This window comes from Streptomyces sp. 142MFCol3.1, assembly GCF_000424945.1.
GTDB classification, from domain to species: domain Bacteria; phylum Actinomycetota; class Actinomycetes; order Streptomycetales; family Streptomycetaceae; genus Streptomyces; species Streptomyces siamensis.
Window position 1 is genome coordinate 57,334 of sequence record NZ_AUKV01000028.1, and the last position, 49,868, is coordinate 107,201.

Below are 49,868 nucleotides of genomic sequence, written 5' to 3' on the forward strand. Positions count from 1 at the left end.
GTGGAGGGGCTCACCGAGGGCTGACCTCTTCCCGCGCGGAGGGCCGCCCGCGGGGTGACCCCTCCTGCGTGGGAGGGCTGACCCCTCCTGCTCTGTTCCTGACCCGGCCCCGGAGACCGCTGCCCAGCGACCGCCGGGGCCGACGTGTTTCGCCCCCTCCGCCCCTGCCCGCCCCTTGTCCCTGCGGGCTCCGCCCCCAGACCCCGGATCGGCCTGGGCGGCCTCGTCCTCTGTCCCTGCGGGCTCCGCCCCCAGACCCCTGGATCGGCCTGGGCGGCCTCGTCCTCAAGCGCCGGTCGGGCTGGGTGTGTGCGGTGGCTTCAGGCCCCCGGGATGGGTCTGGGCGGTCTGGTCCTCATGCGCCGGTCGGGCTGAGAACAGCCGTCCGGCGATCGATGGGCGTTGGGGCTGGTGGTCAACTCGTTGTGTCCGCTGTTAAGTTAGGGCGCATGTTCCTCCTCTGTGCGTAGGGCCCACCCAGGCCCGCGATCGGTCGGCAGCACGCGTGCTGCGCCGTCGCGGCCCCTCGGTGTCCCCCTTTTCGCCTCGACAGAGGAATCACGAGCATGTCCACGCCTTCCACCGGACGGCCCTCGTACGCCGCCGTGCTGCGTATCCCGTACGCCCGCCGTACCTTCGGCGCCGCCCTGCTGGGCCGCCTGTCGTACGGGATCGTCTCCCTCTCAGTGATGCTGGCCGTGACCCGGGCCACAGGGTCGTACACCGTCGCCGGCACGGTGATGGCGCTGTTCGGCGCCACCAGCGTCTTCCTGTCCCCGGCGCGCGCGGCCCTGGTCGACCGGCACGGTCCGCGCGCCGCGCTGCTCCCCATGGCCCTGCTCTACGCCGCGCTCCTCGGCACGCTCGCGGCGGCGAGCTGGCGGCCCGGGGCGCCCCCGGTGGTGCTCGGCGCCGTCGCGGTCGCGGCGGGTTCCTGCACACCTCCGCTCGGCCCCACGATGCGCGCGGTCTGGGGCGAACTCGTCGGCGACCGGCTGCTGTTGCAGCGCGCCTACAGCCTGGACGGTGTCGCTGAGGAAGTGCTGTTCGTCTCCGGCCCGCTGCTGGTCGGCGCGCTGGTGCAGATCGCGCCCCCGGCGGCCGGCATCGCGCTCAGCGGGCTGCTGGTGGGCGCCGGGACGCTCGCGTTCGTCGCGTCGCCGGCCGTCCGCGGCGTACGGCCGTCCGGTGTGCGCGAGCCCGGGCGCGGCGTCGCCCGGCCGAGTGCCGCGCGGGCGCTGGTGCGGCCCGTCGTCGTCGCCGCCGGGGTCGGACTGTCCCTCGGCGCGGTCGACCTGCTGGTCCTGGCCTTCGCCGGGGAACGGCACCATGGCGACGACGTGGTCGCCTGGGTGCTCGCGGCGCTGTCGGCAGGCAGCGCGGTCGGCGGCCTGCTGAACGGCGCCGTCGACTGGCGTACCAGCGCCCGCGTCCGGCTGCCGCTGCTGGCCGTCGGACTGGGCCTGGCCCTGGCCGCCGCCGGACTCGCCCCCGGCCTCGGTACGCTGGCGGCCGCGGTGGCCTGCGCGGGCTTCTTCGTGGCTCCGGCGCTCACCACGGCGTATCTGCTGGCGGACGAGACGGCTCCGGAGGGTTCCCGGACCCAGGCGGGAGCCTGGGTCAACACGGCCGTGAACGCGGGCAGTTCGGGAGGTACGGCGGCGATCGGCCTGCTGGTCGGGCGGCTGCCGCTGAGTGTGTGCTTCGCGGTCTCGGGGGCCGTGGCGCTGCTTGCCGCGCTGGTCTCCGGCTGGGGTGGCGGGGCCACGGCGGAGGGGGCGGGGCCCCTCATGGGCCCGGAGAACGAAGGGGAGGCGGAGCCGGGCCGCGGCCGGCGCTCTCGGCCCGCCGTGCCCTCCGGTGCGCCGTCGGACCCGGAGGGGGCGGCGCCGTCTTCCGTGAAAGGCGGCTCGGCGGAGTCCTCGTCCCGATGAGAAGCGGCGGGCGGCGGGACGGTGTTCCCGCCGCCCGCCCGCTTCGTCAGGGCTTTCCGCGCTGTCCGCGCAGGTGCTCGGCGATCGGCCGCAGCGACTTGTGGAGGTCTTCCAGCGCCTCGGGGGACAGCAGGTCGATGAAGTGCTTGCGCACGGACGCCACATGATGGGGCGCGACCTTCTTCATCGTCTCCATGCCGTGCGGGGTCAGGACGGCATAAAGTCCCCGGCGGTCGGACTCGCAGTTCTCGCGGCGCACCAGGTCCGCGTTCTCCATACGGGTGATCTGGTGCGAGAGTCGGCTCTTGGACTGGAGGGTCGCGGACGCGAGGTCGCTCATCCGCATCCGTACGCCCTCCGACTCGGAGAGGTTCACCAGGATCTCGTAGTCGTTCATCGTCAGCCCGAACGGCTGGAGGTCCCTCTCGAGCTGGTACGTCAACAGCCTGTTGACCTCCAGGTGGGTGCGCCAGGCGCACTGCTCCGCATCGGTCAGCCAGCGCGTGGCCGTCTCGGTCTCCATGAATGAAGTCTACCTAAAATGTTGAAAGGCGAACTAGTGAGGGTGGTGTGACGGTGCGCACGCGTTCGATGTCACACTCCGCAGACTACCGCTCACAGCCCGAAGCGACGCTGGAGGTCCCCCAGCTGTCCGGGAAGGCGCGGTGCGCCGGCTTGCGCCCCGTGCTGCCCCGATACCCCGCCCGCACCCGGCACTCCCGCCTGCTGCGGAACCGCCCCCGTGGCCTGCTCGGGCATCAGGGTTTCGGTGGACTGGAGCAGCACCGTGCCGGCCCCGACGAACTCGAACTGGTGCTCCTCTCCGGAGGCCCCGCCGAGGCCCGTCATCGCACGTAGACCGCCCATTACACCTGTCATGTACCCGTGGTCGTAATGGTGGCAGGGGGACGGGCAGTCGGCCCAGCCGACCAGGGCCTGCGGGTCCACCCTGATCGGGGGTTCCATGAACACCACCGGACCGTTTGACGCGGCCACGAACTTTCCGGTTCCGATCAGGGTCAGAAAGCCCGGCACGATCGACTGTTTGAGGGCAAGACTTGGCTGAAAAGCGAGCAGGTTGCCCGAGCGAATGGTCAGGTTGCCCTCGTCGAGGTCGTACGAATTCACGTCGAAGGCCCGGTCGGCGAGGAGCATCTTGCCCGAGCCCTCCGCCACGACCCAGTCGCTCGCGTGCAGAGGCGAATGGAACGACGTTCGCACCAGACGGTCCAGCCGGCCGTGCCCGACGCCGTTGAACTCCATCGAGCCGTAGTAGGCGATCATCTTCCCCTTCTGGAGGAACCACTGGCTCCCCTTGAGCTCCACGCAGAAGGTGTAGTTGTTCACGTTGTCGTCGACCGGCAGGGTCATCGGGTCGTGGATGACCGGGCCGCCCGGGGTCCCGTACGCGCTCACAGCTTCTCCTCCGAGGCCTGGACGTACACCGCGCCGTTGCCGCTCAGCTCCAGCTGGAAGGCCTCGCCCGAGCCGCGTCCGACCATGTCGCGCCAGCCCAGCGCCGTCGACAGCTTGTTGCGCACGTCCCCGTGGTGCGCCACGTACGCCTGCGGGTCCACGTGCACCGGGCGCTGCGGGGTGATCGGGACCTCGAAGACGCCGCCGTGCGCCATGACGGCGACCGCGCCGTGCCCCTTGAGCGTCGTCGTGAACAGGCCCTGGCCGGTGACCTGGCCGCGCACCATGCCCATGACGCCGCCCTGCGAGCCGAGGAACATCGTCCCCTGCTGGAGCGTGCCGTCGAAGGCGAGCAGCCGGTCCGCCTCCACGTACAGGGTGTCTCCGGTGAGCTCGATCACCTGGACGTGGTGGCCGCCGTGTCCGAAGAGCACGGTGCCCGAGCCCTCCACCGTCATGAGCGGCGTCGCCTCGTTCGCCAGGCGGCGGCCGATCATCGACATCACACCGCCCTGACCGCCCTGGACGTTGGGGGTGAAGGAGACCTCGCCGCGGTAGGCGAGCATCGCGCCGCGCTGACTGAACATCCGCTGGCCCGGCAGCACCGTGGCCTCGACCATCTTCGAGTTCACCTCACGGAACGGCATCTCACACGTCCCCCGCGATCGTGTTGCGCTCACTGGGCTGCACATAGACCAGACCGTCGCCCTCGAAGCGGATCTGGAACGCCTCGCCGCCGCCCTCGCCGAGCAGTGTGCGGAACGTCACGCCGGACTGGAACGACTGCCGCACATTGCCCTGGTGCGCGATGTACGCGCCCGGGTCGACCGTCAGCGGGTACTGGGAGCTCACCCGCAGCACCACCGCCGGGCCGTCCGACGTGATCGCCGCCTGCCCGTGCCCCTCGACTGTGGTCGTGAACAGCCCGTTGCCCTGCGAGGCGCCGCGCAGCCCGGTGAAGGTCGTGCCGGTGCGCAGCCCCGCGTCGGTCGCGAGCAGATTGCTGGACTCCACGTACAGCTTGTCCCCCTGGAGATTCACGAGGTTGATCTCGGCGGCCCGGTCCGCGAACCAGCAGGTCCCGTGCCCCTTCACCTCCATCACCGTCATCTGCTCGCCGGTGAGGCGCCGGGTCACCATCCCCCGTACGCCCTCACCGCCCCCGCTCAGCTTCTTGAAGGCCATCTGGCCGTCGTACGCGACCATCGAGCCGTTCTTCGCCTTCACGGCGTCCCCGGTCATGTCGACGGCCAGCACCTTGCTGCCTTGAAGTCGGAACATCGCCACGGTGTGAAGGTAGCCGCAGGGTGGGACGGCCGACAGGTCCCCGGGGAGGATCCCGACCCCGAGGACACCCCGACACCCCCCTGCCGGGGCGGCCGGGGCGCGGGTGCCACAATGGACCGACGCTTGTGCTTGCGTTCACAAAGCGAGCCCCGGCGCCGCCCGTACGACCCCCACGCGACGATCAAGTCGACAGCGAATCTCTCACCGAAGGTGAACCGTGGACATAAAGACCGCCTCCGCCCTCCGCCGCCTCCGCCTGGTCTCGGCCCCCGAGGCCGTCTCCTTCCTGCTGCTGCTCGTCTGCTCGGTGCTCAAGCGGACCACGGACTTCAACGCGGTGCCCGTCATGGGAGCCCTCCACGGTGTCCTGTTCATCCTGTACGTGATCTTCTGGGCGGACGCCTGGAACCGCGCCAGGTGGAGCGCGGGGACCGGCATCTTCTACTTCGTCCTCTCCGTCCTGCCGACCGGCGGCTTCTTCGCCGAGCGCAAGCTCAAGCGGGAGGCCGAGGACGCGGTGATCGCGTCGCGCGCCCGCAAGGAAGGGATCGTGAACGCATGATCGTCGCCTTCTCCGTGACGCCGCTGGGTGTCGGCGAGGACGTGGGGGAGTACGTCGCCGACGCCGTCCGGGTCGTCCGGGAGTCGGGTCTGCCGAACCGCACCGACGCGATGTTCACCTCCGTCGTGGGCGAGTGGGACGAAGTGATGGACGTCGTCAAGCGCGCCGTCGCCGTGGTCGAGGAACGCGCGCCGCGCGTCTCGGTCGTCCTCAAGGCGGACATCCGCCCCGGCGTCACGGACGGTCTGATCTCCAAGGTGGAGACGGTGGAGCGGCACCTGTCCGCATAGGCCCGCGCCCACTGGATCTTACGTACCGATTCCCTTGTCGAACCCCGGCCGCCGGGCCGGGGTTTCTTCGTGTCCGGGGGCCGGCGCAGGCCGGGCGTGCCCCGGCCGGCGCCATGGGTGCGGAGCCCCCGCGGTCACCCCGCTCCGGCCGCCAGCGCCAGGCCCAGGGGTGTGTGCTCGTAGAGGACCTGGTGGCCGTAGCGGCGGGAGGTGAGCAGGCCCGCGTCGCGGAGCGTCGCGAGGTGGGCCGACACGGAGGACGGCGCGAGCCCGAGACGCCGCGCCAGGACCGTCGTGGTGGCGGGCTCGGTCAGTGCGGTGAGGACGGCGGCCCGCCCCCGCCCGAGCAGCCGTACGAGCGGGTCGGGCGCCCGGTCCGACGGTTCGGCCCACAGACCGCCGATGCCCCGCGCCGGATAGACGAGTGTGGGCTGCCAGGGCGGGTCGTAGGAGCTGACCACGTCGGGCCAGATGAAGACGCTGGGCATCAGGACGAGCCCCTGCCCCGCGAGGTCCCGTTCGTGGAGCCCCTTCCACTCGACGGCCAGCGTCCGGGCGCGCCAGCCGAACCGCGGGTCGATCTCCGGCAGCAGCCCGCCGAGTCCGACCTCCGCGAGCCGCCGTGAGTGGAACGAGACGTCCGCCTCCAGCAGGGCCCGCAGCCGCGGCCAGTCCGGTTCGAGAAGGGTGTGCCAGGCCTCCTCCACCAGGTCGGCCAGTTCCCCGACCATGCGGACCGGGTCCTCCAGCAAGGTCCGTCCGCGGGCGGACGCGAGGGCGCCGGGGGTGTCCTCGAGCGACCGTGCGGTCTCCTCGCGGGCCGCCCCGGGGTCCGCCGCGCGGACCGCGGCGATCTCCTCCTCGAAGCCGGCGGCCGGGCCGATCGGCGGCCGGCCGAGCCAGTCGGGCGTGTAGCCGCGGTGCGGCATGAGCATCCACAGGGGCGCGAGGTCGAGCGCCGCCGCCACGGCACGGATCCGGCGCAGCCAGTGCGCGTGGTAGCCGTGGCGTGCGGGACGGTTCAGGGTCCGCACCGCCTCCAGGGTCTCCCACAGCGGGGACACCGCGAAGCGGCAGTTGAGGAGGTCGTCCTCCCCGAAGCGCAGCAGGGACGGCACGGCGCCTCCCGCGCGGGATCTCGAAGATTCGGCTGACGCCGAAACTCTACGGGTCCCGCCGACGTACGGGCACGCTGCTGCCCATGCGAGAAGCACGGGACGCGGAAGCGCGGGACACCGGGGGAACGGGGCGGGCAGGACCGGCGGGCACCCCGGTGCCGTCCGCCGCGAACCCCGACTCCGACGTCACGGGCTACGGCCGTGTCCTCGCGGTACGGGAGTTCAGGGCCGTCTTCGCCGCGCACGCCCTGTCGCTGCTCGGGCTCGTGGTCAGCGAGATCGCCCTGTCGGTCCTGGTCTACGACCTGACGGGCTCCCCGTTGCTGAGCTCCCTCACCTTCGCGCTCGGCTTCCTGCCGTACCTCGTCGGCGGAACCCTCCTCGCGGGCGTCGCCGACCGTTTCCCGGCCCGGCGGGTGCTGGTGGTGTGCGACCTGCTGTGCGCGGGGTGCGTGGCCGTGATGGTGACGCCGGGCGCGCCCACGGCCGTACTGCTCGCGATGCGGTGCGCGCTCGCCGTGATCTCGCCGGTCTTCCAGGGGACGCGGACGGCGACCCTCGCCGACGTGCTCGGCGACGGAGACCTGTTCGTGCTCGGCCGTTCCCTGCTGCGGATCGTCTCGCAGAGCGCGCTGCTCGCCGGTTTCGCGGCCGGCGGGCTGCTGCTGACCGTCGTCACGCCGCGGCACGCCCTCGTCGTCACCGTGTGCACGTTCCTGGCGTCCGCCGCACTGCTGCGTCTGGGCACCCGGCGGCGCCCGGCGCGGGCCCGGCAGCCGGGGGCCCTGGTGCGGGACTCGCTGCGCGGCACCCGGCTCGTGCTCGCCGACCGGCGTGTGCGCGCGCTGCTCCTGCTGTTCTGGGTGCCACCGATGTTCGCTGTGGCGCCCGAGGCGCTGGCCGCTCCGTACGCCGACGGGCTGAGCGCCGGTCCGGCCGGGCTCGGCCTGCTGATGTGCGCGCTGCCGGTCGGCACGATCGCGGGGGAGCTGTACGCCGGAGCGAGGCTGCGGCCGGCCACCCGCACCCGGCTCGCCCTCCCGCTGGTCTGCGTCACCCTGCTTCCCTACGTGGGCTACGCCCTGCGGCCCGGACTCGGCTGGTCACTGGTCCTGCTGCTGCTCGCGGGTGCCGGGTCGGCGTACACGCTCGGCCTCGACCAGTGGTTCGTGCGGGCCGTTCCGGAGGAGCTGCGAGGGCGGGCCATGACCCTGAACACGGCGGGGCTGATGACCGTCCAGGGGCTCGGGATGGCGCTGGCGGGGGTGGCCGCGGAGTTCGCCGGGGTGCGGGCGGCCGTCGCGGGCGCGGGTGTGCTGGGCACCGTCTGCTGCGTCCTGCTGGCGGTGGAGGCGCGACGGGCGGAATCGGGGCGGGCGCGGAGCGCGGACGAGGGGGCGGCGGCCCGTGCCGGAGAGGGCGGAATCCCCGTCGGACCGGGGCCGGCGACCGAAAGGCGAGACGGGGCTGACCACGATGTGACCGGCCGGTAAGGTCTTTGGCGTGCCGAAGCCCCTCAGTCTTGCCTTCGATCCGATCGCCCGCGCCGACGAACACTGGAAGCAGCGCTGGGGATCGGTTCCGTCCATGGCCGCGATCACGTCGATCATGCGCGCGCACCAGATCCTGCTCGCCGAGGTGGACGCCGTCGTCAAGCCGTACGAACTGACCTTCGCGCGGTACGAGGCGCTGGTGCTGCTCACCTTCTCCAAGGCGGGCGAGCTGCCGATGTCCAAGATCGGCGAGCGGCTGATGGTGCACCCGACGTCCGTCACGAACACCGTGGACCGGCTGGTGCGGTCCGGGCTCGTCGACAAGCGGCCCAACCCCAACGACGGGCGTGGCACGCTCGCCTCCATCACCGCGAAGGGCCGTGAGGTCTGTGACGCGGCCACCCGCGACCTGATGGCGATGGACTTCGGCCTCGGGGTGTACGACGCGGAGGAGTGCGCGGAGATCTTCGCGATGCTGCGGCCGCTGCGGGTCGCGGCGCACGACTTCGCGGACGAGTAGGACCGCGCGGCGCGCTCGGCGCCGCGGACGGGCAGGGCCCCGCCGATGCGTACGGCAACGGGACCGCGGCGGCACGCACGGCGCCGCGGGCGCGTGGCGGGGCACACGTCCGGTGGACGGGGGCGGGGGCGCGCGAAGATCGCGCAAATGGGGTGGTTACGCTCGTACCCATGAAGAAGAGCGTGCTGACCAGGTACCGCGTGATGGCCTACGTCACCGGTGTGCTGCTGGTCCTGCTGACCCTCGGTGTGATCGCCAAGTACGTGCTCGACATGGACGGTGCCGCGGACTTCACGCGCGTCGTCGGTATCGCCCACGGCTGGCTCTACGTCGTCTACCTGGTCTTCGCCTTCGATCTCGGCTCCAAGGCGAAGTGGCCGGTCGGCAAGCAGCTGTGGGTGCTGCTGGCGGGGACGATCCCCACGGCCGCCTTCTTCGTGGAGCGCAGGATCTCGCGCGAGCTGGAGTCGAGGGTCGCGGACGCCGCTCCCGCGGTCGCCGAGGCATAGTTCACACCGCCGTACGACACCGTACGGCGGTTCCCCATCGACATTTACTAGGACGTCCTAGTAAATTCGAAGACATGGACGCTGACGCCATCGAGGAAGGCCGCCGCCGCTGGCAGGCCCGCTACGACGCCTCGCGCAAGCGCGAGGCCGACTTCACCACGCTCTCCGGCGACCCCGTGGAGCCGGTGTACGGTCCCCGGCCCGGGGACACATATGAGGGCTTCGAGCGGATCGGATGGCCCGGTGAGTATCCCTTCACCCGCGGTCTCTATCCGACCGGCTACCGAGGGCGTACGTGGACCATCCGGCAGTTCGCCGGGTTCGGCAACGCCGAGCAGACCAACGAGCGCTACAAGATGATCCTGGCCAACGGCGGCGGAGGCCTGTCCGTGGCCTTCGACATGCCCACGCTCATGGGCCGCGACTCCGACGACCCGCGCTCGCTCGGCGAGGTCGGGCACTGCGGTGTCGCGATCGACTCGGCCGCGGACATGGAGGTCCTGTTCAAGGACATCCCGCTGGGCGACGTCACGACGTCGATGACCATCAGCGGACCGGCCGTCCCGGTCTTCTGCATGTACCTGGTCGCGGCCGAGCGGCAGGGCATCGACCCGGCCGTCCTGAACGGCACCCTGCAGACCGACATCTTCAAGGAGTACATCGCGCAGAAGGAGTGGCTCTTCCAGCCCGAGCCGCACCTGCGCCTCATCGGGGACCTCATGGAGCACTGCGCCTCCTCGATCCCCGCGTACAAGCCCCTCTCCGTCTCCGGCTACCACATCCGGGAGGCGGGGGCCACGGCCGCGCAGGAGCTGGCCTACACGCTGGCCGACGGCTTCGGGTACGTCGAGCTGGGCCTGTCCCGCGGTCTCGACGTGGACGTCTTCGCCCCGGGCCTCAGCTTCTTCTTCGACGCGCACGTCGACTTCTTCGAGGAGATCGCCAAGTTCCGTGCGGCCCGGCGCATCTGGGCCCGCTGGATGCGCGACGTGTACGGCGCGAAGTCGGAGAAGGCGCAGTGGCTGCGTTTCCACACGCAGACGGCCGGAGTCTCGCTGACCGCCCAGCAGCCGTACAACAACGTGGTGCGCACGGCCGTGGAGGCGCTCGCGGCGGTGCTCGGCGGGACCAACTCGCTGCACACCAACGCCCTCGACGAGACCCTCGCCCTGCCGTCCGAGCAGGCCGCCGAGATCGCCCTGCGCACGCAGCAGGTGCTGATGGAGGAGACCGGCGTCGCCAACGTGGCCGACCCGCTGGGCGGTTCCTGGTACGTCGAGCAGCTCACCGACCGGATCGAGGCCGACGCCGAGAAGATCTTCGAGCAGATCAAGGAGCGGGGCCTGCGGGCGCACCCCGACGGGCAGCACCCCATCGGACCGATCACCTCCGGAATCCTGCGGGGCATCGAGGACGGCTGGTTCACCGGCGAGATCGCCGAGTCGGCCTTCCAGTACCAGCGGGCCCTGGAGAAGGGCGACAAGCGCGTCGTCGGCGTCAACGTCCACCACGGCTCCGTCACCGGCGACCTGGAGATCCTCCGGGTCAGCCACGAGGTGGAGCGGGAGCAGGTGCGCGTGCTCGGCGGGCGCAAGGCCGCACGCGACGAGGTGGCCGTGCGCGGGGCGCTGGACGCGATGCTCGTGGCCGCGCGCGACGGGTCGAACATGATCGCCCCCATGCTGGAGGCCGTCCGGGCGGAGGCCACGCTGGGCGAGATCTGCGACGTCCTGCGGGACGAGTGGGGCATCTACACGGAGCCGGCGGGCTTCTGACCCTCTTTCCGCTCCCCGGCCCGGCCGGGGGTTCTCTTCACCGGGGTGGCCGGGGGCCGTTCGCTCGGCCGCGGCCACCCCTGCTCCGTCTCCGGGCAGGTCGTCAGGGCTGGGCCGAGGCGCCCGCGAGACCCAGCAGCAGCACCCGGGTGAAGCTGTGCACCCACTCCTCGTCAGCGGGCTCCGCGCTGACGAGGGTGCGGTGCACCACGGCACCCGCGACCACGTCGAAGATCAGGTCGGCCGTGCGGGCGGCGGTGGCCGCGTCGGTCTCCGGGGGTAGTTCCCCGCGTGCGGTGGCGCGGGCGCGCCCCTCCAGAACCAGCCGCTTCTGGCGATCCACGATCGAGGTGCGGATGCGCTCGCGCAGGGGTTCGTCGCGGGTGGACTCGGCCACCACCGCCATCAGCGCGGTCTTCGTCTCAGGGCGGTCCAGGATCGCCGCGAACTGGAGCACGACGCCCTCGATGTCGGCGGCCAGACTGCCCCGGTCGGGGAGTTCCAGCTCGTCGAAGAGGACCGCCACCGCGTCGACCACGAGCTCGTTCTTGCCGGCCCAGCGGCGGTAGAGCGTCGTCTTGGCGACCCCCGCGCGCGTCGCCACGTCCCCCAACGTCATCTTGGACCAGCCCAGTTCGACCAGGGCCGCGCGCGTCGCCTCCAGGATCGCGGCGTCCGCGGCGGCGCTGCGCGGGCGCCCCGTACGAGGGGCTGAAGTGCGACTCTGCATGTCGGTGACCATATCCGGCAATCTCGATGGCCGAATCCGGCGGTTGTGTGAAGCCGTGAGGGAGATCACCGGAGGAAGGTGCACGGCGGCGCCGGGGGACAGTTACGCTACGACTCGTAGCGAAAGCGTGTGCAGCATGATCACGCACGAGCGACAACCACAGTGACACACCAGCACGCCACTGACGCCAGGTGGGGACCCGGCGCCGAGCGGACGCGATCGAGACGTAACAGGTCTGGCTTTCACCACGTTTTTCACACGTGCGCGCGGAAGGGGGAGGATGTACTCATGCAGCCACGGAACATGTCCATGAGCGGAGTCGTCGACCTCGCCGCGGTGAAGGCGGCCCAGGAGGCCAAGACGAAGGCGGAGCAGGCGCGCGCCGAAGCGGCCAGGCAGGGCGGCGGAACAGGGGCCGTGTCCCCCGCCAGCCTCGTCATCGACGTCGACGAGGCGGGCTTCGAGCGCGATGTCCTGCAGCGGTCCACCGAGGTTCCCGTCGTCATCGACTTCTGGGCCGAGTGGTGCGAGCCGTGCAAGCAACTGAGCCCGCTGCTCGAACGCCTGGCCCTCGAGTACGCCGGACGCTTCGTCCTGGCCAAGATCGACGTCGACGCCAACCAGATGCTGATGCAGCAGTTCGGGATCCAGGGGATCCCGGCCGTCTTCGCGGTGGTCGCGGGACAGGCCCTGCCGCTCTTCCAGGGAGCCGCCGGCGAGGCGCAGATCCGGGGGACCCTCGACCAGCTCGTCCAGGTCGCCGAACAGCGCTTCGGGCTCACCGGTCTGACGGTCGACCCGGACGCCGCGCCGGGCGAGGCCCAGGCCGCGCCCGAGGTGCCTGCCGGCCCGTACGACGCGCTCCTCGAAGCCGCCGTGCAGGCCCTGGACGCGGGCGACTTGGCGGGTGCCGTCCAGGCGTACAAGAACGTGCTGAGCGACGACCCGGCCAACATGGAGGCCAAACTGGGTCTCGCTCAGGCCGAATTGCTCCAGCGCGTGCAGAGCGTCGACCCGCAACAGGTGCGCAAGGACGCCGCCGACAAGCCCGGCGACGTGCGGGCGCAGATCGCCGCCGCCGACCTGGACCTGGTGGGCGGGCACGTGGAGGACGCCTTCGGGCGGCTGATCGACACGGTGCAGCGCACGGCGGGCGACGACCGTGACGCCGTACGGCTGCGGCTGCTCGAACTGTTCGAGGTGGTCGGGGCCGACGATCCGCGGGTCGTGGCGGCGCGCCGGGCGTTGGCCAGGGCTCTGTTCTGACCTGTCTCTAAACGCCGGGGCTTGTGATGCCCAGGTGAAAGATTGGCCGACAGGTCGACACGTGGCCGCGCTTTACCAAATCTTGGTAAACGCGGCCGCTGTTACTTGGAGTAAGTCAGGGCTGTTGGTCTGTCGGATTCCGTCCACTAATCAACCGTTGTGTCACCCCACCTGATGCCACCCTGCGTCGCCGCCCGATACCGACGGGTCGTTGTTCGGTTATCCGGCCGTTACTAGCGAGTAACGAACCCCCTTGTGCGGGCGGCGAGAATGCACCACGATCGGCGACGCTCGGTCCATTCCCGTACCCCGACAACCAATCGGGTCAACGGATTTTCTGGGTCCCCACCGAGTAGAGCCGACGGCAGTGGCGCCGGCTCTTGGACAGGGGGGTCTCTGCCGTTCGGCGGAGCCTGTCCAGCAGGTTGTGCGTGATGTGTGTCAGGCGCGACCAGTGGTTGTCGCTCGGGGGTGATCGCCGGTGATTCGGGTGCTGTACGCACCTCCGAGTACGGGCGCTCTCCTTCCCGAGGACGTAGCACTTCTCCCATCCCTGCCCGGCTGAGCCGCCGACTTCGGGGCAGTCAGGGCCAGGAGATGTACGTCCGAGAAGGAGGAAATATGGAGTCCCAGGTGCGTGGCGGGACCAGATGGAAGCGGTTCGCAGTCGTGATGGTGCCCAGCGTGGCCGCCACGGCAGCGATAGGTGTCGCCCTCGCGCAGGGTGCTCTCGCCGCGTCGTTCAGCGTTTCCGGTCAGTCGTTCAAGGTGACGGCGGACAGACTCGACGGTACCGGCTTCTCGCAGTACGGAGCCATCGACTCGGGCTACACCCTGGACGGCAAGAAGACGGCTCACCCCGTCGCCGTCTCGGCGTTCAAGTCCGCGACGATCAAGGGCATGTGCCAGTCCGTGGTCACCCCGGACATCCCGCTGCTCGGGTCCGTCAGCCTCGTGCTCAAGGCCGGCGGTGGCGACACCCCGGTCGAGGCCGAGAACCTGTACATCGACGTCGAGGACCTCGAGGCCAACGCGACGTTCCGCGGCATCGACATCGGTGTTGCGGCCAAGGACGCCAGCAAGGGTCCGGGCATTGCCAAGGGCGACACGGCGAACCCCTACGGCTTCGCTCAGCAGGCCGACTCGGCCACGCTGACCGACGTCAAGCAGACGGCGTGGGCGACCACCGCCGGCACGTTCAAGCTCAGCGGCCTGAAGATGTCGCTGTCCAAGGGCGTCAAGGAGTGCTACTAGGCACTCCCTGGGGCGGGTGAGGAGGCTCCGGCAGCCTCGCCCGCCCCGCTCCGCACCGCCGTACGCGGACCACTCACGCGTACTTCTCACAGCAAAGCTGTTCCAGGGAGCTGTTTTCCATGAGCGCCGAGACCCCTGCCGCGCCCGGACACGACGAGCACTACCTCCGGGTCTTCCGGCGGAACTTCCGTACCTGGAGGGGCGATCGTCCCTTCTGGGCCGGCCTGTTCGTCCTGCTCGGCGGTTTCCCGATCGCCTACTTCCCGTACGCGAACCTCCAGATCGGTCACCTCACGCTCGCGATGGCCACCACCGCCGGCGCGGGCTCCCTGATCATCGGCGTTCTGCTCGTCGTGCTGGGCATCAGCCTCTGGTTCCAGAAGCACGTCCGCACCTTCGCTGGTGTGGCGGCGATCCTGCTGGCCCTGGTGTCCATCCCGGTGGCCAACCTGGGCGGCTTCCTGATCGGCTTTCTGTTCGCCATGATCGGCGGCGCGATGGCGGTCTCCTGGGCCCCGGGCGCACCTGCCGCCGAGGAGCGGCCCGCGTCGGCCTCCCTCGCCAAGGGGGACGGCCCGGAGGGCCTCGACGCCGAGCCCGCGATCGCCGCGAACGGTGTGGGTGAGCCGAACGATCTGTCAGGAACGAGCCCGACCAACGGGGCGAACGGGAGGCACAGTGCCGGCTGACGAGGTGACCCACGGGACTGAGGTGGACGAGTCCCGTGTGAGAACCGGGCCGCGCCACGCGGCCCCAAGGAAGCCGCTGTTCACCAGGTTCCACATGCCGGCCGGCAAGGCGATCGCCCTGGCGGCCATGCCCACGGCTGTCCTCATGGGAATGGGCCTCACCCCCACGCTGGCCCAGGCCGAGGACCACCCGACCGCGAAGAGCCTGACGGCCGACGAGTACCAGAAGTGCGTCGAGGCCGTGACGGGCTCCGAGGACGGCAAGGACGCGTCGGATACGGCGTCGCCCTCCGCCTCGCCGAGCGCGAGCGAGTCCGCGGACAAGGCGACACCGGAGCCCTCGTCGAGTTCGGACTCCTCGGACACGACCTCTTCGTCGGATTCAGGTTCCGACGACCAGGCCGAGCCGACGCCGTCCGCCTCCTCGTCCTCCGCGAGCACCTCGCAGAGCTCCTCGGACGGAGCCGCGTCCACGCCGGCCCCGTCCGCGTCCGAGAGCAGCAAGAACCCGCTCGACCCGCTGGGTGTCGGCGACGCCCTCGAGGACCTCCTCACGCCCGACGACACGGCGAGCCCCACCCCCACGCCGTCCGCGTCGGCGAGCGAGAGCACGGACTCCTCCGCGTCGGACGACAAGAGCGTCTCGGACACCGTCAAGGACACGACCGACAAGGTCACCAAGACGGTCGAGGACACCGTGAAGGACACCACCGACACGGCCTCCAAGGCCGCTTCGGACGCCACGGAGAAGGTCCAGGAGGCCGCCGACGCGGCGACCGCCTCGCCCAGCCCGTCCGCGAGCGAGAGCACCGACGCCTCGGACTGCCCGGTCGCGACCGACGACGAGGGCGGTGTCGATAACCCGGTGGCCCTGCCGGACGACCCCTGGTACCTGAACGCCAGTTCGCTGCTGCTCAAGGGTGCCGACTACAAGGGCATCGTCAAGGTGAAGACGGCCAACGGCAGCACCAAGAGGGTCCTGAAGTACGTCATCTCCGACGGCACGGACATCGGGGACCTGCACCAGACGGTGAACGACAAGCAGTCCGGCAAGACCTACCACGTGCAGGCCGCCAAGGGCTCGACGTCCACCATCCGCGACGGCAAGACGATCATGTACACGGAGAGCATCTCCGGAAACCTGCTCGGTCTGATCCCGATCACGTTCGACCCGGACAACCCGCCGCCGCTGAACATCCCGCTCATCTACTTCACCAAGGTGAAGGTCGTGCAGGCGGGCCAGTTCGGCGGCACGCTGACCGTGCCGGGGCTGCACCAGTACACGACCGACTGAGCACCGCCGAGAGCCCTTCCGGGAGCCGCAGAAGACGCTGAGGGCGCCCCCTGTCACAGGGGGCGCCCTCAGCGGTGTACGGGGCCCGGCGGTCAGCCGTGGTGGCCGCCCTCGCCCAGGTGGTGCACCCGGACCATGTTGGTGGTGCCGGGGACGCCGGGCGGCGAGCCGGCGGTCATCACGACGATGTCGCCGTCGTTGAACCGCTTGAGCCGCTGCAGCTGCTGGTCCACGAGGTCGACCATCTCGTCGGTGCTCTGCACGAACGGCACGATGTGCGACTCGACTCCCCAGCTCAGCGTGAGCTGGTTGCGGGTGCCCTCGTCCGTGGTGAAGGCGAGGATGGGCTGGGTCGCGCGGTAGCGGGACAGCCGGCGGGCCGTGTCACCGGACTTGGTGAAGGCCACCAGGCCCCTGCCGCCGAGGAAGTCCGCGATCTCGCACGCGGCGCGGGCGACCGAACCGCCCTGCGTGCGCGGCTTCTTGCCCGGCACGAGCGGCTGGAGGCCCTTGGCCAGGAGCTCCTCCTCGGCCGCGACGACGATCTTCGACATCGTCTTCACGGTCTCGATCGGGTACGCGCCCACGCTCGACTCCGCCGACAGCATGACCGCGTCCGCGCCGTCCAGGATCGCGTTGGCCACGTCGGAGGCCTCGGCGCGCGTCGGACGCGAGTTGGTGATCATCGACTCCATCATCTGGGTCGCGACGATCACCGGCTTGGCGTTGCGGCGGCACATCTCCACGAGGCGCTTCTGCACCATCGGGACCTTCTCCAGCGGGTACTCCACCGCCAGGTCGCCACGGGCCACCATCACCGCGTCGAACGCGGCGACGACGCCCTCCATGTTCTCGACCGCCTGCGGCTTCTCCACCTTGGCGATGACGGGGACCCGGCGGCCCTCCTCGTCCATCACCTTGTGGACGTCGTTGACGTCGTTGGCGTCGCGCACGAAGGACAGGGCCACCATGTCGCAGCCCATCCGCAGCGCGAAGCGCAGGTCCTCGACGTCCTTCTCGGACAGCGCCGGCACGTTCACGGCCGCGCCGGGCAGGTTGATGCCCTTGTGGTCCGAGATCACGCCGCCCTCGATGACGACCGTCTTGACCCGGGTGCCGTCGACCTCGACGACCCGCAGCTCGACGTTGCCGTCGTTGATGAGGATCTGGTCGCCCTTGGACACGTCGCCGGGCAGGCCCTTGTAGGTCGTGCCGCAGATGTGCTTGTCGCCGGGCACGTCCTCGACGGTGATGGTGAACTCGTCACCACGCTCCAGCTCCACGGGACCCTCGGCGAAGGTCTCCAGCCGGATCTTCGGGCCCTGGAGGTCGGCGAGGACCCCGATGGCCTTGCCGGTCTCGGCCGAGGCGGCCCGGACGCGGTCGTACCGCCCCTGGTGCTCCTCGTGCGTGCCGTGGCTGAAGTTGAAGCGGGCCACATTCATGCCGGCCTCGATCAGCGCGACCAGCTTCTCTTGGGAGTCGACCGCGGGGCCGAGAGTACAGACGATTTTCGAACGGCGCATGGGGCGATCCTATCGGTTTGTTTCGCTACGGAATATTCCGTCTGGCGGAAGATACAAATGGGCGGTCGGCCGCTCAGGCGTTGCTCTCCACGAGTCCGGCGCCGCTCCCACTGCTCTTTTCGACCAGCGCATACGTCTGTGTGGCGATCTCCAGTTCCTCGTCCGTCGGCACCACGGCGACGGCGACCCGGGCGTCCCGCGGCGAGATGAGCCGCGGCTCACCGCTGCGGACCGCGTTCAGGTCGCCGTCGACCACGAGGCCCAGCTGCTCCAGCCCGGCGACGGCCGCCTCGCGCACCGGCGCGGCGTTCTCGCCGACCCCGGCGGTGAAGGAGACGGCGTCCACCCGGCCGAGGACCGCGTAGTAGGCGCCGATGTACTTCTTCAGGCGGTGGATGTAGATGTCGAAGGCGAGGCGGGCCTGCTCGTCGCCCTCGTCGACGCGGCGGCGTATCTCCCGCATGTCGTTGTCGCCGCACAGACCGATCAGACCGCTCCTCTTGTTGAGAAGAGTGTCGATCTCGTCCGTGCACATCCCCCCAACACGCTGCAAATGGAAGATGACGGCCGGATCCACGTCACCGGAGCGCGTACCCATCACGAGCCCCTCCAGCGGCGTGAGCCCCATGGAGGTGTCGACGCACCTGCCGCCCCGCACGGCCGACGCGGAGGCGCCGTTGCCCAGGTGTAGCACGATGACGTTCACGTCCTCGGGCGCCTTGCCGAGCAGCCTCGCGGTCTCGCGGGACACGTACGCGTGCGAGGTCCCGTGGAAGCCGTACCGGCGGATACGGTGCGCGTCGGCGGTCTGCACGTCGATCGCGTAGCGCGCCGCCGACTCCGGCATCGTCGTGTGGAACGCGGTGTCGAAGACGGCGACCTGGGGCAGGTCCGGGCGCAGTGCCATGGCGGTGCGGATGCCGGTGAGGTTCGCCGGATTGTGCAGCGGCGCGACCGGGATGAGCCGCTCGATCTCCGCGAGCACGGCGTCGTCGATGACCGTCGGCTCGGTGAACCGCTGCCCGCCGTGCACCACCCGGTGACCGATCGCGGCCAGCTCGGGGGAGTCCAGGCCGAGCCCGTCCGCGGCCAGCTCCGCGGCGACGGCCTTCAGCGCGGCGTCGTGGTCGGCGATGGGGCCGACCTGCTCGCGGGTCCGGCCGCCGGTCAGCGGAGTGTGCTTGAGCCGGGAGGTCTCCTCGCCGATCCGCTCCACCAGGCCGACCGCCAGCCGCGAGCTGTCGCGCATGTCGAGCAGCTGGTACTTCACCGACGAGGAGCCGGAGTTGAGGACGAGGACGCGCGAGGCACCGGTGGCCGGGCGCGGCCCGCCGGACGCGGCGGTCGTGGGCGACGGATGGGAGCTCACTGCTGGGAAGCCTTCTGGTCGGGGGTCTGGGCCTGGATCGCCGTGATGGCGACGGTGTTGACGATGTCCTGGACGAGCGCGCCGCGGGAGAGGTCGTTGACGGGCTTGCGCAGCCCCTGGAGGACCGGCCCGACGGCGATCGCGCCGGCCGAGCGCTGCACGGCCTTGTAGGTGTTGTTGCCGGTGTTGAGGTCCGGGAAGATCAGCACGGACGCCTGCCCGGCGACCTCCGACTCCGGCAGCTTCGTCGCGGCGACCGACGGCTCGACGGCGGCGTCGTACTGGATCGGCCCCTCGACGCTCAGATCGGCGCGGCGCAGCCGCACCAGCTCGGTCGCCTCGCGCACCTTGTCGACGTCGGCGCCGGAGCCGGACGTGCCCGTCGAGTACGACAGCATCGCGATCCTCGGCTCCACACCGAACTGCTCGGCGGTGGCCGCCGACTGGATGGCGATGTCGCTGAGCTGCTCGGCGTTCGGGTCGGGGTTCACCGCGCAGTCCCCGTAGACCAGGACCTTGTCGGCGAGACACATGAAGAAGACCGACGACACGATCTTGGAGTCCGCCTTCGTCTTGATGATCTCGAAGGCGGGCCGGATGGTGGCGGCCGTGGAGTGCACCGAACCGGAGACCATGCCGTCGGCGAGACCCTCCTCGACCATCAGCGTGCCGAAGTAGTTCACGTCGGCGACCACGTCGTGCGCGAGCTCCACGGTGACGCCCTTGTGGGCCCGCAGCCGGGCGTACTTCATCGCGAAGGCGTCCCGCAGCTCGGAGGTCTGCGGGTCGACGATCTGGCATCCGCCTAGGTCGATGCCGAGGTCGGCGGCCTTCTTGCGGATCTGGTCGACGGGCCCGAGCAGGGTCAGATCGCACACCCCGCGGCGCAGCAGCACCTCGGCGGCGTGCAGCACCCGCTCCTCGGTGCCCTCGGGGAGGACGACACGCCGCTTGTCGGAGCGGGCCTGCTCCAGCAGCTTGTGCTCGAACATCATCGGCGTGAGCCGGTCGCTGCTCGGGGCGGAGACCCGCTTCAGCAGATCGCTCGTGTCCACGTACCGCTCGAAGAGGCCGAGTGCGGTCTCCGCCTTGCGGGGTGTGGCGGCGTTCAGCTTCCCCTCCAGGGAGAAGAGCTCCGCCGCGGTCGGGAAGGAGGTCCCGGGCACCGAGACGACCGGGGTGCCGGGCGCGAGACGTGCCGCCAGGGTGAGGATCTCGTCGCTGGGCCGCTCGTTCAGGGTGAGCAGCACGCCGGCTATCGGGGGAGTGCCGGCGCTGTGCGCGGCGAGGGCGCCGACGACGAGGTCGGCGCGGTCGCCCGGGGTGACCACGAGACAGCCCGGAGTCAGGGCGCGCAGGAAGATCGGCAGCATCGCGCCGCCGAAGACGAAGTCGAGTGCGTCGCGGGCCAGCCCGGCGTCGTCGCCGAGGAGCACCTTGCCGCCCAGGGCATGGGTGATCTGCGCGACGGTGGGCGCGGAGAGCGCGGGTTCGTCGGGCAGCACGTAACAGGGCACGGGCAGGCGGGAGTCGAGCCGTCCGAGGATCTCGGCGCGGTCCTCCGGCGCCACCCGGTTCACGACCATGGCGAGCACGTCGCAGCCCAGCCCGTCGTAGGCGCGGTAGGCGTTGCGCGTCTCGGCGCGGACCGACTCGGCGTTCTGACCGCGACCGCCGACGACCGGGATCACGGAGGCGGCGAACTCGTTGGCGAGCCGCGCGTTCAGGGCCAGCTCGTCGGGGAGCTGGGTGGCTGCGAAGTCGGTGCCGAGGACGAGGACGACGTCGTACTCGCGGGCGACGCCGTGGAAACGGTCGACGAGGGTCGACACCAGTTCGTCGGTGCCCTGCTCGGCCTGGAGCGCGGACGCCTCGTGATAGTCCATGCCGTACACCGTCGCCGGGTCCTGGGACAGCCGGTAGCGGGAGCGCAGCAGCTCGAAGAGCCGGTCCGGACCGTCGTGCACAAGCGGACGGAACACCCCCACCCGGTCGACCTGGCGGGTCAGGATCTCCATGACCCCCAGCTCGACGACCTGGCGGCCGTCACCGCGGTCGATTCCGGTCACGTACACGCTGCGCGTCACGCGTGCTCTCCGTTTCATCCCGACAGTGCATTCGGGGCGTCGTGGTCTTCGCGGTCTGTACTCTTCGCGACCCTGCCCGCTTTACGGCGCGGAAAAATGGCCCGCTGAGGTGAGCAGAACCCTCTTGACAATACCCCCGCGGCTGGATAAGGCGCCCGCCGGACCCGAGGTCACGAGGTGCAGACCGGGATGCACGGGACGGAAGCGACGCTGCCGGGGAGCCGTGAAACAATCGGATCGGCTCACCGGCATCAACAGCGAGCAGGAGACACAGCACGATGCGCATCGGAGTTCTCACCGCAGGCGGCGACTGCCCAGGGCTGAACGCAGTGATCCGGTCGGTCGTGCACCGAGCGGTCACCAACTTCGGCGACGAGGTCATCGGCTTCGAGGACGGCTACGCCGGCCTGCTCGAAGGCCGCTTCCGCACCCTCGACCTCGACGCGGTCGGCGGCATCCTCGCTCTCGGCGGCACCATCCTCGGCTCCTCGCGTCTGCAGCGCGACCGGCTCCGCGAGGCCTGCGACAACGCGCAGGACATGGCCCGCGAATTCGGTATCGACGTCCTCATCCCGATCGGCGGAGAGGGCACGCTGACCGCCGCCCGCATGCTGGCGGACGCCGGCCTGCCGGTCGTCGGCGTACCGAAGACGATCGACAACGACATCTCGTCGACGGACCGCACCTTCGGCTTCGACACCGCCGTCGGCGTGGCCACGGAGGCCATGGACCGGCTCAAGACGACCGCCGAGTCGCACCAGCGCGTGATGGTCGTCGAGGTCATGGGCCGGCACGCCGGCTGGATCGCCCTGGAGTCCGGCATGGCGGCCGGCGCCCACGGGATCTGCCTGCCCGAGCGCGCCTTCGACCCCGCCCACCTGGTGGCGATGGTCGAGGAGCGCTTCTCGCGCGGCAAGAAGTTCGCCGTCGTCTGCGTCGCCGAGGGCGCCCACCCCGTCGAGGGCACCATGGACTACGGCCACGGCGAGATCGACCAGTTCGGTCACGAGCGCTTCCAGGGCATCGGCACCGCCCTCGCCCGCGAGCTGGAGCGCCGCCTCGGCAAGGAGGCCAAGCCGGTCATTCTCGGCCACATCCAGCGCGGTGGCACGCCGACCGCGTACGACCGTGTGCTCGCCACCCGCTTCGGCTGGCACGCCGTCGAGGCCGCGCACCGGGGCGACTTCGGCAGGATGACGGCACTGCGCGGCACGGAGGTCGTGATGGTGCCGCTCGCCGAGGCGATCACCGAGCTGAAGACCGTGCCGAAGGACCGGATGGACGAGGCCGAGTCGGTCTTCTGATCGCCGGGAGCCGGGGCCTTGAGCCGGGGCCTTGAGCCGGGAACCGGGAGCCGAGAAGCGGTGGCCGTGAGCCGGATGTCCTGGACTTCGCGGCTCCGGCGGGCCCGGTGCTGTCACGGTCACGGGGCGGCGGGCGTGTGCGTCAGTCGGTGGCGCTCCGGACCATTGTCCAGAAACGATCGACGATCCGGTCGAGGAAGGCGCGTCCCGACTCGCTGGAGTCGGCCGCGGCCGAACCACCGCCCCAGCTCAGGGTGGCGACCACCTGCCCCTGATAGTCCGTGTGCATCTTCTCCAGGACGGCCTCCAGAAGGTGCCGGTCCAGCGGCACCGTCTTCCCGACCGGTCGCACATAGGCCTGCCAGCGTGTCGTCATGGCACTGCGCAGCAGGTCCGCGAGCTTTTCGCCGCGCCCTGTCACGGTGATGAAGTCGGGCAGCGACAGTTCGAGGATGCCGGCGAGCGCGGTCGACTGCCGCTCGTTGCCGCGCCACGCGTCGGACTCCTCCATCCGCTGGTACGCGAGAAGTTCCAGACCGGCCGCGCGGGCCACGTCATCCTGCGCCAGCCCGCGCGCGATCCGGTGCTCGCGCAGGGTGCGAGGCGCCCCGATGAGTTCGCCCTGCGAGCACCACAGCACCCCCGCGAGCGCGGTGAGTTCGGGCGAGCTCGGGGCGGCGATCCCACGCTCCCAGGCCGTGACCAGGTCCGGAGTGACGTACGGCAGTCCGTACGAGGCCCGCATGCCGTAGGCGACGTGCTCGGGCCCCATGCCGAGTGCGGCCCGAAGTCTGCGGGCGGCGGGGGCGTTGAAGGGCGGGGGGGGGGGCTGATGGGCCTGCGGTAGCTGCACGCGCACAAAGTATGGGTACGGTGCATCGGTGACTACGGGCTGTTCGGCCACAATCACGGATTGTAGGAACATACGGTTCCGGCCGTCGTCGGGACGGTCGAAGGCCGCCCGTGCCGCCTCGGCGGTTCCGTCGTGGCGCGCTCCATACGGCATCGCCAAGTCGCCTGTCCAGCACGGGTGTTGGGTCGGCCGGCGCGGCGTACTGTGATGTGGGGCGAGGTTCGGAGGCGGTACGGGGGACAGCACGATGACCGAGTACGACGGGGACCATCTCGACTTCCGGGGCGGGAACTTCACGGGTCCTTTCACGGCGAAGGCCGAATTCCACGAGCACGGGCCGGCGCCCACCGCGCTGGACGCGCTGCCCATGCGGGTCGGCGGCTTCACCGGCCGGGACAGCGAGCTGCGGGTGCTGCTGGACGCGCTGGCCCCGTCCGCGTCCGGCGGTCCCGCGACGGTCGTCGTCACCGCCGTGTCGGGGCTCGGCGGCATCGGCAAGACGGCGCTCGCGGTAGAGGCGGCGCACCAGGCGTGCGAGCGGGGCTGGTTTCCCGGCGGGGTGCTCTTCGTCGACCTGCACGGATACGACTACAACGAGGAATCCGTCAGCGCCGAACAGGCCCTGGAGGCTCTGCTGCGGGCCCTGGGCACCGCGTCCCAGCACATCCCGAGCAGAGCGGAGGAGCGGGCCGCGCTGTACCGCTCGGCGCTGGCCGAGCGGGCCCGCGAGCGAGGCCCGATGCTGATCCTGGCCGACAACGTCGGCCTGTCGGAGCAGGTTCGGTTCCTCCTTCCCGGCGGCGGCGTCAACCACCGCCTCCTGGTGACCTCCCGCGAACGCCTGCCCCAGCACGGGGCCAGACTCCTGCCGCTGGACGAGCTGACGCCCGGGGCCTCGTTCGACCTCCTCGACCGGGCCCTGAGGCTGGCGGATCCCCACGACCACCGGATCCGTCAGGAGGCCGCGGCCGCCGAGGAGCTCGCCTCCCTCTGCAAGCACCTGCCGCTCGCCCTCCAGATCGCGGCCGCCCGCCTGGCACTGGACCGGTCGAAGCCGATCGCTGAACTCACGGCCGAACTGACCGGACTACGGGATCCGCTCGCCCTCGACGACGGCGAGCGCAGTGTCCGCGCCGCCTTCGAACTGTCCTACCGCCGGCTGTCGCCCGAACAGACCCGCCTCCTCGGACTGCTCGCGCTCGCACCCGGACCCGAAGTCACCACACAGGTCGTCAACGCGCTGATCGGCGCCGAGAGCCCACCGGTGCGGACCCTGGAGGCACTGGCTCGCGCCCATCTCGTCGAACAGGGCACCCAGCGCGGCCGATGGCGGCTGCACGACCTCGTGAAGGCGTTCGGGATCGACGTGGTGAAGCGGGACCCGGTGCTCGCCGAGGAGGGGGAAGCGGCCCGCTCGCGGGTGCTCGCGTTCTTCTGCCGGTGGACGGAGGCCGCGGACGCCCGGCTGCGCTGGCTGGACGGCATGCCGGAGCCCGAGCTGTTCGCCGACCGGGCGGCAGCGCTGGAGTGGCTGGACGAGCAGCGGTCCGCACTGGTGGCGGCCGTGCAGTGGGCGCAGGAGGAGCGGTACGCCGCCGCGGCGGTACGGCTGGCCGAACTGCTGGCCGTCTACCTGGACTGGCGGCGCCACTTCGACGACCTGATCGTGGTGAGCAGCGCCGCCCAGCAGGCCGCGGAACACGCCGGGGAACACCGCAGCGAGGCCGCCGCCTGGAGCAATCTGGGCAACGCCCTCGGCGGCGCGGGCCGGACGGCGGACGCCATCGAGGCCCTCACCCACGCCCGGCAGCGCTATCAGCTGGCCGGCGACCGGCACGGCGAGGCGATCGCCTTGAGCAGTCTCGGCGCGGCCCTGCGCGACGAGGGCCGTCCCGCGGACGCGATCGACGCGCTCAACAACGCGCTCGCGCTGTACCAGCTCACGGCCGGGGACCGGCACCGCGAGGCGATCGCCTGGACCACCCTCGGTCTCGCGCTGGCCCAGGACGGCCGCGCGGAGGCGGCCATCAACGCCCACACCCGGAGCCAGGGACTGTTCAGGGCGACCGGTGACCGCCACCGCGAGGGCATCGCCTGCAACAACCTCGGCAGCGCGCTGATGCAGGCGGGACGCGTACGGGAGGCGATCGAGTCGTACCGCAGTGCCGTGGGGATCTACCAGGAGTTCGAGGACTGGTACCGGACCGGCCGGGCACTGGAGAACCTCGCGTGGGCCCAGGGAGCCGCCGGCGCCCCCCACCAGGCGCGCGACTGCTGGCTCCGAGCCGCCCGGGCCTTCACCGAGGCCGACGCCCCCGACCGGGCCGCGCGGGCTCTCGCCGAGGCCGAGGTGCCGGTGCCCGCACCGCCCGCACCGGCAGAGTTCGGCTGGGGATACCCGCACGCGCCCCGTCTGCTGCTCCCGGACCTGCCGGGCGTCTCAGCCCTTGACCGCACCCCCCAGCGCGAATCCTCCGCCGAGGCGGCGCGCGACCAGTACGTACAGGAGAAGGACCGGCGTTGAGTAGATGATCGAGAACGCCGCCAGCTGCCCGTACACCACCATGCCGCGGTTGCCGAAGAACTCGTTGATGCTCACGGACGCCGGCATCTGGTCCGGTGTCAGCAGCAGCATGAAGGGGACGAAGAAGTTCCCCCACATCATGACGAAGGAGAAGACCGTCACGACGGCCACTCCCGGCCCCATCAGCGGCAGCACGATGCGCACCAGGGACTGGAGGGAGGACGCCCCGTCCGTCCAGGCCGCCTCCTCCAGCTCCTTCGGCACCCCGTCCATGAAGTTCTTCATCAGCCAAATGGCGAAGGGCAGTTGGGAGGCGGCGAAGAAGTAGATCGTGCCCTGCATGGTGTCGATCAGATTCACCTGCACGAACAGCGCGTACACCGGAACCATGATCGCCGTGATCGGCAGGCTCGTCGCGAAGAGGATCGTCAGGAGGAACGGGCGGTTCAGGCGCGAGCGGAAGCGGGACAGCGGATAGGCCGCCAGCGCCGCGCACACCACCGTGAGCAGGGTGCCTCCGCCGCACAGGATCAGGCTGTTGAGCAGGGGGGTGAAGGTGATGTCCGGTTTCAGGACGGCGTCGAAGTTGGACAGGGTGAGGCCGTCCGGCGCCTTCACCCGCAGATCGGCGTGCGCGTCCAGCGAGGACAGGACCACCCAGGCCAGCGGCAGCGAGAACGCCGCCGCCACGACGAGGAGCCCGGCGTCCGCGGCCAGCCTCCTGCCCGTCCGGCGCGACTTCAGGGTCACACCCCGTCCGGTGGGACGCGACTTGAGCGTCGTCCCGCGTGTCAGTACGGCCATCTCACACCTCCGTCCGCAGCAGGCGCATGTAGACCAGCGAGAACAGCGAGCCCACCACCAGGAGCAGCAGCGCCACCGCAGTCCCGTACCCGATCATGCTCTTCTGGAAGGCCTGCTCGTACATGAACAGCGGGAGGGTCTGGCTGCGGTTGCCCGGGCCGCCGCGCGTCATCACCCAGATCAGCCCGAAGACGGACAGCGTCTGCAGGGTGTTGAGCATCAGGTTGGTGCCGATGGAGCGACGGATCATCGGCAGGGTGATGTGCCACAGGCGCCGCCAGCCGCCGGCCCCGTCGACCTCGGCGGCCTCCGTGATCTCCTTCGGGATCTCGTTCAGGGCGGCCGAGTAGACCAGCATCGAGAAGGCCGTTCCGCGCCACACGTTGGCGAAGGACACGGCGAGGATCGGCAGGGTGAACATCCAGTTCTGGGTGGGGAGATGGAGCCAGTCGAGGATGGCGTTCAGCGTCCCCTCACGGCGGAAGAAGGCGTACAGCAGGAATCCCGCAACCACCTCCGGCAGCACCCAGGCCGTGATGACGATCCCGCCGACCACGGTGCGGACGGGCTTGGACGCACGCTGCATGAGCGAGGCGAGCGCCAGACCAAGCGTGTTCTGGCCGAGCAGTGACGACACCACCGTGAACACCAGCGTCAGCCAGACGGCGTTGCGGAACGCGTCGTCGCGGAACGCGGCACGGAAGTTCTCCAGGCCGACGAAGGACGACTGGGCCTGGCCGGTGAGCTGGAGGTCGGTGAAGGCGATGTACGCGCAGTAGGCGATCGGGCCGGCGAGGAAGAGCAGCAGCAGGACGACGGCCGGGGCGAGCGGCAGGGCGCGGGTCAGGGAGCGCAGGAGACCTCCCCGGCGCACGGGGGCGGACGTCTTGCCCACCGTGCCGACCGGGGACGCCGTGTGCGTACCGACGCTCACTTCTCGATCACTTGGTTGTCGGTGGCCGACTTCAGTTCCTCGTCGTAGCCGCTCGCCGCCTTGTCGACCGAAGCGTCACCCGTGGTGACGCTCTCCATGGCCTCCTGGATGGCGGTCGAGACCTTCGGGTACGCCGGGTACGCGGGCCGGTAGTGCGTGCTCGCGACCAGGTCGGTGAAGAACTTGATGCCAGGTTGCGCCTGTACATAGGCGGGGTCGGCGGCGACGTCCTTGCGCACCGCGATACCGGAGTTGGCGATGTACCACTTCTGGGCGTTGGCCTTGGTCTGCATCGTCTCGATGAACTTGAACGCCAGGTCGGGGTTGGCCGCCTTGGCCGGGATCGACCAGGTCCAGCCGCCCGACATGCTCACCTTGCCCGGTGCCTGGCCGTGCTGGGTGGGCATAGGGGCGAGGCCGAGCTTCTGGGACCACTCGGGCCATTCGTGCCCGGCCCCCTTCAGCCAGTCCTGCGGGAGCCAGCTGCCGTCGAGGTTGATGCCGAGCTTGCCCTCGGGCAGCAGCTCGCCGCGGATCCGGGTCTGGATGTTGGGGTCCAGGGCGTCGGGGACGTCGAGGCCGAGCTTCTCCTTGTAGACCGTCTCCACGAAGCCGAGGGAGTCCTTGAAGGCCTGGCCGGAGGCGATCCACTTCTTCGAGGCGGAGTCGTACAGAGGGTCGGACTGTCCGTCGCCCGTCCCGTACAGCAGCATCTCGAAGCCCTGCATGGTGGCGGCCTCACCGGCGGGTTTGCCCGTGTAGACGTTCATTGGCGTGACGCCGGGGACCTTCTTCTTGATGGTGCGCGCGGCGGAGAGGACGTCGTCCCACGTCTTCGGCTGCCAGTCCTCGGGCAGGCCCGCCTTCTTGAATATCCCCTTGTCGAACCAGAGGCCGCGGGTGTCCGTGCCGTCCGGGACGCCGTACGTCTTCCCGTCCTGCGCCTTCGCCGCCGACTTCGCGGTGTCGATGAACTGGCTCCAGTCCGACCACTTGTCGAGATAGGGGTCGAGGGGCTTCAAGTACCCGCTCGTGATGTCGGAGTTGATGAGGAAGGTGTCCTCGTAGACCAGGTCGGGGGCCGTCTTGGGCGACCTCAGCATCTGCTGGAGCTTGGTGTAGTACTCCGAGTCCGGGGCCTTGATCGGGACGAGCTCGACCTTCTTGCCGGGGTTGGCCTTCTCGAACTGCTTCTTCATGTCGGCCAGGTAGGTGTCCATCACCCGGACCGAGTTGTCGGTCGACTGTTTGAAGGAGATCTTCACGGTGTCGGGGTCACTCCCCGACCCGGATCCGCATGCGGTGAGTGTGGTGGCGGCGAGCACTGTCGCGAGCAGAAGTGGGGCGGCGGTGGGGCGCACGGGCACGACCTCCTACTGACCGACATCGTTGTCGGGCGAGCTGAGTTGTCTGCTCGGTGAACTTAGGAGGTGTGCGTATGTCAGGTCAATGACCTTGCGGAGGCTCGGGCTCGGGCGGCTTGGGGTGAAGCGCCCGCTCGATCGAATACCTCGGCGGCGTCGAGCCAGGCGATACGCGCCTCGGCGGTGTGGCCCGCGGTGCCATGGATCCTGCCGAGGGCGCTCAGAGTCTGCCCCGCGCCGTACCAGTCCGAGAATTCCCTGCAGACCTCGAGGTCTTTCCTGAACGCCTCGATCGCCGCCTCGGTCCGGCCCGTCTCCTGCAGAGCCAGCCCTACGTGGTACCAGGCCATACCTTCGCGGCCGGTGAATCCGGCAGGAGCGGCAGGGAGGTCGGCCGTCGCGACCGGAACCGGACCATGGGCATGCCCCGTGCCGCGATCCGGCACCCCCGGTTCGCGGGAGGCCGGCGGCGTCGGCGCTCTCCCTCCCACCGACTTCGCCACGAACGGCCCGTGGAACGTGCCGCCCCGGAAGTCGAGGTGGTCGCCGCCGTACTCGGAAGGAGGAAAGGGGCCCTCCCGGGAGTCGGAGTCGTCCGGGGTGCCCGGGCGGGCCGTGCGGTCGTGCAGGGGCCGGTGCTTGCGCAGGATCGCCACCATCGCGGCCGCGGCCTCGTCGGCGGCGCGCGGCTGCGACCCCGACGCGTCGGCCGCCGCCTTCCCCACGTCCGCGTAGTCGCTGATCCCGCGGATCACGAGCGCGTCCAGCCGATCGCTGAGGTGCGCCGCATGGGCGACCCCCGAGCCCTCCATCTCGATGGCGGCGGCGTCGTTGTAGTGGGTCCTGAGATGCTCGGCGACGTCCGACTTCGCGTCCGCCAGCACGACGTCGCCGACGGCGATCGGCTTCAGGTGCACCTTGCCGCGCAGGGCGAACCGGGCGGCCTGTTCCAGGCGGTGGGAGGAACGCCAGGCCTCGGGGCGGACGTGGAAGCCCTTGTCGGTCTGTCTGCCGCCGTGGATGCCGTACACCTTCGTGCCCACCACGACGTCGCCGATCCGGATGTCGTCCTTGAGGCCGCCTGCCACGCCCACGAAGAGCAGCGCCTCGGGGCGCAGCCAGGCCACGATCCGCTCGGTGAGCACGGCCGCGTTCAGGGCGCCCTCGCCCAGCTCCGCCACGGCCACGTACCAAGGGGTGTCGGCGAGCCGGCCCCGCTCCACCCGCGTCCCCGCGGGATGTTCCAGTTCCTCCGCGTCCGAGAGCCGCCTGCGCACGGCCTCGTACTCGGACGGGAGTGCGGTGAGGACCACGACGGTGGGTTCTGTCTCCGGCACACTCTTAAGGTACTGCCAAGTCGTCTGCCCAGAGGGCGTGTTGGTGCTCGTAGGAGAAGGGGGAGACGTACGTGTCTGAGCAGGGCGTCAACGGAGGGCAGTTGCTGCTCGCCGAGTACCAGAGCGTGAAGGACGAGCAGCGGGCGCGGATCGGGTTCCGGGACAATCTGCTGTACGTGACGCTCGCGGTGGTGGCCGCCGTCGTCGCCGCGTCCGCGCAGGCGGGACAGCCGGCCATGCTGCTGGCGCTGCCGCCCGTCTGTGTCGTCCTCGGGTGGACCTACCTGGTCAACGACGAGAAGATCTCCGCGATCGGTGCTTACGTCAGGGGCGAGTTGGGGCCGCGGCTCGCCGAACTCACCGGCGCCGAGGCCGCCTTCAGGTGGGAGACGGCCCATCGCGGCGACGCGCGCAGGACGTCGCGCAAGACCATCCAGTGCGGGGTCGATCTGCTCGCGTTCTGCCTCGTGCCGCTCGCGGGGCTGGTCGTGTACTGGGCGAGCGGTCAGGTCTCCGCCGGGCTGGTGGTGCTGTCGGTGGCCGAGGCGCTGGCGGTCGCGGGTCTGGGCGTCCAAGTCGTGCAGTACGCGCGACCTTTCGCCGCGCCGGCGGGCCCACCTTCTGCGAGTTGACGGCCGTCGGCCGGCGCACAGGCGGTGTCCGACTTCGTCGGCGCGGCGCCGACCCTGCGGACCGCCGGGGCCGTCGCCGTCGAGGGCGACATCGGCGTCGTGGGCATCGGCGGCGCACCGCCGGTCGGCTTCGGAGCCCTGCCCTTTCGAGGAGTCCGTCGGCGCGCCCTACCGGGGTTCCCGCGGCGAACCGATCGAGGTCCTGGACCCCGCGCGTGCCGGTGCCGTCTGCGTCCACACCGAGACGTACTCCCTCGACGAGGCCCCCCGCGCCTACGAGCGCCCGCACGCGGGCGAGGTCAACGGCCGGGCGGTCGTCCTCCCCGACGGCTGAACCCGCCGCCGGGTCAGCTCTTGACCCAGCGGTACTGCAGCTCCGGCCGCCCCACCTGTCCGTACTGCGGAGCACGTGCCGCCCGCCCGGCCTCGACCAGGTGCTCCAGATAGCGCCGGGCCGTGATCCGGGAGATGCCGACGGCCTCGGCGACCCCGGCCGCCGTCAGGCCGTCGGCGCAGTCCCGCAGGACGACGGAGACGCGTTCCAGGGTCGGGGCGCTCAGTCCCTTGGGGAGCGCGGCCGGACCGGGAGCGCGCAGCGTGGCCAGGGCGCGGTCCACCTCGTCCTGGCCGCTCGCCTCGCCGGCCGCCGCGCGGAACTCGGCGTAACGGACCAGCCGGTCGCGCAGGGTGGCGAAGGTGAACGGCTTCAGCACGTACTGCACGACACCGAGCGACACCCCCTCGCGCACGACGGCCAGGTCCCTGGCGGACGTCACCGCTATCACGTCCGCGTGGTGACCGGCGGCGCGCAGCGAGCGGGCCAGTTGCAGCCCGTGCACGTCCGGCAGATGCAGATCGAGGAGCAGCAGGTCCACCGGTGTGCGGTCCAGCGCGCGGCGGGCCTCCGCGCCCGTGCGGGCCTTGCCGACCGCGGTGAACCCGGGCACCCGCCCGACGTACATGACGTGCGCGTCGGCGGCGACCGGGTCGTCCTCGACGACGAGCACGCGGATCGGGTCGGTCATGCGTCGCCTCCGGGCAGAGCGGGCTGGACGGCTTCTGGCCGCGCGGGCCCGGGCACGGTCGACATCATGGAGCGTTCGGCCGACGGCACCGCGGGCAACGGCAGCCGCACCTCGAACTCCGCCCCGCCCCCGGCCGCCTCGCGCACCGTCAGCCTGCCCGCGTGACGCTCCACGGTCTGCCGCACCAGCGCCAGCCCCAGACCGCGTCCGCCCGGCCCCGCCGGCTTCGTGGTCCAGCCGCGCTGGAAGAGCTGTTCGGTGTGCGCCGGATCCACCCCGGCACCGGTGTCGGCGACCCGCATCACCAGCACGGACTCGTCGGTGAACGCCGTGACCGTGACGCGCGCGCCGGTCGTCCCCTGCGCCGCGTCCACCGCGTTGTCGATCAGATTGCCCAGGACGGTCACCAGATCCCGGGAAGGCAGGGAGTCCGGGAGCAGACCGTCGTCGATGGCGCTGTCGTCGGACACCACCAGCTCCACACCTCGTTCGTTCGCCTGCGCCGCCTTGCCGAGCAGCAGCGCCGCGAGGACCGGCTCACTGACCGCCGCCACCACCTGGTCGGTCAGCGCCTGCGCCAGCTCCAGCTCCGCCGTGGCGAAGTCGACGGCCTCATCGGCACGGCCCAGCTCGATGAGGGACACCACGGTGTGCAGGCGGTTCGCGGCCTCGTGCGCCTGGGACCGCAGAGCCTGGGTGAAGCCGCGCTCCGAGTCGAGCTCGCCCGTCAGCGCCTGGAGCTCGGTCACGTCGCGCAGGGTGACCACCGTGCCACGGCGCTCACCACCGGAGACCGGGGACGTGTTGACGACCAGCACACGGGACGCGGTCAGGTGGACCTCGTCGACGCGCGGCTGCGCGGACAGCAGCGCCCCGGTCAGCGGGGCGGGCAGCCCGAGGTCCGCCACCGAACGGCCGACCGCGTCGTCACTCACGCCGAGCAGTTCCCGCCCGCCGTCGTTCATCAGAGCCACCCGGAACTGCCCGTCCAGCATCAGCAGTCCCTCGCGCACGGCGTGCAGCGCGGCCTGGTGGTAGTCGTGCATGCGGCTGAGCTCGGCGGCGTTCATGCCATGGGTGGAGCGGCGCAGCCGGGCGTTGATGACGTACGTGCCGATGCCGCCGAGGGCCAGGGCACCCGCCGCGACCCCGACGAGGGCGGTGACCTGGTCCTGGACCCGCTTGGTGATCGCCTCGACCTTGATGCCGGCGCTGACGAGCCCCACGATGCGGCCGTCGTCCCGGATCGGGGTGACGGCGCGGACGGACGGGCCGAGCGTGCCCGTGTAGGTCTCGGTGAAGGACCGGCCCGCCAGCGCGGGACCGGTGTGGCCGAGAAAGTGCTGGCCTATCCGGTTCTCGTCGGGGTGGGTCCAGCGGATGCCCCGCGGGTCCATGATCGTGACGAAGTCGACACCGGAGTGCCGCTGCACCCGCAGCGCGAACGGCTGGAGGTCCTTCGAGGGGTCCTCGGTGCGGATCGCCTCGTGCACCGAGGGCGCGTCCGCGACGGAGCGCGCCACGCCCATGGCCTGCCGGCCCGCCGACTCCTCGGCCTGGCTGCGGTCGCTGACATAGGTGAAAAGCGCGTACCCGGCGACCAGCACCGCGATCAGCACGGCCTGCATCGCGAAGAGCTGCCCCGCCAGGCTGCGGGGGCGCGGGGCACGGAGGAAACGCATGCCGTCAGTCTGCCTCGCCCTGTGAGCGTGAACTCAATGAACGGAAGGGTGACCGCCCTCACAGGCCGGGAGATAGTCACCGCATCGCCCGGGAGTCCACGCCTCCCGGATTCCCCGGACGTGAGCCGCACGCCGGGTTCCGCCGGACGTGAGCCGCACGCCGGATGATGCCGACGACGTCGTCAAGGAGGGCAGCCGTGGCCAGTACATCCCCAACGGCACCTGACGCACCCGCTGCGAAGCGGGACCGCACGCACTACCTCTACATCGCCGTGATCGCCGCGGTGGGCCTCGGCATCGCCGTCGGGTTCGCCGCGCCGGACTTCGCCGTGGAGCTCAAGCCGCTCGGCACGGGCTTCGTCAACCTGATCAAGATGATGATCTCGCCGATCATCTTCTGCACGATCGTGCTCGGCGTCGGCTCGGTACGGAAGGCCGCCAGGGTCGGCAAGGTCGGCGGGCTCGCGCTCGGCTACTTCATCGCCATGTCCTTCGTGGCGCTGGCCATCGGCCTGGTCGTGGGCAACATCGTCCACCCGGGCAGCGGGATGCACCTGACCGAGGCCGTGAAGGGCGTCGGGCACACCCAGGCCGAGGCCGCCGCCGAGGGGCCGGTCGACTTCCTGCTCGGGATCATTCCGACCACGTTCGTGTCGGCCTTCACCGAGGGCCAGGTGCTCCAGACGCTGCTCGTCGCGCTGCTCGTCGGCTTCGCCCTGCAGGCCATGGGGCGCCAGGGCGAGCCGGTGCTGCGGGGCGTCGAGCACATCCAGAAGCTGGTCTTCCGCGTCCTCGGCATGATCATGTGGGCGGCGCCCGTCGGCGCCTTCGGCGCGATGGCCGCGGTCATCGGCGAGACCGGCATGGACGCGCTCAAGGCGCTGGCCACCATCATGTTCGGCTTCTACATCACCTGCTTCCTCTTCGTCGTGATCGTGCTGGGCACGCTGACGAAGCTGGTGGCCAGGGTCAGCCTCTTCCAGCTGCTCAAGTACCTGGGCCGTGAGTTCCTGCTGATCGTGTCCACCTCGTCGTCCGAGTCCGCGCTGCCACGGCTCATCGCGAAGATGGAGCACCTGGGCGTCAGCCGCCCCGTCGTCGGCATCACCGTGCCGACCGGTTACTCCTTCAATCTCGACGGCACGATGATCTACCTGACGATGGCCTCGCTGTTCATCGCCGACGCGATGGACCAGCCGATGAGCATCGGCCAGCAGATCGGGCTGCTGCTCTTCATGATGGTCGCCTCCAAGGGCGCGGCCGGCGTCTCGGGCTCCGGCATCGCCGTCCTGGCCAGCGGTCTCCAGTCGCACAAGCCCGCCCTGGTGGACGGTGTCGGCCTGATCATCGGCATCGACCGCTTCATGAGCGAGGCCCGCGCCGTCACCAACTTCGCGGGCAACGCGGTGGCGACGCTGCTCATCGGCACCTGGACCGGCGAGGTCGACAAGGACCGCGTCAACCGTGTCCTCGCCGGTGAACTTCCCTTCGACGAGCGGACGTTGCTGGACGACGACAGCACCGGCCGGAGCGAGCTGCCCGAGCAGGGCGGCGAGAAGGAGCTGGCGAAGGCGTAGGACTTCCGCGAACAGGGCGTGCCTTCCTGAACGGGGCGCGCCCTGCCGACGGGGGCGTCCGCCCGATCGGGTACGCCCCCGAGGTCGCCGAGCGGCCGGGTTCTTCCCCCGTGGACCCGGCCGCCCTGTGTGTCAGGGGCTCAGTTCGGCCACCAGCTCGGTGGCGCGCGAGGCGGGTACGCCGGCCGTGGTCAGGATGGTGACCGCGGCGGAGCGGCCCGCCTCCTGCGTGGGCAGCAGTCCGTCGTTCACCGCCTCCATCAGGGCGAACAGTGTCTGTTCGTGCACGTAGGCCAGTGCGTACGGCGGCAGCGGCGACTCGAAGACGCCCTGGTCGAGGCCCCGCTGCAGGATGTCCGCGCAGGATTCGCGGACGGGGGTGAGGCGGTCCCGGATGCCCTGCATGGTGACGCTGCGCTGGGCGAGCGCGACGAGCAGCCGGTAGCGGTCGGCGATCTCCCAGACGGCGAGCGTGGAGCGGACGAGCGACTCGGCCGGGTCGGTGACGCCTTCGCGGCCGGCCGCGTGTGCCGCCGCCACCGAGTCCACCGCTTCGTCGACGAGGTCGCTGATCAGGGCTTCACGGTTCTGGAAGTGCCCGTACACCGTGCGCCGTACGACGCCCGCGGCCCGCGCGATCTGGTCCATGGACGCGTCGGGGTCGCGCAGCAGCTCGGCGAGGGCGACATCGAGGATGCGGCGGCGGTTCACGTCCGCGCGACTGAGGTTACCCGTGGTCATGACTGTCATTCTGCCTGCCCTTCACCTGCCCCGTCCGTCGTGCGCCGCCCCTCCCGTGCTCGGGCGTCAAGGCCTCCACCTCCTTGATTTGCACAGCTCTGTGCAACGCCGTACATTGCACATCGTTGAGCAAATGCACAGTGCTGTGCAATTAGATCTCGTTGTACACGCGCCGCGCCGGCCGACCGTCGTGCGCGTCGACCGAGGAAGGGCGACCCGTACCCATGCGTCTGGTCATGAACGAACCCGTCGAGAGGACGGAGCGTCCCTACGCCCGGCGCTGGTGGGCGCTCCTGGTGCTCTGCCTGAGCCTGCTGATCATCGTGATGGCGAACACCGCCCTCACGGTCGCGGCACCCGACATGACCCGGGATCTGGGCCTGTCCAGCGCTGATCTGCAATGGGTGATCGACGGCTACACCGTCCCGTACGCCGCGCTGATGCTGCTGCTCGGTGCGATCGGCGACAAGTACAGCCGCCGCGGCGCCCTCGTCCTCGGGCTCGTCGTCTTCGGGGGCGGCGCCGTCGCCGGGTCGCTCGTCGACGGCTCCACCGGAGTGATCGCGACCCGCGCGGTGATGGGTGTCGGAGCCGCGCTGATCATGCCCGCGACCCTCTCCCTGCTCGCCGCGACCTTCCCGCGCGCGGAACGGGCCAAGGCGATCACCCTGTGGACCGCCACCGCCGGACTCGCCATCGCGGCGGGCCCGCTGGTCGCCGGAGCGCTTCTGGAGCATCACGGCTGGTCGTCCACGTTCCTCATCAACGTGCCGATCGCCGCGGTCGCGATCGTCGGCGCCCTCGTCCTCGTCCCGCCGTCCAAGGCGGCGCACCAGCACCGCATCGACCACGTGGGCGGCCTGCTGTCGGTGGTCTGGATCGGCTCGCTGGTCTACATGATCATCGAGGGCCCGCACTTCGGCTGGGGCGTCAACGCCGTCACCGCCGCGGTCGTCGCGGGCGTCGGCCTCACGCTGTTCGTGGTGTGGGAACTGCGCCACCCGCGGCCGGTGGTCGACGTGCGCCGGTTCGCCCATCGCGGCTTCGCGGGCTCGAACCTCGCCGTCGCGCTCTTCTTCCTGGCCGTCTTCGGCGCCTTCTACTACCTCACCCAGCACCTCCAGTTCGTCCTCGGCCACGACGCGCTGGACACCGGGGTGCGCATGCTGCCGCTCGCCGGAGCCGTCTTCGTCGGCTCGGCGCTCACCGGCTGCCTCACCCCGCGTGTCGGCATGAAGATCACGGTGACCGCGGGCATGGTCGGCGGCACCGCGGCGCTCGCCCTGCTCACCCGGGTCGACGCGGCATCGTCGTACGGCGATCTCGTCCTGCCCCTCGTCGTACTGGGACTCGCGATCGGCCTCGCCCTGTCGCCCTGCACGGACGCCATCATGGGCGCGTTCCCCGAGTCCGATCTGGGTGTCGGCGGCGCGGTCAACGACACCTCGCTGGAACTCGGCGGCTCGCTCGGCATCGCCATCCTCGGCTCGGTCCTGTCGAGTGCGTACTCCTCGCACCTGTCGGACGCGACGGCGGGCAGCAAGCTCCCGGCGAACGCCCTGTCCACCGCGCAGGATTCGGTCGGCGCCGGATACGCCGTCGCCCAGGGCATCGGAGACAAGGCCCGCCGGGCCGGTGAACAGGCCGCTCGCGCGGGCAGTCCCGAGCAGGCCGCGCAACTGAAGGCCCAGGCCGGCGAACTCGCCGAGGGCGCACGGCAGATGACGGACGCGGTGGGCTCGTCCTTCTCGGACGCGGTGGCACACACCAGCCTCGTCGGAGCGGTGATCCTGGGCGTGGGCACGGTGCTCGTCGCCTTCCTCCTGCCCCGGAAGGAGGCCGAGGGCCTCGAAGCCGAGGCCGAAGCCGAGGGCGAGGACGGTGCCGCGCGGGACGCCCCCGACAGGGCGGCCGAGGAGAAGGGCACGCCCCAGCCGGCGACCGGAGCCCGTCGCTGACCCTTTCTTGAACATCCGTTCGGAACCGTGACCCCGGGGGCCGCCGTCTCGTAGGACATGCATCACCGTGCCGTGCCGGTCGGACCGGCACGGCACGGCACGTTCGGCAAAGGACACGGAGCATGAATATCGACTGGGACCGGCGCACCTGCGCCCGGCGCGGTCATGTCACGTACGCCCCCGACGAGCGAGCCCTGCGCGAGCGGCTGCGCGCCGAGACGGGCCTCGGCGAGGCCTGGCGCTGTCTGCGCTGCGGCGACTTCGCGCTCGGCGACCCGCACGGCTCCGGGCCCGCCGACGAGGCGCCGCTCGTACCGCGCGGCAAGGTCCTGCGCGACCTGTTCATCCTGCGCTTCCTCGCCGTCGAGCGGGCCGTGCGCGGGGTGTTCATCGTGCTGGTCGCGGCGGCCGTGTGGAAGTTCAGCAACAGCCAGGACGCGGTGCGCCGGCTCTTCGACGAGTACCTCGACGTCTTCCGTCCGGTCTTCCGGCACTTCCACTACGACCTCGACCACTCACCCGTGGTCGGCACCGTCCAGAAGACCTTCGGCTACCGGCACTCCACCCTGTTGCTCGTGGCCGTGCTGCTCCTGGTGTACGCCGCGATCGAGCTCGTCGAGGCGGTCGGCCTCTGGTACGCCAAGCGCTGGGCGGAATACCTCACGGTCGTCGCCACCGCCGCCTTCCTCCCGCTGGAGATCTACGAACTCACCGAGCACGTCAGCTGGTTGAAGATCACCACGCTGGTCCTCAACATCCTCGCGGTGCTCTACATCGCCCTCGCCAAGCGGCTGTTCGGACTGCGCGGCGGCCACCGGGCGTTCGAGGCGGAGCGGCACAGCGCCTCACTGCTGGAGGTGGAGGAGTCGGCGGGCCTCGAAGCCGCCCACACGTAGCGGCCCCGGGCCGTCCCGTCGCGGCGCGCCCCGAGCCCTCGCGCGGGCACGGGGCCGCCGCATCCTTACCTGCACCGTCGAGACCGTCCGGGGGCGAGCGGCCGGGCGGCGCGCGCCGGCGTCCTGGCGGGCCCTATCGGCCCGTCGGCGCGTCGAGGCGGGCCAGCTCCTGCGGGGTCAGGACCAGGTCGGCCGCCGCGGCCGAGTCCCGGATGGTCTCGGGGCGGCTCGCTCCCGGGATCGGGATCACGGTCGGCGACCGCGCCAGCAGCCAGGCCAGACAGATCTGCTGCGGGCTGACCCCGCGTTCGCGGGCCACCGCGTGGAAGGCCCCGAAGGGGCCGGACTCCGGCCCGCTGCCCGGTGCGGCGCCCGCCGCGGACCGCGCCGTGGGCGGGCCGTCCAAGGAGCTGCGCGAGATCCCGCCCAGCGGGCTCCAGGGCAGGAAGGCGATGCCCAGCTCGGCGCAGAGCCGCAGCGCGTCCTCACCGTCCCGGACCGCGGGCGAGTACTGGTTCTGCACCGAGACCAGCCGGTCGCCGAGGAGCGCGTGGGCCGCGTGGATCTGAGCGGTGGTGGTGTTGGAGATGCCGGCCAGCCGGATCGTGCCCTCGTCGAGGAGTTCGCGCAGGGCGCCGACGGACTCCTCGAACGGCACGGACGGGTCGGGTTTGTGCAGCTGGTAGAGGCCGATCGCGTCCACCCCGAGCCGCTTCAGCGAGTCCCGCGCGGCCGACTTCAGCCGGCGCGGCGAGCCCGTCACCGTCCAGCTGCCGTCGGCCGGTCTGCCGCGTCCGCCCTTCGTGGTCACCAGCACGTCGCCCGTGTCGCCGCCGTACGTCGCCAGCGCGCGGGCCACCAACCGCTCGTTGTGACCGGGTTCGGCACCGGGCAGGTGGTAGGAGTCGGCCGTGTCGAGCAGGGTCACGCCCGCGTCCAGGGCGGCGTGCACCGTGGCCAGGGCCCGCGCCTCGTCCGGGCGGCCCTCGATGGACAGGGGCATCGCGCCGAGGCCGATCGCGCCGACGCTCACCTCTCCCAGAGTGCGATGGCGCATGTCAGCCGTTCTCCTTTCCGAGTGTCTCGGCGACCGCGCGCGGCAGCCATTCGTCCGACCCGCCGAAGGTGAAACCGAGCTTCGTGGCCCGGGAGTTGTCCATGCCGTAGGAACGGGCGAACGAGAACGGGGAGACCTCCCCGACCTCGACGCTCCGGAAGACGGTCCTGCCCCCGGGGACGTGGACGGCCACCGCCGCGCACAGCTCCTCGGTGGTGAGCACCCCGTGGGAGGCGGCGTTCACCGGGCCGGTGAACTCCTGGCCCGCCACCCAGACGAGGAAGTCCGCGATCTCCTCGACATGGACGTAGGTCGCCGGGCGGTTCACAGCGGGCACGGCGATCGGATCGCCCGTGCGGATGCGGTCCGCGTAGTGGTCGAGGCGCCCGGTGAAGTCGTCGTCGCCGCCCAGCACATGGGCGACACGGACGGCCACGTACGGGAAGGCGGGACCGGCCGCGAGGACCGCCTCGGCCTGCCGCTTGCCCTCGCCGTAATGCGACTCCAGGAACTCCGGGTCGTCCCAGGGCAGCGTGAGGTCGACGGCGACGGTACGGGGATCCACGGCGTCCTCGCCCACGAGGTCCGCCGAGTCCTCGTACTCGTACACCTCCACGGTCGACGTCATCACATAGCGCCGGGTGCGGTCCGCGAAGACGCGCCGCGCGATCCCGGCCTGCAGTGGCGTGTAGCAGACCTGGTCGATCACGACGTCGAACGTCCGCGAACCCAGAGCGTTCTCCAGGGACTTCTCGTCATTGCGGTCCGCGACGAGATGAATTGCCCCCGCGGGCGGTGCCGACGACCCCCGGTTGATCACGGTGACCCGGTCTCCCGCGGCCAGCAGCCGGGCTGTCAGACGCTTTCCGAAATACCGGTTTCCGCCGATGACGCATATCTCGCGCATGACGAACACCCCCGATCCGCTTCGTATTCCGTGACCCCGGCGTGCTTCGAAGCCTTCGGCGCGCCGGTCCTTGTGGTGATAATTCTCCCGTCGTACGCAGGAGGTCTGAAGGGGGAGTCATGGGAGATCCGGCCGCGGCACAGAAGGAACCACGGCATCTGCGCGCAGCCGCCGACGAAACGTCGGTGGCCTTCGACGCGCTCGACCGGCAGATCCTGGAGCAGCTCCAGAGCGACGGCCGGATCAAGCTCAGCGAGCTCGGCCGCCGCGTGCGGCTGAGCCCGGCGGCCGTCGCCGAACGCGTCCGCCGCCTGGAGTCGGCCGGCGCCATCACCGGCTACGGCGCCCATGTCTCGCCGCCCCGCCTCGGCTACGGCATCCAGGCCTTCATCCGGGTCAATCCGCACGGCGGCTACACCCTCAAGCACCCGAGGACGCTGGAGCTGCTGGAGCGAGCCGAGGTCGTGGAGGTCCACCACGTCGTCGGCGAGGACTGCTGGATCCTCAAGGTGGCCGTCGAGGACACCGTCCACCTTGAGGAGATCCTGGAGCAGACCTCCGCACTGGGGCGTACGACGACGTCGATCGTGCTGTCCTCCCCGGTGGAGCGGAAGCCGCTGCTGCCGCCGGCCTGAACCGCGGCGGCAGGCCCGGCTGCGGACGGGCCGGTCCGGCGCCCGGAGGGTTTGCCTTGACGTCGGCGTCAAGGACTACCGTCGCAGGCATGCGAATCGGCGAGCTGGCGGCACGCGCCGGGACGACCACCCGGACCCTGCGCTACTACGAGTCGCGGGGGCTGCTGCCCGCGCGGCGCGGCGAGAACGGGTACCGCACCTACGACGAGCACGACCTGCGGCTGCTGCGGCAGATCAGGACGCTGCAGGACTTCGGATTCGACCTGGAGGAGACGCGCCCCTTCGTGGAGTGTCTGCGGGCCGGGCATCCCGAGGGCGACTCGTGTCCCGCCTCGCTCGCGGTCTACCGCCGCAAGCTCGGTGAGCTCGACACGCTGATCGAGGAGCTGCGGGCGGTGCGCGCGCAGGTCGCCGGACAGCTGGTGCGGGCGGAGCAGGCGCGAGACGAGCTGGCGGCCGAGTCGCGGGTTCCGGGCGGCCCGGAACCCGAATGCGAACTGGGAGGGCAGACGTGGTGATCAAGGCAGCGGGTGTGGCCGAGGTGACGGACGCGGACTTCGAGGCGGAGGTGATCGGAGCGGACCTGCCCGTGCTCGTGCAGTTCACGGCCGACTGGTGCGGACCGTGCAGGCAGCTCGCCCCGGTGCTCGGGGACATCGCCTTCGAGGAGGGTGACCGGATCAAGATCGTCCAGCTCGACGTGGACAGGAACCCCGAGACGACCATCGCGTACGGCGTGCTCTCGACGCCCACGCTCATGGTGTTCCGCGGTGGGGAGCCGGTGAAGTCGATGGTGGGCGCCCGGCCCAAGCGACGGCTGCTGGAAGAGCTCGCCGACGTGCTCTGACCGCACCCGGCGAACGAGTCCGCTCCGGCCGATATACGAGAAATCCCCCTGGCGATTGCGCTCGGGGGATTTCTTTGCGTATATTCGATGGTTCGCGACTTCAGGAGAATTGAGTCGCGGAGAAGTTCACTGGCCACAGTATATCCGGGCGGGAGCGGAATTGTCAAACAGGGGCTCACACACAGAATTTCCCGACGATGAATTGCGGAGAGAGCAGGAATTCATCGACGGGTTGTACGCGCGCGTGGACGCCCTGCGCGGGGTCACCGAGGCGTCCGTCGAGGACGCGCTCGCCCAGGGCAACACGCCCATGCAGGCCCGGCTCGAACGGGACGTGCTGGTCGCCGAGCGCTCCGGCCTGCTCGCCGCGCTGAACGCCGTCGACGGATCGCTCTGCTTCGGCCGCATCGACCTCGCCCCCGGCTCCTCCGCCTCGTCCGGGCAGGGGGAGTCCCCGTCCGGGATCAGCCACCACATCGGCCGCATCGGCATCCGCGCCGACGACACCGAACACACCCCGATCCTCATCGACTGGCGGGCCCCGGTCGCCCGCCCCTTCTACCTGGCCACCGGCCACACCCCCATGGGTCTGCGCCGTCGCAGGCACATCACGACCGAGGGCCGACGCGTCACCGGCCTGCACGACGAGATCCTCGACCTGGGCGACCGCGAACGCACCGGGCACGAGGACCCCACCGGCGACGCCGTACTGCTCGCCGCGCTCAACGCGGCCCGTACCGGCCGCATGAGCGACATCGTGCAGACCATCCAGGCCGAGCAGGACCGGATCATCCGCGCGCCGCACCGGGGCGTGCTCGTCGTCGAAGGCGGGCCCGGCACCGGCAAGACCGCCGTGGCCCTGCACCGCGCCGCCTACCTGCTCTACGAGCACCGTGAGCTGCTGGCCAAGCGCGCCGTCCTCATCGTCGGCCCCAACCCGGCCTTCCTCGGCTACATCGGCGAGGTGCTGCCCTCGCTCGGCGAGACGGGCGTCCTGCTCGCGACCGTCGGCGAACTGTTCCCCGGTGTGCACGCCACGGCCGGCGACACCCCCGAGGCCGCCGCCGTGAAGGGCCGCGCCGACATGGCCGACGTCCTCGCCGCGGTCGTCCGCGACCGCCAGGCGCTGCCCGATCCGGTCATCGCGATCGAGCACGACCGGGACGTCCTGATGCTCGACGCGGGTCTCGTGCAGGTCGCCCGCGAACGCACCCGCGAGGCCGGGCTGCCGCACAACGTGGCGCGCGAGCACTTCGAGGGGCACATCCTCAACACCCTCACCGACATGCTCGCCGAACGCATCGGCACAGACCCGTTCGACGGGTCCAACCTCCTCGACCCCAGCGACATCACGCAGATCCGCGACGAACTGGCCGAGAACCCGGAGGTCTGGTCCGCGGTCGACCAGCTGTGGCCGCGGCTGACACCGCAGCGCGTCGTCGCGGACTTCCTCGCCGCCCCCGAGACCCACCTCGGCGAACAGGACGCCGCCGCCGTCCGCCGTCCCGTCACCCGGGAATGGACCACCGCGGACGTCCCCCTCCTCGACGAGGCCGCCGAACTGCTCGGTGAGGACGACCGCGTCGCCCGCGCCCTCGCCGACCAGGAGCGCCGCACCCAGGTCGCCTACGCGCAGGGCGTGCTCGACGTGTCGTACGCCTCGCGGACGTACGAGTTCGAGGACAAGGACGAGGAGGACTCCGAGATCCTCTCCGCGCACGACATCATCGACGCCGAACGGATGGCGGAACGGCACGAGGAGGACGACCACCGCAGCGCCGCCGAGCGGGCCGCCGCCGACCGGACCTGGGCCTTCGGCCACATCATCGTCGACGAGGCGCAGGAACTGAGCCCGATGGCCTGGAGGTTGCTGATGCGCCGCAGCCCCACCCGGTCGATGACCCTCGTCGGCGACCCGGCACAGACCGCGGAGTCGGCCGGGGTGGGCTCCTGGGAGGGGATCCTGGCCCCCTACGTGGAGGACCGCTGGGAGCACACGCGTCTCGCCGTCAACTACCGGACCCCGTCGGAGATCATGGACCTCGCCGCGGCCGTGGTCCGGGCCGAGCAGCCCGGTTTCGAGCCGCCGCGGTCCGTCCGGTCGACCGGGGAACGGCCCTGGGTGCGGGACGCCGGCGCCGATCTGCCCGGAGCCGTAGCCAAGGCGGTGGCCGAACTGACCCCGGCCGAGGGGCGGCTCGCGGTGATCGCGCCGCGCTCGTTGCACGGCGCGCTGGCCGAGCGCCTGGACGGGGTCACCGCGGGGGCCGAGCCCGACCTGACACGGGATGTGGTGCTGCTCGATCCGCGGCAGGCCAAGGGGTTGGAGTTCGACTCCGTGCTCGTGGTCGAGCCGGCGTCGTACGGAACGAGCGACCTGTACGTCGCGCTGACCCGCGCCACCCAGTCGCTGGGCGTGCTCCACACGGGGACGCTGCCCCGGTCCCTGAACGCGCCCGAACCGGCCTGAGCGGCCGCGTCGCCGAGCGCCGGACGCCCTGAAGCGGGCCGTCCGGCGCTCGACGCGGCTACGCGGGCCGGAGCCAGATCGTGGCGAGCGGGGGCAGGGTCAGCCGAATGGCGGCCGGTCGGCCGTGCGCCGGGTGGGGTTCGGGTTTGACGGGGTCGGGGTTCAGGACATCGCTGCCGCCGTAGCGGCCGGCGTCGGTGTTGAGGACTTCGTGCCAGGCAGGGATGTCCTCGGGGACGCCGATGCGGTAGCCGTGCCGCACGACGGGGGAGAAGTGCGAGACGGCGAGCAGAGGGGTGCCGTCGGCGTCGTACCGCAGGAAGGCGAGCACATTGTCCTCGGCGGCGTCGCCGGCGATCCAGCTGAACCCGGAGGGCTCGGTGTCGCGCTGCCACAGCGCGGGCTCACGCCGATAGACCGCGTTCAGATCGCGGACGAGGTCGCGGACGCCGCGGTGGTCGGGTTCGGCGGGATAGGCGGGATCGAGGAGCCACCAGTCGGGTCCGTGCGCCTCGGACCATTCGGCGCCTTGGGCGAACTCTTGCCCCATGAAGAGGAGTTGCTTGCCGGGGTGGGCCCACATGAAGCCGAGGTAGGCGCGCACGGTGGCACGCTGCTGCCACCAGTCTCCGGGCATCTTGGAGACCAGTGAGCCCTTGCCGTGCACGACCTCGTCGTGCGAGATGGGCAGGACGTAGTTCTCGCTGTAGGCGTACACCATCGAGAAGGTCATCTCGTCGTGGTGGTACTTGCGGTGGACCGGGTCGTGGGCCACGTAGCCCAGCGAGTCGTGCATCCAGCCCATGTTCCACTTCAGCCCGAAGCCCAGCCCGCCGAATCCGCCGGGACCGTCGTGGTGGGTGGCACGGGTGACACCGTCCCAGGCCGTGGACTCCTCGGCGATGGTGACGACGCCGGGGTTGCGGCGGTAGACGGTGGCGTTCATCTCCTGGAGGAAGGCGACCGCGTCCAGGTTCTCGCGTCCGCCGTGCTCGTTGGGGACCCACTGTCCGGGTTCGCGGGAGTAGTCGAGGTAGAGCATGGAGGCGACCGCGTCGACGCGCAGGCCGTCGATGTGGAACTCCTCGCACCAGTACACGGCGTTGGCCACGAGGAAGTTGCGGACCTCGTGCCGCCCGTAGTCGAACTCGAGGGTGCCCCAGTCCGGATGGGCGGCACGCAGCGGGTCGGCGTGCTCGTACAGCGGACGCCCGTCGAATTCGGCGAGGGCCCAGTCGTCGCGGGGGAAGTGCGCGGGCACCCAGTCCATCAGGACGCCGATGCCGGCCCGGTGCAGGGCGTCGACGAGGTACTTGAAGTCGTCGGGGGTGCCGAGCCGTGCGGTCGGGGCGTAGAAGCCGGTCACCTGATAGCCCCACGACCCGCCGAAGGGATGCTCGGCCACCGGCATCAGTTCCACATGCGTGAAGCCCAGGTCCGACACGTAGGCGGGGAGCTGCTCGGCGAGCTGACGGTAGGTGAGACCGGGACGCCAGGACGGCAGGTGCACCTCGTACACGGAGAACGGCGCCTCGTGCGTCGCCCGCAGCCCCCTGCGCGACATCCACTCCTCGTCCCGCCACTCGTGGTGGGAGGCGTGGACGATCGACGAGGTGCGGGGCGGGGCCTCGGTGCGCCGGGCCATCGGGTCCGCGCGCAGCGTGCGCGTCCCGTCCGGGCGGGTGATCTCGAACTTGTAGAGCTCGCCCTCGCCGATCGCGGGCACGAACAGCTCCCACACCCCGGAGGAGCCGAGCGACCGCATCGGATGCCCCGTGCCGTCCCAGAAGTTGAAGCCGGCGGCGAGACGCACACCGCGCGCGTTGGGTGCCCACACGGTGAACCGGGTGCCGGTCACGCCCTGGTGGACCATCGGCTGCGCGCCGAGGGCCCGCCACAGCTCCTCGTGCCGGCCCTCGCCGATCAGGTGCAGGTCGAGTTCGCCCAGCGCGGGCAGGAAGCGGTACGCGTCCTCGGTCTCCTGGACCGTCTCCTCGTACGCCACGAGCAGCCGGTACGACGCGGGGACGTCACGCAGCGGCAGCAGTCCCGAGAAGAACCCGCTCCCGTCGTCGTGCAGTTCGGCGCGCAGCCGGTCCGTCACGACAGTGACCCCGAGCGCGTACGGGCGGAAGACGCGGAAGGCCACGCCCTCCGGCACCGGATGGGCTCCGAGCACGCCGTGCGGATCGTGGTGGGTGCCGTCGAGCAGCCGTTCCCGGTCGCCGGGGCCGACGCCCGGGAAGAAGGGCGCGCGGTCGGCGACGGGTCCCGGCGCCTGCTCAGGGACGCGGGCCGGCTCCGGGAGCGGTGCCGTGTCCGCGCTCCCCTCCGGGCCGGGCAGCTGCCTCGGGACGTTCGCGGAGCTCGCGGGTTTCCGCGTCTTCGAGGCCTTCGGTGACGTGCCCGCGGCGGTCTTCCCGGACGCCGCCTCGGCCGCGGTCCTCCCGGCCGCGCCCTTCTCGGCAGCGGTCTTGCCGTTCGCCTCCTCGGCCGCGGCCGGCTCGGCAGCCCCCGCCGCCTTATTCGCCGTCCCGGAAACCTCGAGGGTCTTCCCGGCCGCCGTCGGGCCGGCCGCCGTCTTCTTGGCGGCAGCCGACTTCTTCGCGCCGGACTTCTTCGCGCCGGTCTTCTTCGGACTGTCGTCGGACGGAGGGCGGGGCGTCACGGGCAGGGCCTCCTCGGCAGGATCGGGTGACATCGCGGGACCAGGTGAATCGAAGGGACCAGGGGAGCGGGGCTCAGGGCGACGCGGCCAGCCGGCGCACCGCCGCCATCGGCACCGGCAGCCAGTCGGGCCGGTGCCGGGCCTCGTACAGCACTTCGTAGACCGCCTTCTCCGTCTCGTACGCCCGCAGCAGGACGGGGTCGGTGCGCGGGTCGACGCCGGCGGCCTCCGCGTAGCCGGTGCAGTACGCGGCGCGGCAGGCGTCGGCCCAGCCGGGTATCAGAGGGGCGGGCGTACCGGCGGCGCCCGGGGCGCCGGGGACCGAGTGCGCGGCGTAGTCGAACGAACGGAGCATGCCCGCGATGTCACGCGCCACGGGCTGCGGCATCCGGCGCTCGGCGAGCGGCTTCGACGGCTCGCCCTCGAAGTCGATGAGCGACCACTCCCCCGCGGGGGAGCGCAGACACTGCCCCAGGTGCAGATCGCCGTGGATGCGCTGCGCGGTCCAGGTGTGGCCCTCGGCGGCCAGATCGGCCAGCGCCTTGAACGCGGTGAGCAGACCGGGCGCGTACGGACGCAGGGCGGGCACCGCCTGCGCCGCCGCCTCCAGACGCTCGGTCATCCCGTCGACGAGCAGCTCCATCTGCGCGCGGCCCAGCGTGACCGTGGGCAGCGTGCGGGCGAGCGCCGTGTGCACCTCGGCGGTGGCCCGGCCCAGCGCCCACGCCTCGCCGGCGAAGTCCTCGCCCTTGGCCAGTTCGCGCAGCGCCAGCTCCCAGCCGTCCGATGCGCCCTGGACGAAAGGCTGGAGCACACCGAGGACGGACGTCTGCCCGCGCAGGTCCGCAAGCATCCACGCCGCGGGGGCCGGTACGCGCGCACAGCCCGCCCGGGACAGCGCCAGCGGCAGTTCCAGATCGGGATTGGTGCCCGGCACGATCCGGCGCAACAGCTTGAGAATGAACGTATCTCCGTAGACGATCGACGAGTTGGACTGCTCCGCCGTCATCAGGCGAGGCACCAGGTCCCTGCGGATCTCCTGGCGCGTGTCCCGCTCGAAGCGCAGCTCGCCGACACGGGCCCGGCTGCGCAGCGCTTCGAGCAGCAGCCCGGCGGGGCGCGGGTCGTACAGCGCCTCGTACACGGTGCGCCCGGCCAGCGGCCCCTCGCCCGGATGCCCGATCAGCGCGGGCGCGAGCCGTGGCGGCAGCGCCTCCCGCACACCGATGAGCAGTTGGTAGCAGTCGCCCGGCTGCGGGGCGGCACCCTGCGCCGGAGTGAGCGGCTGATGCGCTCGTAACAGGAGGTGGAGCAGGCCCGCCTTCGCCCCGGGCGGCAGCAGTTCCACCGCCGAGACCAGCGAGAATCCGGTCACCGGACGCCCCTTGCCCGCGAACCAGCGCTGCCGCGGCAGCCACTCCCGCAGCAGTGGATCGAGGGACGCGAGAAGCTCGGGGCGTGCGACGGGGGCCGTTGCAGAGTGGGTTGCGGCTTCCGACATGGCGTCGCGTCCTTTCCCCGGAGTCGGGGTGTTACTGATGCGTGCCCAGGGCGGGGCGGGGGAAACCGCCCCGCCACCCGGGTCCTAGAGGGCGTCCTTGCGGAGCCGGAACCAGTAGAAGCCGTGTCCGGCGAGGGTGAGCAAGTAGGGGAGTTCTCCGATGGCCGGGAATCGCACTCCGCCGATCAGTTCCACGGGGTGGCGTCCGTTGAACTCGCGCAGGTCGAGTTCGGTGGGCTGGGCGAAGCGGGAGAAGTTGTGGACGCACAGGACGAGGTCGTCGTCGGCTTCGCGGAGGAAGGCGAGGACGGCGGGGTTGGAGGAGGGCAGTTCGGTGTAGGTGCCGAGTCCGAAGGCCTTGTTCTGTTTGCGGATCTCGATCATGCGGCGGGTCCAGTGGAGCAGGGAGGACGGCGAGGACATGGAGGCCTCGACGTTGGTGACCTGGTAGCCGTAGACGGGGTCCATGATCGTGGGGAGGAAGAGGCGGCCGGGGTCGCAGGAGGAGAAGCCGGCGTTGCGGTCGGGGGTCCACTGCATGGGGGTGCGTACCGCGTCGCGGTCGCCGAGCCAGATGTTGTCGCCCATGCCGATCTCGTCACCGTAGTAGAGGATCGGTGAGCCGGGCAGGGAGAGGAGCAGGGCGGTGAAGAGTTCGATCTGGTTGCGGTCGTTGTCGAGGAGGGGGGCCAGGCGGCGGCGGATGCCGATGTTGGCGCGCATGCGCGGGTCCTTGGCGTATTCCGCGTACATGTAGTCGCGTTCCTCGTCGGTGACCATTTCGAGGGTGAGCTCGTCGTGGTTGCGCAGGAAGATGCCCCACTGGCAGTTGGAGGGGATGGCGGGGGTCTTGGCGAGGATCTCGGAGACGGGGTAGCGGGACTCGCGGCGGACGGCCATGAAGATGCGGGGCATGACGGGGAAGTGGAAGGCCATGTGGCATTCGTCGCCGCCGGAGGGGAAGTCGCCGAAGTAGTCGACGACGTCCTCGGGCCACTGGTTCGCCTCCGCCAGCAGCACCGTGTCCGGATAG

The 49,868-nt window shown here is 70.9% G+C and carries 44 protein-coding genes and 2 pseudogenes (1 of these 46 running past the window's edge); 23 read left to right on the forward strand and 23 right to left on the reverse strand.

What is annotated here, in order from left to right:
• Positions 1-24 carry the end of a methylmalonyl Co-A mutase-associated GTPase MeaB gene (gene meaB, locus H305_RS0133195; RefSeq protein ID WP_028804258.1) on the forward strand. It extends 933 nt beyond the left edge of the window, so 24 of the gene's 957 nt are visible here — the last part of the coding sequence; its start codon lies off the left edge, out of view; its stop codon occupies positions 22-24.
• Between the two features lie 542 nt (positions 25-566).
• Positions 567-1,934: an MFS transporter gene (locus H305_RS47715; RefSeq protein WP_078629369.1), complete on the forward strand. Its 1,368-nt coding sequence runs from the start codon at positions 567-569 to the stop codon at positions 1,932-1,934.
• A 46-nt stretch (positions 1,935-1,980) separates the two neighbouring features.
• Here H305_RS47715 and H305_RS0133205 read toward each other — a convergent pair whose 3' ends face one another.
• The 4 genes from H305_RS0133205 to H305_RS0133220 all read right to left on the reverse strand — a co-directional run bounded on the left by H305_RS0133205 (position 1,981) and on the right by H305_RS0133220 (position 4,631).
• Complete coding sequence (locus H305_RS0133205; RefSeq protein WP_028804259.1) at positions 1,981-2,457, reverse strand: MarR family winged helix-turn-helix transcriptional regulator; 477 nt, start codon at positions 2,455-2,457, stop codon at positions 1,981-1,983.
• A 92-nt stretch (positions 2,458-2,549) separates the two neighbouring features.
• Complete coding sequence (locus H305_RS0133210; protein WP_028804260.1) at positions 2,550-3,350, reverse strand: AIM24 family protein; 801 nt, start codon at positions 3,348-3,350, stop codon at positions 2,550-2,552.
• Positions 3,347-3,997 carry an AIM24 family protein gene (locus tag H305_RS0133215; protein WP_028804261.1) on the reverse strand — a complete coding sequence of 217 codons (651 nt, stop codon included), beginning with the start codon at positions 3,995-3,997 and terminating at the stop codon, positions 3,347-3,349. Before H305_RS0133215 ends, H305_RS0133210 begins: the two co-directional genes overlap by 4 nt.
• Position 3,998: 1 nt before the next feature.
• Positions 3,999-4,631: an AIM24 family protein gene (locus H305_RS0133220; protein WP_037766092.1), complete on the reverse strand. Its 633-nt coding sequence runs from the start codon at positions 4,629-4,631 to the stop codon at positions 3,999-4,001.
• A gap of 223 nt (positions 4,632-4,854) precedes the next feature.
• Between H305_RS0133220 and H305_RS0133225 the strand changes: the two genes are divergently transcribed.
• Positions 4,855-5,199, forward strand: coding sequence for a DUF3817 domain-containing protein (locus H305_RS0133225; protein ID WP_028804263.1), 345 nt, complete (start codon positions 4,855-4,857; stop codon positions 5,197-5,199).
• On the forward strand, positions 5,196-5,489 hold the full coding sequence (locus H305_RS0133230) for an MTH1187 family thiamine-binding protein (protein ID WP_028804264.1): 294 nt from the start codon (positions 5,196-5,198) through the stop codon (positions 5,487-5,489). Before H305_RS0133225 ends, H305_RS0133230 begins: the two co-directional genes overlap by 4 nt.
• A 134-nt stretch (positions 5,490-5,623) precedes the next feature.
• On the opposite strand, the gene H305_RS0133235 is transcribed toward H305_RS0133230, so the two are convergent.
• Complete coding sequence (locus tag H305_RS0133235) at positions 5,624-6,607, reverse strand: ArsR/SmtB family transcription factor (protein WP_028804265.1); 984 nt, start codon at positions 6,605-6,607, stop codon at positions 5,624-5,626.
• An 83-nt stretch (positions 6,608-6,690) separates the two neighbouring features.
• On the opposite strand from H305_RS0133235, the gene H305_RS47720 reads away from it, so the two are divergent.
• From H305_RS47720 to H305_RS0133255, 4 genes are all read left to right on the forward strand, one after another.
• Positions 6,691-8,100: an MFS transporter gene (locus H305_RS47720; protein ID WP_078629370.1), complete on the forward strand. Its 1,410-nt coding sequence runs from the start codon at positions 6,691-6,693 to the stop codon at positions 8,098-8,100.
• 10 nt (positions 8,101-8,110) lie between these two features.
• On the forward strand, positions 8,111-8,620 hold the full coding sequence (locus tag H305_RS0133245) for a MarR family winged helix-turn-helix transcriptional regulator (protein ID WP_028804266.1): 510 nt from the start codon (positions 8,111-8,113) through the stop codon (positions 8,618-8,620).
• 170 nt (positions 8,621-8,790) lie between these two features.
• On the forward strand, positions 8,791-9,129 hold the full coding sequence (locus H305_RS0133250; RefSeq protein WP_028804267.1) for a DUF3817 domain-containing protein: 339 nt from the start codon (positions 8,791-8,793) through the stop codon (positions 9,127-9,129).
• A gap of 74 nt (positions 9,130-9,203) precedes the next feature.
• Positions 9,204-10,904: an acyl-CoA mutase large subunit family protein gene (locus H305_RS0133255; protein WP_028804268.1), complete on the forward strand. Its 1,701-nt coding sequence runs from the start codon at positions 9,204-9,206 to the stop codon at positions 10,902-10,904.
• A 103-nt stretch (positions 10,905-11,007) separates the two neighbouring features.
• Here H305_RS0133255 and H305_RS0133260 read toward each other — a convergent pair whose 3' ends face one another.
• Complete coding sequence (locus H305_RS0133260) at positions 11,008-11,634, reverse strand: TetR/AcrR family transcriptional regulator (protein WP_028804269.1); 627 nt, start codon at positions 11,632-11,634, stop codon at positions 11,008-11,010.
• A gap of 288 nt (positions 11,635-11,922) precedes the next feature.
• Between H305_RS0133260 and H305_RS0133265 the strand changes: the two genes are divergently transcribed.
• The 4 genes from H305_RS0133265 to H305_RS0133280 all read left to right on the forward strand — a co-directional run bounded on the left by H305_RS0133265 (position 11,923) and on the right by H305_RS0133280 (position 16,137).
• Complete coding sequence (locus H305_RS0133265) at positions 11,923-12,900, forward strand: tetratricopeptide repeat protein (RefSeq protein ID WP_028804270.1); 978 nt, start codon at positions 11,923-11,925, stop codon at positions 12,898-12,900.
• Positions 12,901-13,521: 621 nt separating this feature from the next.
• A complete protein-coding gene (locus tag H305_RS0133270) occupies positions 13,522-14,154 on the forward strand; it encodes a DUF6230 family protein (protein ID WP_028804271.1) in 633 nt (210 codons plus the stop codon).
• 119 nt (positions 14,155-14,273) lie between these two features.
• Positions 14,274-14,843, forward strand: coding sequence for a DUF6114 domain-containing protein (locus tag H305_RS0133275; RefSeq protein ID WP_028804272.1), 570 nt, complete (start codon positions 14,274-14,276; stop codon positions 14,841-14,843).
• Positions 14,833-16,137: a hypothetical protein gene (locus tag H305_RS0133280; protein ID WP_028804273.1), complete on the forward strand. Its 1,305-nt coding sequence runs from the start codon at positions 14,833-14,835 to the stop codon at positions 16,135-16,137. The genes H305_RS0133275 and H305_RS0133280 overlap by 11 nt, the downstream gene beginning before the upstream one ends.
• A gap of 92 nt (positions 16,138-16,229) precedes the next feature.
• Here the strand turns inward: H305_RS0133280 and pyk are convergent, their stop codons facing one another.
• From pyk to pta, 3 genes are all read right to left on the reverse strand, one after another.
• The gene (pyk, locus tag H305_RS0133285; protein WP_028804274.1) at positions 16,230-17,663 is read right to left on the reverse strand and encodes a pyruvate kinase; all 1,434 of its coding nucleotides are present in this window, start codon (positions 17,661-17,663) and stop codon (positions 16,230-16,232) included.
• Positions 17,664-17,736: 73 nt separating this feature from the next.
• Positions 17,737-19,032: an acetate kinase gene (locus H305_RS47725; RefSeq protein ID WP_051371217.1), complete on the reverse strand. Its 1,296-nt coding sequence runs from the start codon at positions 19,030-19,032 to the stop codon at positions 17,737-17,739.
• Positions 19,029-21,119: a phosphate acetyltransferase gene (gene pta, locus H305_RS0133295; RefSeq protein ID WP_028804275.1), complete on the reverse strand. Its 2,091-nt coding sequence runs from the start codon at positions 21,117-21,119 to the stop codon at positions 19,029-19,031. The genes H305_RS47725 and pta overlap by 4 nt, the downstream gene beginning before the upstream one ends.
• A 278-nt stretch (positions 21,120-21,397) precedes the next feature.
• Here pta and H305_RS0133300 point away from each other — a divergent pair, with 278 nt between their 5' ends.
• Positions 21,398-22,423 (forward strand): ATP-dependent 6-phosphofructokinase, encoded by a 1,026-nt coding sequence (locus tag H305_RS0133300; protein WP_028804276.1) that lies wholly within the window; start codon positions 21,398-21,400, stop codon positions 22,421-22,423.
• A 142-nt stretch (positions 22,424-22,565) separates the two neighbouring features.
• Here H305_RS0133300 and H305_RS0133305 read toward each other — a convergent pair whose 3' ends face one another.
• The gene (locus H305_RS0133305) at positions 22,566-23,195 is read right to left on the reverse strand and encodes a helix-turn-helix domain-containing protein (RefSeq protein WP_028804277.1); all 630 of its coding nucleotides are present in this window, start codon (positions 23,193-23,195) and stop codon (positions 22,566-22,568) included.
• A gap of 328 nt (positions 23,196-23,523) precedes the next feature.
• Between H305_RS0133305 and H305_RS47730 the strand changes: the two genes are divergently transcribed.
• Positions 23,524-25,800, forward strand: a complete 2,277-nt coding sequence (locus H305_RS47730; protein ID WP_063611372.1) for a tetratricopeptide repeat protein — start codon at positions 23,524-23,526, stop codon at positions 25,798-25,800.
• Here H305_RS47730 and H305_RS0133315 read toward each other — a convergent pair.
• The 5 genes and pseudogenes from H305_RS0133315 to H305_RS47735 form a co-directional block, all read right to left on the reverse strand.
• Positions 25,717-26,604 carry a carbohydrate ABC transporter permease gene (locus tag H305_RS0133315; RefSeq protein ID WP_234021344.1) on the reverse strand — a complete coding sequence of 296 codons (888 nt, stop codon included), beginning with the start codon at positions 26,602-26,604 and terminating at the stop codon, positions 25,717-25,719. The genes H305_RS47730 and H305_RS0133315 overlap by 84 nt on opposite strands.
• Position 26,605: 1 nt before the next feature.
• Positions 26,606-27,499, reverse strand: a complete 894-nt coding sequence (locus tag H305_RS0133320) for a carbohydrate ABC transporter permease (protein ID WP_051371224.1) — start codon at positions 27,497-27,499, stop codon at positions 26,606-26,608.
• A gap of 35 nt (positions 27,500-27,534) precedes the next feature.
• The gene (locus H305_RS0133325) at positions 27,535-28,905 is read right to left on the reverse strand and encodes an extracellular solute-binding protein (protein WP_051371219.1); all 1,371 of its coding nucleotides are present in this window, start codon (positions 28,903-28,905) and stop codon (positions 27,535-27,537) included.
• 74 nt (positions 28,906-28,979) lie between these two features.
• Positions 28,980-29,252 (reverse strand): tetratricopeptide repeat protein, encoded by a 273-nt coding sequence (locus tag H305_RS55200; RefSeq protein ID WP_234021346.1) that lies wholly within the window; start codon positions 29,250-29,252, stop codon positions 28,980-28,982.
• Between the two features lie 138 nt (positions 29,253-29,390).
• Positions 29,391-30,239: pseudogene (locus H305_RS47735) on the reverse strand (nucleosidase); the annotation flags it as partial.
• A gap of 71 nt (positions 30,240-30,310) precedes the next feature.
• On the opposite strand from H305_RS47735, the gene H305_RS0133335 reads away from it, so the two are divergent.
• Both H305_RS0133335 and H305_RS55205 read left to right on the forward strand, forming a co-directional pair.
• Positions 30,311-30,871 (forward strand): hypothetical protein, encoded by a 561-nt coding sequence (locus H305_RS0133335; RefSeq protein WP_028804281.1) that lies wholly within the window; start codon positions 30,311-30,313, stop codon positions 30,869-30,871.
• A 12-nt stretch (positions 30,872-30,883) separates the two neighbouring features.
• Positions 30,884-31,205, forward strand: a pseudogene (locus H305_RS55205) (NAD(P)-dependent alcohol dehydrogenase); the annotation flags it as partial.
• A gap of 13 nt (positions 31,206-31,218) precedes the next feature.
• Here H305_RS55205 and H305_RS0133340 read toward each other — a convergent pair.
• Complete coding sequence (locus H305_RS0133340) at positions 31,219-31,896, reverse strand: response regulator (protein ID WP_028804282.1); 678 nt, start codon at positions 31,894-31,896, stop codon at positions 31,219-31,221.
• Positions 31,893-33,578, reverse strand: coding sequence for an ATP-binding protein (locus H305_RS0133345; RefSeq protein WP_028804283.1), 1,686 nt, complete (start codon positions 33,576-33,578; stop codon positions 31,893-31,895). Before H305_RS0133345 ends, H305_RS0133340 begins: the two co-directional genes overlap by 4 nt.
• A 164-nt stretch (positions 33,579-33,742) precedes the next feature.
• Here H305_RS0133345 and H305_RS0133350 point away from each other — a divergent pair, with 164 nt between their 5' ends.
• Positions 33,743-35,155 (forward strand): cation:dicarboxylate symporter family transporter, encoded by a 1,413-nt coding sequence (locus H305_RS0133350; RefSeq protein WP_420708175.1) that lies wholly within the window; start codon positions 33,743-33,745, stop codon positions 35,153-35,155.
• A 132-nt stretch (positions 35,156-35,287) separates the two neighbouring features.
• On the opposite strand, the gene H305_RS0133355 is transcribed toward H305_RS0133350, so the two are convergent.
• Entirely contained in the window at positions 35,288-35,905 is a 618-nt protein-coding gene (locus tag H305_RS0133355; protein WP_028804285.1) for a TetR/AcrR family transcriptional regulator, read from the reverse strand.
• A gap of 215 nt (positions 35,906-36,120) precedes the next feature.
• On the opposite strand from H305_RS0133355, the gene H305_RS47740 reads away from it, so the two are divergent.
• Positions 36,121-37,854 (forward strand): MFS transporter, encoded by a 1,734-nt coding sequence (locus H305_RS47740; protein WP_078629372.1) that lies wholly within the window; start codon positions 36,121-36,123, stop codon positions 37,852-37,854.
• A gap of 122 nt (positions 37,855-37,976) precedes the next feature.
• Positions 37,977-38,750 carry a DUF2127 domain-containing protein gene (locus H305_RS0133365; protein ID WP_028804286.1) on the forward strand — a complete coding sequence of 258 codons (774 nt, stop codon included), beginning with the start codon at positions 37,977-37,979 and terminating at the stop codon, positions 38,748-38,750.
• Positions 38,751-38,883: 133 nt separating this feature from the next.
• Here H305_RS0133365 and H305_RS0133370 read toward each other — a convergent pair whose 3' ends face one another.
• Both H305_RS0133370 and H305_RS0133375 read right to left on the reverse strand, forming a co-directional pair.
• Entirely contained in the window at positions 38,884-39,807 is a 924-nt protein-coding gene (locus H305_RS0133370; RefSeq protein ID WP_028804287.1) for an aldo/keto reductase, read from the reverse strand.
• 1 nt (position 39,808) lies between these two features.
• Positions 39,809-40,714 carry an NAD-dependent epimerase/dehydratase family protein gene (locus H305_RS0133375; protein WP_028804288.1) on the reverse strand — a complete coding sequence of 302 codons (906 nt, stop codon included), beginning with the start codon at positions 40,712-40,714 and terminating at the stop codon, positions 39,809-39,811.
• A 185-nt stretch (positions 40,715-40,899) separates the two neighbouring features.
• Between H305_RS0133375 and H305_RS0133380 the strand changes: the two genes are divergently transcribed.
• The 4 genes from H305_RS0133380 (at position 40,900) to H305_RS0133395 (ending at position 44,666) form a co-directional block, all read left to right on the forward strand.
• The gene (locus H305_RS0133380; RefSeq protein WP_037766130.1) at positions 40,900-41,349 is read left to right on the forward strand and encodes an Lrp/AsnC family transcriptional regulator; all 450 of its coding nucleotides are present in this window, start codon (positions 40,900-40,902) and stop codon (positions 41,347-41,349) included.
• 89 nt (positions 41,350-41,438) lie between these two features.
• Positions 41,439-41,867 carry a MerR family transcriptional regulator gene (locus H305_RS0133385; RefSeq protein ID WP_028804290.1) on the forward strand — a complete coding sequence of 143 codons (429 nt, stop codon included), beginning with the start codon at positions 41,439-41,441 and terminating at the stop codon, positions 41,865-41,867.
• The gene (gene trxA / locus H305_RS0133390) at positions 41,864-42,196 is read left to right on the forward strand and encodes a thioredoxin (protein ID WP_028804291.1); all 333 of its coding nucleotides are present in this window, start codon (positions 41,864-41,866) and stop codon (positions 42,194-42,196) included. Before H305_RS0133385 ends, trxA begins: the two co-directional genes overlap by 4 nt.
• 142 nt (positions 42,197-42,338) lie before the next feature.
• On the forward strand, positions 42,339-44,666 hold the full coding sequence (locus H305_RS0133395) for a HelD family protein (protein ID WP_078629373.1): 2,328 nt from the start codon (positions 42,339-42,341) through the stop codon (positions 44,664-44,666).
• Positions 44,667-44,724: 58 nt separating this feature from the next.
• Here H305_RS0133395 and glgB read toward each other — a convergent pair whose 3' ends face one another.
• The 3 genes from glgB to H305_RS0133410 all read right to left on the reverse strand — a co-directional run.
• Positions 44,725-47,334, reverse strand: a complete 2,610-nt coding sequence (glgB, locus tag H305_RS0133400) for a 1,4-alpha-glucan branching enzyme (protein WP_028804293.1) — start codon at positions 47,332-47,334, stop codon at positions 44,725-44,727.
• A gap of 73 nt (positions 47,335-47,407) precedes the next feature.
• Positions 47,408-48,835, reverse strand: coding sequence for a maltokinase N-terminal cap-like domain-containing protein (locus H305_RS0133405; RefSeq protein WP_028804294.1), 1,428 nt, complete (start codon positions 48,833-48,835; stop codon positions 47,408-47,410).
• Positions 48,836-48,919: 84 nt separating this feature from the next.
• Positions 48,920-49,868 (reverse strand): alpha-glucosidase C-terminal domain-containing protein (locus H305_RS0133410; protein ID WP_028804295.1); only part of this gene is annotated, 949 nt, incomplete at its 5' end.

Coding starts and splice junctions, on each gene's coding strand:
- H305_RS47715 (WP_078629369.1), top strand. CDS start 567: ATGTCCACGCCTTCCACCGGACGGCCCTCGTACGCCGCCGTGCTGCGT.
- H305_RS0133205 (WP_028804259.1), bottom strand. CDS start 2,457: ATGGAGACCGAGACGGCCACGCGCTGGCTGACCGATGCGGAGCAGTGC.
- H305_RS0133215 (WP_028804261.1), bottom strand. CDS start 3,997: ATGCCGTTCCGTGAGGTGAACTCGAAGATGGTCGAGGCCACGGTGCTG.
- H305_RS0133220 (WP_037766092.1), bottom strand. CDS start 4,631: ATGTTCCGACTTCAAGGCAGCAAGGTGCTGGCCGTCGACATGACCGGG.
- H305_RS0133230 (WP_028804264.1), top strand. CDS start 5,196: ATGATCGTCGCCTTCTCCGTGACGCCGCTGGGTGTCGGCGAGGACGTG.
- H305_RS47720 (WP_078629370.1), top strand. CDS start 6,691: ATGCGAGAAGCACGGGACGCGGAAGCGCGGGACACCGGGGGAACGGGG.
- H305_RS0133250 (WP_028804267.1), top strand. CDS start 8,791: ATGAAGAAGAGCGTGCTGACCAGGTACCGCGTGATGGCCTACGTCACC.
- H305_RS0133255 (WP_028804268.1), top strand. CDS start 9,204: ATGGACGCTGACGCCATCGAGGAAGGCCGCCGCCGCTGGCAGGCCCGC.
- H305_RS0133260 (WP_028804269.1), bottom strand. CDS start 11,634: ATGCAGAGTCGCACTTCAGCCCCTCGTACGGGGCGCCCGCGCAGCGCC.
- H305_RS0133265 (WP_028804270.1), top strand. CDS start 11,923: ATGCAGCCACGGAACATGTCCATGAGCGGAGTCGTCGACCTCGCCGCG.
- H305_RS0133270 (WP_028804271.1), top strand. CDS start 13,522: ATGGAGTCCCAGGTGCGTGGCGGGACCAGATGGAAGCGGTTCGCAGTC.
- H305_RS0133275 (WP_028804272.1), top strand. CDS start 14,274: ATGAGCGCCGAGACCCCTGCCGCGCCCGGACACGACGAGCACTACCTC.
- pyk (WP_028804274.1), bottom strand. CDS start 17,663: ATGCGCCGTTCGAAAATCGTCTGTACTCTCGGCCCCGCGGTCGACTCC.
- H305_RS0133300 (WP_028804276.1), top strand. CDS start 21,398: ATGCGCATCGGAGTTCTCACCGCAGGCGGCGACTGCCCAGGGCTGAAC.
- H305_RS0133305 (WP_028804277.1), bottom strand. CDS start 23,195: ATGGGGCCCGAGCACGTCGCCTACGGCATGCGGGCCTCGTACGGACTG.
- H305_RS47730 (WP_063611372.1), top strand. CDS start 23,524: ATGACCGAGTACGACGGGGACCATCTCGACTTCCGGGGCGGGAACTTC.
- H305_RS0133315 (WP_234021344.1), bottom strand. CDS start 26,604: ATGGCCGTACTGACACGCGGGACGACGCTCAAGTCGCGTCCCACCGGA.
- H305_RS55200 (WP_234021346.1), bottom strand. CDS start 29,252: ATGGCCTGGTACCACGTAGGGCTGGCTCTGCAGGAGACGGGCCGGACC.
- H305_RS0133340 (WP_028804282.1), bottom strand. CDS start 31,896: ATGACCGACCCGATCCGCGTGCTCGTCGTCGAGGACGACCCGGTCGCC.
- H305_RS0133345 (WP_028804283.1), bottom strand. CDS start 33,578: ATGCGTTTCCTCCGTGCCCCGCGCCCCCGCAGCCTGGCGGGGCAGCTC.
- H305_RS0133350 (WP_420708175.1), top strand. CDS start 33,743: ATGATGCCGACGACGTCGTCAAGGAGGGCAGCCGTGGCCAGTACATCC.
- H305_RS0133355 (WP_028804285.1), bottom strand. CDS start 35,905: ATGACAGTCATGACCACGGGTAACCTCAGTCGCGCGGACGTGAACCGC.
- H305_RS47740 (WP_078629372.1), top strand. CDS start 36,121: ATGCGTCTGGTCATGAACGAACCCGTCGAGAGGACGGAGCGTCCCTAC.
- H305_RS0133365 (WP_028804286.1), top strand. CDS start 37,977: ATGAATATCGACTGGGACCGGCGCACCTGCGCCCGGCGCGGTCATGTC.
- H305_RS0133370 (WP_028804287.1), bottom strand. CDS start 39,807: ATGCGCCATCGCACTCTGGGAGAGGTGAGCGTCGGCGCGATCGGCCTC.
- H305_RS0133375 (WP_028804288.1), bottom strand. CDS start 40,714: ATGCGCGAGATATGCGTCATCGGCGGAAACCGGTATTTCGGAAAGCGT.
- H305_RS0133385 (WP_028804290.1), top strand. CDS start 41,439: ATGCGAATCGGCGAGCTGGCGGCACGCGCCGGGACGACCACCCGGACC.
- H305_RS0133405 (WP_028804294.1), bottom strand. CDS start 48,835: ATGTCGGAAGCCGCAACCCACTCTGCAACGGCCCCCGTCGCACGCCCC.